The organism is Microvirga sp. CF3062 (assembly GCF_036314045.1).
Lineage (GTDB): Bacteria > Pseudomonadota > Alphaproteobacteria > Rhizobiales > Beijerinckiaceae > Microvirga.
The window spans coordinates 617,053-672,939 of record NZ_JAYGGN010000001.1 but is presented as its reverse complement, the minus strand read 5'-3'; the positions used below and the strand labels follow the sequence as shown (position 1 = coordinate 672,939).

53 protein-coding genes and 1 pseudogene (1 of these 54 only partly in view) are annotated in these 55,887 nt (G+C 63.9%); 19 read left to right on the top strand and 35 right to left on the bottom strand.

Translation table 11 applies throughout. From position 1 onward, the window contains the following. Positions 1–62: 62 nt before the first annotated feature. The 13 genes from VB618_RS03260 to VB618_RS03200 all read right to left on the bottom strand — a co-directional run bounded on the left by VB618_RS03260 (position 63) and on the right by VB618_RS03200 (position 13,211). On the bottom strand, positions 63–749 hold the full coding sequence (locus VB618_RS03260; protein WP_329795053.1) for a protein-L-isoaspartate O-methyltransferase family protein: 687 nt from the start codon (positions 747–749) through the stop codon (positions 63–65). Positions 750–763: 14 nt separating this feature from the next. Next, positions 764–1,525, bottom strand: coding sequence for a 5'/3'-nucleotidase SurE (surE, locus tag VB618_RS03255; protein ID WP_329795052.1), 762 nt, complete (start codon positions 1,523–1,525; stop codon positions 764–766). Positions 1,526–1,528: 3 nt separating this feature from the next. After that, a complete protein-coding gene (gene serS, locus VB618_RS03250; protein ID WP_329795051.1) occupies positions 1,529–2,890 on the bottom strand; it encodes a serine--tRNA ligase in 1,362 nt (453 codons plus the stop codon). Positions 2,891–2,990: 100 nt separating this feature from the next. Further along, complete coding sequence (gene tatC / locus VB618_RS03245; RefSeq protein WP_329795050.1) at positions 2,991–3,794, bottom strand: twin-arginine translocase subunit TatC; 804 nt, start codon at positions 3,792–3,794, stop codon at positions 2,991–2,993. Further along, positions 3,791–4,351 carry a Sec-independent protein translocase protein TatB gene (gene tatB / locus VB618_RS03240; protein WP_329795049.1) on the bottom strand — a complete coding sequence of 187 codons (561 nt, stop codon included), beginning with the start codon at positions 4,349–4,351 and terminating at the stop codon, positions 3,791–3,793. The genes tatC and tatB overlap by 4 nt, the downstream gene beginning before the upstream one ends. 74 nt (positions 4,352–4,425) lie before the next feature. Then, positions 4,426–4,668, bottom strand: coding sequence for a twin-arginine translocase TatA/TatE family subunit (locus VB618_RS03235; RefSeq protein ID WP_181052297.1), 243 nt, complete (start codon positions 4,666–4,668; stop codon positions 4,426–4,428). A gap of 58 nt (positions 4,669–4,726) precedes the next feature. Then, a complete protein-coding gene (locus VB618_RS03230; protein ID WP_329795048.1) occupies positions 4,727–5,851 on the bottom strand; it encodes an ABC transporter ATP-binding protein in 1,125 nt (374 codons plus the stop codon). Then, positions 5,848–6,567 (bottom strand): SMC-Scp complex subunit ScpB, encoded by a 720-nt coding sequence (gene scpB / locus VB618_RS03225; RefSeq protein ID WP_442931624.1) that lies wholly within the window; start codon positions 6,565–6,567, stop codon positions 5,848–5,850. Before scpB ends, VB618_RS03230 begins: the two co-directional genes overlap by 4 nt. A 1-nt stretch (position 6,568) precedes the next feature. Continuing rightward, positions 6,569–7,369: a segregation and condensation protein A gene (locus VB618_RS03220; protein WP_329795047.1), complete on the bottom strand. Its 801-nt coding sequence runs from the start codon at positions 7,367–7,369 to the stop codon at positions 6,569–6,571. A 92-nt stretch (positions 7,370–7,461) separates the two neighbouring features. Beyond that, positions 7,462–8,481 (bottom strand): beta-N-acetylhexosaminidase, encoded by a 1,020-nt coding sequence (nagZ, locus tag VB618_RS03215; RefSeq protein WP_329795046.1) that lies wholly within the window; start codon positions 8,479–8,481, stop codon positions 7,462–7,464. A 180-nt stretch (positions 8,482–8,661) separates the two neighbouring features. Next, complete coding sequence (locus tag VB618_RS03210) at positions 8,662–10,077, bottom strand: SPOR domain-containing protein (protein ID WP_329795045.1); 1,416 nt, start codon at positions 10,075–10,077, stop codon at positions 8,662–8,664. Between the two features lie 108 nt (positions 10,078–10,185). Next, positions 10,186–11,946, bottom strand: coding sequence for an arginine--tRNA ligase (gene argS / locus VB618_RS03205; RefSeq protein WP_329795044.1), 1,761 nt, complete (start codon positions 11,944–11,946; stop codon positions 10,186–10,188). Between the two features lie 50 nt (positions 11,947–11,996). Continuing rightward, positions 11,997–13,211, bottom strand: coding sequence for a deoxyguanosinetriphosphate triphosphohydrolase (locus tag VB618_RS03200; RefSeq protein WP_329795043.1), 1,215 nt, complete (start codon positions 13,209–13,211; stop codon positions 11,997–11,999). A gap of 88 nt (positions 13,212–13,299) precedes the next feature. Here VB618_RS03200 and erpA point away from each other — a divergent pair, with 88 nt between their 5' ends. Both erpA and VB618_RS03190 read left to right on the top strand, forming a co-directional pair. Continuing rightward, positions 13,300–13,626, top strand: a complete 327-nt coding sequence (gene erpA, locus VB618_RS03195; protein WP_329795042.1) for an iron-sulfur cluster insertion protein ErpA — start codon at positions 13,300–13,302, stop codon at positions 13,624–13,626. Positions 13,627–13,712: 86 nt separating this feature from the next. Further along, entirely contained in the window at positions 13,713–15,596 is a 1,884-nt protein-coding gene (locus VB618_RS03190; protein ID WP_329795041.1) for a hypothetical protein, read from the top strand. A 149-nt stretch (positions 15,597–15,745) separates the two neighbouring features. On the opposite strand, the gene VB618_RS03185 is transcribed toward VB618_RS03190, so the two are convergent. From VB618_RS03185 to VB618_RS03170, 4 genes and pseudogenes are all read right to left on the bottom strand, one after another. After that, positions 15,746–18,049: an NADP-dependent malic enzyme gene (locus VB618_RS03185; RefSeq protein WP_329795040.1), complete on the bottom strand. Its 2,304-nt coding sequence runs from the start codon at positions 18,047–18,049 to the stop codon at positions 15,746–15,748. A gap of 396 nt (positions 18,050–18,445) precedes the next feature. Continuing rightward, a complete protein-coding gene (gene aspS, locus VB618_RS03180) occupies positions 18,446–20,254 on the bottom strand; it encodes an aspartate--tRNA ligase (protein ID WP_329795124.1) in 1,809 nt (602 codons plus the stop codon). A gap of 1,839 nt (positions 20,255–22,093) precedes the next feature. After that, positions 22,094–22,282, bottom strand: a pseudogene (locus VB618_RS03175) (DUF2189 domain-containing protein); the annotation flags it as partial. After that, positions 22,276–22,695 (bottom strand): GNAT family N-acetyltransferase, encoded by a 420-nt coding sequence (locus VB618_RS03170; protein WP_329795039.1) that lies wholly within the window; start codon positions 22,693–22,695, stop codon positions 22,276–22,278. The gene VB618_RS03170 and the pseudogene VB618_RS03175, both read right to left, overlap by 7 nt. A gap of 175 nt (positions 22,696–22,870) precedes the next feature. On the opposite strand from VB618_RS03170, the gene VB618_RS03165 reads away from it, so the two are divergent. The 6 genes from VB618_RS03165 to VB618_RS03140 all read left to right on the top strand — a co-directional run bounded on the left by VB618_RS03165 (position 22,871) and on the right by VB618_RS03140 (position 30,072). Next, positions 22,871–23,656, top strand: coding sequence for a PhzF family phenazine biosynthesis protein (locus VB618_RS03165; protein ID WP_329795038.1), 786 nt, complete (start codon positions 22,871–22,873; stop codon positions 23,654–23,656). Between the two features lie 183 nt (positions 23,657–23,839). Then, positions 23,840–24,220, top strand: a complete 381-nt coding sequence (locus tag VB618_RS03160) for a hypothetical protein (protein ID WP_329795037.1) — start codon at positions 23,840–23,842, stop codon at positions 24,218–24,220. Positions 24,221–24,345: 125 nt separating this feature from the next. Continuing rightward, positions 24,346–25,596, top strand: a complete 1,251-nt coding sequence (locus VB618_RS03155; protein WP_329795035.1) for an HlyD family secretion protein — start codon at positions 24,346–24,348, stop codon at positions 25,594–25,596. Further along, positions 25,593–27,767 carry a peptidase domain-containing ABC transporter gene (locus VB618_RS03150; protein WP_329795034.1) on the top strand — a complete coding sequence of 725 codons (2,175 nt, stop codon included), beginning with the start codon at positions 25,593–25,595 and terminating at the stop codon, positions 27,765–27,767. Before VB618_RS03155 ends, VB618_RS03150 begins: the two co-directional genes overlap by 4 nt. A gap of 386 nt (positions 27,768–28,153) precedes the next feature. Continuing rightward, positions 28,154–29,308, top strand: coding sequence for a ribonuclease D (gene rnd, locus VB618_RS03145; RefSeq protein WP_329795033.1), 1,155 nt, complete (start codon positions 28,154–28,156; stop codon positions 29,306–29,308). A gap of 62 nt (positions 29,309–29,370) precedes the next feature. Then, positions 29,371–30,072, top strand: a complete 702-nt coding sequence (locus VB618_RS03140; protein ID WP_329795032.1) for a hypothetical protein — start codon at positions 29,371–29,373, stop codon at positions 30,070–30,072. A 30-nt stretch (positions 30,073–30,102) separates the two neighbouring features. Here the strand turns inward: VB618_RS03140 and VB618_RS03135 are convergent, their stop codons facing one another. From VB618_RS03135 to VB618_RS03110, 6 genes are all read right to left on the bottom strand, one after another. Next, entirely contained in the window at positions 30,103–30,642 is a 540-nt protein-coding gene (locus tag VB618_RS03135; protein ID WP_329795031.1) for an NUDIX hydrolase, read from the bottom strand. Between the two features lie 4 nt (positions 30,643–30,646). After that, positions 30,647–32,167, bottom strand: a complete 1,521-nt coding sequence (gene ppx / locus VB618_RS03130; RefSeq protein ID WP_329795030.1) for an exopolyphosphatase — start codon at positions 32,165–32,167, stop codon at positions 30,647–30,649. Position 32,168: 1 nt separating this feature from the next. Next, complete coding sequence (locus tag VB618_RS03125; protein ID WP_442931629.1) at positions 32,169–34,361, bottom strand: RNA degradosome polyphosphate kinase; 2,193 nt, start codon at positions 34,359–34,361, stop codon at positions 32,169–32,171. Between the two features lie 122 nt (positions 34,362–34,483). Then, positions 34,484–35,176 (bottom strand): DnaA ATPase domain-containing protein, encoded by a 693-nt coding sequence (locus VB618_RS03120; protein WP_329795029.1) that lies wholly within the window; start codon positions 35,174–35,176, stop codon positions 34,484–34,486. Then, complete coding sequence (locus tag VB618_RS03115) at positions 35,169–36,287, bottom strand: AI-2E family transporter (RefSeq protein WP_329795028.1); 1,119 nt, start codon at positions 36,285–36,287, stop codon at positions 35,169–35,171. Before VB618_RS03115 ends, VB618_RS03120 begins: the two co-directional genes overlap by 8 nt. Before the next feature lie 29 nt (positions 36,288–36,316). Continuing rightward, positions 36,317–36,847 (bottom strand): CDP-alcohol phosphatidyltransferase family protein, encoded by a 531-nt coding sequence (locus VB618_RS03110; protein ID WP_329795027.1) that lies wholly within the window; start codon positions 36,845–36,847, stop codon positions 36,317–36,319. Positions 36,848–37,221: 374 nt separating this feature from the next. On the opposite strand from VB618_RS03110, the gene purM reads away from it, so the two are divergent. The 3 genes from purM to VB618_RS03095 all read left to right on the top strand — a co-directional run bounded on the left by purM (position 37,222) and on the right by VB618_RS03095 (position 39,753). After that, positions 37,222–38,295, top strand: coding sequence for a phosphoribosylformylglycinamidine cyclo-ligase (gene purM / locus VB618_RS03105; RefSeq protein ID WP_329795026.1), 1,074 nt, complete (start codon positions 37,222–37,224; stop codon positions 38,293–38,295). Next, a complete protein-coding gene (purN, locus tag VB618_RS03100; protein WP_329795025.1) occupies positions 38,292–38,936 on the top strand; it encodes a phosphoribosylglycinamide formyltransferase in 645 nt (214 codons plus the stop codon). Before purM ends, purN begins: the two co-directional genes overlap by 4 nt. 364 nt (positions 38,937–39,300) lie before the next feature. After that, positions 39,301–39,753 carry a cupin domain-containing protein gene (locus VB618_RS03095; protein ID WP_329795024.1) on the top strand — a complete coding sequence of 151 codons (453 nt, stop codon included), beginning with the start codon at positions 39,301–39,303 and terminating at the stop codon, positions 39,751–39,753. Positions 39,754–39,834: 81 nt separating this feature from the next. Here VB618_RS03095 and VB618_RS03090 read toward each other — a convergent pair whose 3' ends face one another. The 3 genes from VB618_RS03090 to ndk form a co-directional block, all read right to left on the bottom strand. Continuing rightward, complete coding sequence (locus VB618_RS03090; RefSeq protein ID WP_329795023.1) at positions 39,835–40,200, bottom strand: hypothetical protein; 366 nt, start codon at positions 40,198–40,200, stop codon at positions 39,835–39,837. 273 nt (positions 40,201–40,473) lie between these two features. After that, positions 40,474–42,627, bottom strand: a complete 2,154-nt coding sequence (locus VB618_RS03085; RefSeq protein WP_329795022.1) for a molybdopterin-containing oxidoreductase family protein — start codon at positions 42,625–42,627, stop codon at positions 40,474–40,476. Between the two features lie 284 nt (positions 42,628–42,911). Beyond that, complete coding sequence (gene ndk / locus VB618_RS03080; protein ID WP_036351877.1) at positions 42,912–43,334, bottom strand: nucleoside-diphosphate kinase; 423 nt, start codon at positions 43,332–43,334, stop codon at positions 42,912–42,914. A gap of 167 nt (positions 43,335–43,501) precedes the next feature. Between ndk and VB618_RS03075 the strand changes: the two genes are divergently transcribed. Next, positions 43,502–43,906, top strand: coding sequence for a DUF2147 domain-containing protein (locus VB618_RS03075; RefSeq protein WP_329795021.1), 405 nt, complete (start codon positions 43,502–43,504; stop codon positions 43,904–43,906). Positions 43,907–44,032: 126 nt separating this feature from the next. Here VB618_RS03075 and VB618_RS03070 read toward each other — a convergent pair whose 3' ends face one another. Next, positions 44,033–44,740 (bottom strand): glutathione S-transferase N-terminal domain-containing protein, encoded by a 708-nt coding sequence (locus tag VB618_RS03070; RefSeq protein WP_329795020.1) that lies wholly within the window; start codon positions 44,738–44,740, stop codon positions 44,033–44,035. Positions 44,741–44,927: 187 nt separating this feature from the next. Between VB618_RS03070 and VB618_RS03065 the strand changes: the two genes are divergently transcribed. Then, positions 44,928–45,179, top strand: coding sequence for a hypothetical protein (locus VB618_RS03065; protein WP_329795019.1), 252 nt, complete (start codon positions 44,928–44,930; stop codon positions 45,177–45,179). A 35-nt stretch (positions 45,180–45,214) separates the two neighbouring features. After that, on the top strand, positions 45,215–45,577 hold the full coding sequence (locus VB618_RS03060; protein ID WP_329795018.1) for a hypothetical protein: 363 nt from the start codon (positions 45,215–45,217) through the stop codon (positions 45,575–45,577). A 186-nt stretch (positions 45,578–45,763) separates the two neighbouring features. Here VB618_RS03060 and VB618_RS03055 read toward each other — a convergent pair whose 3' ends face one another. The 3 genes from VB618_RS03055 to VB618_RS03045 form a co-directional block, all read right to left on the bottom strand. Further along, on the bottom strand, positions 45,764–46,129 hold the full coding sequence (locus tag VB618_RS03055; RefSeq protein WP_329795017.1) for a hypothetical protein: 366 nt from the start codon (positions 46,127–46,129) through the stop codon (positions 45,764–45,766). A 190-nt stretch (positions 46,130–46,319) separates the two neighbouring features. After that, positions 46,320–46,781, bottom strand: coding sequence for a GNAT family N-acetyltransferase (locus VB618_RS03050; protein WP_329795016.1), 462 nt, complete (start codon positions 46,779–46,781; stop codon positions 46,320–46,322). Then, positions 46,778–47,419: a glutathione S-transferase family protein gene (locus VB618_RS03045; protein WP_329795015.1), complete on the bottom strand. Its 642-nt coding sequence runs from the start codon at positions 47,417–47,419 to the stop codon at positions 46,778–46,780. Before VB618_RS03045 ends, VB618_RS03050 begins: the two co-directional genes overlap by 4 nt. Before the next feature lie 159 nt (positions 47,420–47,578). Here VB618_RS03045 and VB618_RS03040 point away from each other — a divergent pair, with 159 nt between their 5' ends. The 3 genes from VB618_RS03040 to VB618_RS03030 all read left to right on the top strand — a co-directional run bounded on the left by VB618_RS03040 (position 47,579) and on the right by VB618_RS03030 (position 50,782). After that, the gene (locus VB618_RS03040; RefSeq protein WP_329795014.1) at positions 47,579–48,778 is read left to right on the top strand and encodes an MFS transporter; all 1,200 of its coding nucleotides are present in this window, start codon (positions 47,579–47,581) and stop codon (positions 48,776–48,778) included. A gap of 17 nt (positions 48,779–48,795) precedes the next feature. Beyond that, positions 48,796–49,200: a DUF4345 domain-containing protein gene (locus VB618_RS03035; RefSeq protein WP_329795122.1), complete on the top strand. Its 405-nt coding sequence runs from the start codon at positions 48,796–48,798 to the stop codon at positions 49,198–49,200. Positions 49,201–49,375: 175 nt separating this feature from the next. Then, positions 49,376–50,782: an adenylate/guanylate cyclase domain-containing protein gene (locus tag VB618_RS03030; RefSeq protein WP_329795013.1), complete on the top strand. Its 1,407-nt coding sequence runs from the start codon at positions 49,376–49,378 to the stop codon at positions 50,780–50,782. 260 nt (positions 50,783–51,042) lie between these two features. On the opposite strand, the gene VB618_RS03025 is transcribed toward VB618_RS03030, so the two are convergent. Genes VB618_RS03025 through gatB form a run of 3 tightly spaced genes read right to left on the bottom strand, consistent with a single transcriptional unit; the run spans position 51,043 to position 53,717 of the window. Next, positions 51,043–51,546, bottom strand: a complete 504-nt coding sequence (locus VB618_RS03025; RefSeq protein ID WP_329795012.1) for a GNAT family N-acetyltransferase — start codon at positions 51,544–51,546, stop codon at positions 51,043–51,045. Further along, positions 51,543–52,181, bottom strand: a complete 639-nt coding sequence (locus VB618_RS03020) for an SGNH/GDSL hydrolase family protein (protein ID WP_329795011.1) — start codon at positions 52,179–52,181, stop codon at positions 51,543–51,545. Before VB618_RS03020 ends, VB618_RS03025 begins: the two co-directional genes overlap by 4 nt. Before the next feature lie 60 nt (positions 52,182–52,241). After that, entirely contained in the window at positions 52,242–53,717 is a 1,476-nt protein-coding gene (gene gatB / locus VB618_RS03015) for an Asp-tRNA(Asn)/Glu-tRNA(Gln) amidotransferase subunit GatB (protein ID WP_329795010.1), read from the bottom strand. A gap of 336 nt (positions 53,718–54,053) precedes the next feature. Between gatB and VB618_RS03010 the strand changes: the two genes are divergently transcribed. Together VB618_RS03010 and VB618_RS03005 are read left to right on the top strand one after the other, a co-directional pair. Beyond that, positions 54,054–54,362, top strand: coding sequence for a hypothetical protein (locus tag VB618_RS03010; RefSeq protein ID WP_329795009.1), 309 nt, complete (start codon positions 54,054–54,056; stop codon positions 54,360–54,362). A 151-nt stretch (positions 54,363–54,513) separates the two neighbouring features. Beyond that, positions 54,514–55,041 (top strand): hypothetical protein, encoded by a 528-nt coding sequence (locus VB618_RS03005; protein WP_329795008.1) that lies wholly within the window; start codon positions 54,514–54,516, stop codon positions 55,039–55,041. On the opposite strand, the gene VB618_RS03000 is transcribed toward VB618_RS03005, so the two are convergent. Together VB618_RS03000 and gatA are read right to left on the bottom strand one after the other, a co-directional pair. Next, positions 55,038–55,346, bottom strand: a complete 309-nt coding sequence (locus VB618_RS03000) for a hypothetical protein (RefSeq protein ID WP_329795007.1) — start codon at positions 55,344–55,346, stop codon at positions 55,038–55,040. The genes VB618_RS03005 and VB618_RS03000 overlap by 4 nt on opposite strands. Further along, a protein-coding gene (gene gatA, locus VB618_RS02995) for an Asp-tRNA(Asn)/Glu-tRNA(Gln) amidotransferase subunit GatA (RefSeq protein ID WP_329795006.1) crosses the window boundary here: on the bottom strand, positions 55,343–55,887 show its final stretch. The gene runs 970 nt beyond the window's last position; the window shows 545 of its 1,515 coding nt (coding positions 971–1,515); its start codon lies off the right edge, out of view; it ends in the stop codon at positions 55,343–55,345. The genes VB618_RS03000 and gatA overlap by 4 nt, the downstream gene beginning before the upstream one ends.

Sequence of the window (55,887 nt, the reverse complement as noted above, 5' to 3'; positions counted from 1 at the left end):
GTTAAGCAACGGTTGATGGCACGAAGATTGTTGTAACCGTGTCCAAAAATTTTTCGATTCAGTCAGAGAGTTGCCGCAATCCCGGTGACGAGGGGCGAAATCCGCAGCTGCGCGCCAAGGCTCTGTGTCACTTCTCCGTCGGCACTGCGCTCGATCTTCACGAGGCGAGGCATACCCTCAACGGTGATCGCCCCCACGAGGCGCCCTCCGGGTCCTAGGAGGGGCATCAGCGCTTCGGGAATTTCCGGGCGTGCGCCGTTCAGCAGAATGCGATCGAACCGATCCCGGACCCGCGTGGCAAGCCCGTCGCCAACTTCCAGGTGGACCCTGCCGGCCTCGACGATCTTCAGGTGCTGCGCTGCGGCCGCAGCCAAGGTGTTGAAGCGTTCGACGGAGGTCACATCCGCCCCGAGCCGTGCCAGGAGCGCCGTCACGTAACCGCTGCCCGTCCCGACTTCCAGCACCCGCTGGCCGGGCTGCACGCCCAGCGCCAGCAGCATGGCGGCCACCGTCGCAGGGCCGGTCATGGTCTGGCCGCAGGGCAGCGGCAGGGCGACGTCGGTCCGGGCGAGGTCGGTGAAGCGGCGCGGAGCAAAGACCTCCCGCGGCACGAGCTCCATGGCCCGCAGGAGAGCCGTGTCGCGGATGCCTTTCGCCCGCAATGACAGGATGAAGGACGCTGCCCCGATTGCCACCTGCTCGCCGCGGGCATCCTCCGCCTCGGGCAGGAATGGCAGATCCTGGCTCATCGCGCCTCGCCCACTTAGCCGAAGGCCTGCGCGTAGCGGGTCAGGGTCGGCTCGTCGGTCATGTCGATGCGCAAAGGCGTGACGGCGATGCGCCGGTTGGCGATGGCCCAGAGATCCGTGCCGTTGCCGGGCGTGAACGGACGGCGCTCGAAAGCGATCCAGAAGTAAGGGTTGCCGCGCCCGTCCCGGCGCTCGTCGAGGCGCAGGAGTTCCTGCGTGCGCTGGCCTTGGTTGACGAGAGCCGTCCCCTCGACCTCGTCAGGCTCGCAGTCCGGGAAGTTCACGTTGACGAGGATGCCCTTGTCGATCCCGGCTTCGAGGATCCTGCGCACCACCTTGGGGCCATGGTGCTCGGCGCATTGCCAGCGCGGCGCCTCGCGCGTGGTCGGGCCGTAGGCCTGGGAGAGCGCGATGGATGGAACGCCGAGGATCGTGCCCTCGATCGCGCCCGCAACCGTGCCGGAGTAGGTCACGTCCTCGGCCACGTTCTGCCCGCGGTTGACGCCGGAGAGCACGAGATCAGGCTTGGCGTTCTGCATGAGGTGGCGCACGCCCATGATCACGCAATCCGTCGGCGTGCCCCTGACGGCAAAGTGCCGGTTGGAGATTTCGCGCAGGCGCAGGGGATCGTTGAGCGAGAGCGAGTGGGCGACGCCGCTCTGATCCGTCTCGGGCGCGACGACCCACACGTCATCGGAGAGTTCGCGGGCAATGGCCTCCAGGGTCTTCAACCCCGGAGCATGGATGCCGTCGTCATTGGTGCAGAGAATGCGCATACCTTAAGCCTGACGCTCGATGCGGGTGAGACCGCCCATATAGGGCTGGAGAGCTGAGGGGATCGTGACGCTGCCGTCCTCGTTCTGGTAGTTCTCCAGCACAGCCACCAGCGTACGGCCAACTGCGAGGCCCGATCCATTAAGCGTGTGCACGAAACGAGGCTGTTTCTCGCCGGCTGCACGATAGCGAGCATTCATGCGCCGGGCCTGGAAATCCGAGCAGACGGAGCAGCTCGAAATCTCGCGATACGCCCCCTGCCCCGGCAGCCAGACTTCGATGTCGTAGGTCTTTGTCGAGGAGAAGCCCATATCGCCCGTGCAGAGCGTCATGGTGCGGAACGGGAGCTCAAGTTTCTTCAGCACGTTCTCGGCGCTGGTCAGCATGCGCTCGTGCTCGTCTGCCGACGTCTCCGGCGTGGTGATCGAGACAAGCTCGCATTTCACGAACTGGTGCTGACGGATCATGCCGCGCGTGTCCCGGCCGGCGGATCCGGCTTCAGCACGAAAGCTCGGGGTGAGCGCGGTGAACCGCAGCGGCAATTCCTCCTCGGAAAGGATCTGCTCACGGACGAGATTGGTGAGCGTGACCTCCGCGGTCGGGATCATGCCGTAGCGGGTGTCTTTGATCATCTTGGCAATCGCCTCGCGCGGCTGGCCCTCAAGCGCTGCAGAGACAACCTGCTCGAGCGAATTGCCGGGAAAGGCCCAGAACTGGTCGTCCTCAAACTTCGGCAGCTGCGCCGTACCGAACATAGCCTCGTCACGCACCAGCAGCGGCGGGTTCACTTCCGTGTAGCCGTGCTCGGTTGTGTGAAGGTCGATCATGAACTGGCCGAGCGCCCGCTCCAGGCGTGCGAGACCTGCTTTGAGCACCACGAAGCGCGAGCCTGAGAGTTTCGCCGCCGTCTCGAAATCCATCAGGCCAAGGGCCTCGCCGATCTCGAAATGCTGTTTGGCACTGTTGAGCGTCGGCGGAGTGCCGATGCGATGGCGCTCCACATTGCCGTGCTCGTCGGCACCGACCGGTACACCCTCCTTGGGAATGTTGGGGATAGCGGCCAGTGCATCGAACAGCGCCTTCTCGGCGTTGCGCTCGGCCTCCTCAAGCTCCGGCATCGTCTCCTTGATCCGAGCCACCTCAGCCATCAGTTCCTGGGCCCGCGCTTCGTCCTTCTTCGCCTTGGCCTGCCCGATCTCCTTGGATAGGGCATTGCGGCTCTCGGTGGCGGCCTGCAGTGCCGAGATAGCGCTCTTGCGCTGGTCGTCGAGGGCGATCAGGTGTGCGGACAAGGGCTCCATGCCCCGGTTCCGGAGGCCTTGGTCGAAAGCCGCGGGGTTCTCGCGGATGGAACGGATGTCGTGCATGGGATGGGGACCTGCTTGATCAAACAGCCCTGTACTTTGGATACAAGACCGCCCTTCAACTTTTGCCGAGGATAGCGGCCAGTTGTGAAGGCTTTGACGCCTATTCCTCTGCCGCGCGCGCGGCCTCGGCTTCCGCACGCTTCTTCTCGACCATGCGGACGGAGAAGATGGATGCCTCGTAAAGAAGCAGGGTGGGGATCGCAAGGGCGAACTGGCTGATCACGTCCGGCGGGGTCAGAACCGCGGCAATGACGAAGACGATAACGATGGCGTAACGCCGCTTGTCCTTCAGGAACTGCGAGTCGATGATCCCGGCCCGGGCGAGCAGGGTCAGGATCACCGGCAGCTGGAAGCAGATGCCGAAGGCGAAGATCAGGGTCATGATCAGCGACAGGTACTCGCTGACCTTCGGGAGGAACTCGATGGTCGGGCCGGATTCGGTCGCCAACTGCTGCATGCCCACGGAAAAGCGCATGAGGAGCGGCATGGCGATGAAGTAGACGCAGGACGCACCAACGGCGAACAGAACCGGGGTGGCAACGAGGTAGGGCACGAAGGCCCTGCGTTCATTCTTGTAGAGGCCCGGTGCTACGAACTTGTACACCTGCATGGCAATGACCGGAAAGGCCAGGAAGCCGGCACCGAACGCCGCCACCTGGATCTGCGTGAACAGGTATTCCAGGCCGTGAGTGTAGACGAGACGCGCCGCCTCGGGTGAGCCGACTGCCAGGACGTAGGGCCAGACCAGCGCATTGTAGATGTATTTCGCGCCGGCAAAGCAGACGAAGAACAGCAAGACGAACGCAACCAGCGCCTTGATCAGGCGCGAGCGCAGCTCGGTCAGATGCTCGATCAGAGGCGCGCGCGAAGCCTCGACCTCATCCTGTTCAACGGCAGTGGTCATCCGACTTTCGCGTCCGGTTTTTCTGAGAGCTGTTCAGCGAGAGCAGCCTGCTGGGCCTCGTATTCGGCCTCGCGCCGCAGGGACTCGGCAATTTCCGTTGCCGGATCGACTGTCGGTGGAAGCGGCAAGTCAATCAACGGGTCGGCAGGCGCCGGCGTCCGCCCCTCGACCACGGCCTGCACCGAAGCATCGAAAGGCGCTTGAGCGGTCGCCTGAGAAGCCTCCAGGGTGCTCTCCGGCTCTGGCGCCTTCTCCGGGGTTGCGGCAGGCGCCTCGATGGAGGTCTTCAGCTCGTCCCGAATCGTCTGGATCGGGTTGAAGCTCGCGTTGAGCGAAGGAACAGAGTCGTTCACGCTCTGGAGCTGCTTCTTGACCTCGTCGAGTTCGGCTTCCCGCATGGCCTCGTTGAACTGGCCCTGGAACTCCGCCGCCATGCGGCGGAGCTTGCTGGTCATCTGCCCTACGGTCCGCAGCGCCTTCGGCAGATCCTTTGGGCCGATCACGATCAGCGCAACGGCGCCGATCACCATGATCTCACCCCAGCTCATGTCCAACATGACGTGGCCTCGAACCTGCCTCTTAGGTACTCACGCGTACTGATGCGCCGCATGGAGCGGCGGCTGACGAAAGCTTAGCCGACCTTGTGATCGGTCGTCACAGTGGTGGTCGTCGTACCGTTTTGATGATCGATGGTGCGAACCGGCTCGGAGGGCTGCACCGGCTTTGCCGGAGTGTCGTCCTCGGACATGCCCTTTTTGAAGGCCTTGATGCCCTTCGCAACGTCGCCCATCATATCGGAGATCTTGCCGCGTCCGAACAACAGGACCACGATCAGACCCACAACGATCCAGTGCCAAATACTCGTGCCACCCATGGCAATCCTCCTGCGCCCCGAAAGGCGCGGCGTTTCAGATTAAGAACTTGCCGCCAACCTATGCGTCGGACGCGGCGAAAACAAGGACATCCTTCGTATCGACATCGACGCCCACATCCTGTCCCTCCCTCACGTCAACGGGATCGTGAACACGGGCCTGGAGCGGACGGTCGACGCCCTGCACGTCGATATAGACCAGGTCAACCTCCCCGAGAAACCGGCGCGAGACCACACGGCCAGGCTGGCAGAAGCCCGCCGGCTTCAGCCTCACCCCCTGTGGGCGCACACAGACGATGGCAGGACCGTCGGCCAAGTGCGGTGCCGGGAAGATGCCGACCGAGCAGCTCACCTGGCCATTACGCACCACACCCTCAAGCTCGTTGAAATCGCAGAAGAACCGGGCGGCGAAGAGGTTTCCCGGCCGCCGATAGATCTCCTCGGCCTCGCCCTGCTGGATGATCCGGCCTGCCCGCATCAGCACGATCCGGTCGGCGATCCGCATAGCCTCCTCCGGGTCGTGGGTCACCACGATGGTGGTGGCGCCGGTTTCCCGCAGGATGGCAATGGTCTCGTCGCGGATCGCATCGCGCATGCGCCGGTCGAGGTTGGAGAACGGCTCGTCCATGAGCAGCACGCCGGGACGAGGCGCGATGGAACGCGCCAGCGCCACCCGCTGCTGCTCGCCGCCCGACAGGGTGTGCGGGTACTCGTTGGCATAATGCTCCAGGCCCACGCGGGACAGCGCCCGGCGGGCGGCAATGCTGGCCTCAGCGGCCGAGAGATCCTTCAGGCCGAACATGATGTTCTGCAGGATCGTCATGTGCGGGAACAGGGCATAATCCTGGAACATCAGCCCGATGCCGCGCTTCTCCGGCTCCACGAAAGCCCGCGGTCCGCTTGCCTCCTGGGCGTCCATGAGCACCCGGCCGGAGGTCGGGGATTCAACCCCGGCGGCAATGCGCAGAAGGGTGGTCTTGCCGCAGCCGGAATGGCCGAGCAGGCAGACGATCTCCCCAGGCTCTATGACGAGCGAGACGCCATCGAGGGCGCGCTGGCTGCCATAGGACTGGACGATGTTCTCGAAGGTCAGCTGGGCCGGGATCGAGGCGCCCGCCGTGCCACGCTGGCCCCATCGGGGCAAACGGAACCGGTCGCGGGCGGAGCCGGCTGGCCGGTCCGTCATTCCTCGCCGGCCTCGGTCTGGTGCATGTCCAGGGGCTGCAGGAGATCGTCGTCGAGGGGGTCCTCATCCTCGCGCAGGGCATCCGCATCGGACGGGACCGGCACCGAGAAGTCGGAGGGAACGCGGCCTTCGATGAAGCCAGCCCCCTTCAGCTCCTCGAGGCCCGGCAGGTCCTCGATGGCATCGAGCCCGAAATGCTCCAGGAAGGCCGGCGCGGTGCCGTAGGTGACGGGGCGCCCCGGCGCCTTCCTGCGTCCCCTCAGGCGGATCCAGCCCGTCTCCAGAAGCAGGTCGATGGTACCCTTCGAGGTGGCCACACCGCGGATCTCCTCGATCTCGGCCCTGGTCACCGGCTGGTGATAGGCGATGATGGCGAGGGTCTCCATGGCGGCGCGGGAGAGCCTGCGCTGCTCAACGACGTCGCGGGCGAGCACGAAAGACAGGTCGCTCGCTGTGCGGAAGGTCCATTTTCCCGCGATCCTGACGAGATTGACGCCCCGGAGCGCATAAAGGTCGGCCAGATCCTGCAGGACCTGCTCCACGTCAGCGCCTTCCGGCAGGCGGCCGCCCAACTCTTCGGCGCTCAGGGGCGCTGCGGAGGCGAACAGCAGCGCCTCGGCGATGCGCATGGCCTCACCGTGATCGGGCACATAGCTGATCTCAGGAGCGTCGTGCTCCATGGTCTCGGGGGTGTCTTTCTGCATATCTGGCAGCATCTCAAACTCCTGCCTCGGCCGGATCGGCAACGGGCTTGACCCAGACCGGCGCGAAGGCCTCGTCCTGCCGCATCGTGAGCTTGCCTTCCCGCACCATCTCCAGGGTGGCGGAGAGGGCCGAGGCCATCACGGTCGAGCGCATGGCGGGCTCGACCATGAACTCCACAAGGTATGTATCGAGGGTCACCCAGTCGCTCAGGTGGCCGACCAGCCGCTCCAGGGCTTCCCGCGCCTCAACCAGGGACCAGACATTCCGCTTATACAGGGAAACTCTGGAGTTGAACCGGATCTGCCTCTGCTGGGCATAGGCCTTGAGGAGATCATAGAGGCTCCCCTCGTAGTGGGAATCCCGGTTGATGATCACCGGCTCCGGGGCGCCGCGGGCGAAGACGTCCCGGCCGAGCCAGGCGCGCTCGCCCATCTTCTTGGCCGCCTCGCGGATCGCCTCCAGGCGGCGCAGGCGCAGGGCCAGGGCGGTGGCCAGCTCGTCGGCGCTCGGCTCCTCGCCCTTCGGCGGCTCGGGCAGCAGGAGGCGGGACTTGAGATAGGCGAGCCACGCCGCCATCACGAGGTAGTCGGCCGCCAGTTCCAGGCGCATGCGGCGCGCCGCCTCGATGAAGGTGATGTACTGCTCGGCCAGCGCCAGGATCGAAATGCGATGAAGGTCGACCTTTTGGCGGCGGGCCAGTTCGAGCAGGAGGTCGAGCGGCCCTTCGAACCCGTCCACGTCGACGAGCAGAGCGGGCTCGCTCTCGGCGCGCTCAGTTGGCTCGATATCCTCGAAGGGTAAGGGCTTTGCCATGGACGGTACTCAACTCACTCCACTAGAGCATCGAATGGAGCAGAAAAACCGGAACCACTTTTCTGCACGATGCGCTGCAAGCTTCACGGGCTTTAGGCGATCATCGCAAGAGCAGAATCGAGCCGCGCCCGGGCATCCACAGGATCCAGAGGCTCCGGATCGTGGGTGATGCGGGCTAACGCTGCGATAGCGCGGCGCAGGGCCTCGCCCGCCAGGACAGGGGCGGCCTCGGCCACCGCGCTCATCTCCTCCATGCTGCCGTTGCAGTGGAGGGCCATGTCGCAGCCGGCTGCAAAAGCCGCCTCGGTGCGGTCCCGGAACGAGCCTGACAGCGCATGCATGGACAGGTCATCGGTCATCACCAGCCCGTCATAACCGATATGGCCGCGGATGATTTCATCCATGACGATGCGGGAGGTGGTGGCGGGATGCTCGGGGTCGAGAGCCGTATAGACCACGTGAGCCGTCATCGCGAGGGGCATGTCGGTGAGCATGCGGAAGGGCGCGAAATCGTGCCGCTCCAGTTCCTCGCGGGAGGCATCGACCACGGGAAGTGCCAGGTGGCTGTCGGCCCCTGCCCGGCCATGGCCGGGCATGTGCTTGACCACCGGCAGGACGCCGCCGGCCAGCAGGCCCTCGGCGGCCGCGCGACCGAGCACGGCGACCTGCGCAGGCGTTTTGCCATAGGCCCGATCACCAATGATGTCGTGGGCACCCGGCGACGGCACGTCGAGGACGGGCAGGCAATCCACCGTGACGCCGACGGACCGCAGTTCGTGAGCGATCAGGCGGGCCCCGAGACGGGTGATCTCCCGCTGGACGAGAGGATCGTTGGCGTGAAGCTGCCCGTAGGTGCTGCCGGCCGGGTATTTCGGCCAGTGCGGCGGCCCCATGCGCTGAACCCGGCCACCCTCCTGATCGATGAGAATCGGGGCATCGGTTCGTCCGACCGTGTCCCTCAAGGAGGCGCAGAGCGCCCTCACCTGCTCAGGGCTGTCCACATTGCGGCGGAACAGGATGAAGCCCCAGGGCTGCGCTTCCCGGAAGAAGGCAACCTCGTCGGGGGTGAGCTCAAAGCCGGAGCATCCAGCAATAAAGGCGCGGGTGTTCATACCCGCGCCTTACGTCCCCTGCTCGGCAGGGTCAAGAATTCTAGAGCATCGGACCCAAAAGTGGGCACTACTTTTGGGTCCGATGCTCAAGCTTCGTTTTGCGCATCGTTGATGCGGAAAACCGGGGCCACTTTTCCGCACGATGCGCAATCGGCCAAGCTTGCTCAGTTCCAAGCTTATTCAGTTCTTGGCCACGAAGCACTGGCCGCCTTGGCCCTGCAGCTTGGAGCAGAGGGCGGACGCCTCGTCCTTCGCCATCGGTCCGACGCGAACGCGGTAGACGGTATTGCCGTTCACCTCGGCCTTGCGGATCATCGAAGGCATGCCTTCGAGATCGGAGTACTTGCGCTGGAACGACGTGAACACCGACTGGGCTGATGTCTCGGAGGTGGCGACGCCCAGCTGCACGGCGAAGCCGCCGGTCGGGGTCGTCTCCGCTGCGGCAGGAGCCGTCGGCTGGACCGAGGCCACCTGCTGCGGTGCTGGGGTGCTGGTGGGCGTTGCGGCGGCAGGCGCCGGCTTCGGGGTCGGAGCCGGTGTGGACGGCGCCGCTACGGGCGTGCTGGCGACCGGCCTGGGCTGCGCGGACGGAACCTGAGCAGAAGCCATCTGGACTGGGGCGGACTGGGCCTGGGGAGGCAGGGTCATGGCTGCCGGAGCCGCGGGCTGGGGAGCCGGTGCCTCGCCAGCCATGGTCCCGTCCGGACGGATCGTGACAGTGCGGACCTTCTTCGGCTCGCCGAGGTTCAGGCTGGCGGTCTGCTGCGGCTTGCCCGATGTGCCGAGGGTGCCGCCGGTGGCATCCGCCACGGCATTGCCGTTCATACGCACAGCCTGTTTCACGTCGACGGGCTGCTCCTCGCGGTTCACAACCTTGGTCGCACCGTCCTGGTTGGCGCGCTCGTAGATCTGCTTGTTCTGGTTCGGGATCTCGACCCCGCCCGGGTTCTGCGGCTGCACCTTGGTCGGCTCGTTGTTCGCCTTGATCAACGGCGGCTCGCCGCCCGTGATCGAGGACGAGCCCGAAGCCAGGTAGGCTCCACCGCCGCCGAGCACCAGAGCGCCGATCACCGCCGCGATGGCAATCGGGCCCTTGCGCGAGCGGGTCTTCTCCACCGGCGGATAGTCGACTTGGTCGGCATCGTCGTAGCCCTGGTCGGGATACTGGGCGGCCTGATCCGCGTAATAGTCCTGGGCGTAGGCCTCGTTGCCGTACGAATCCTGCTCGCCATAAGCCTGGCCCTGACGGGCGGGCTCGGGGGCGCGGGCATGAGGATAGCCATCCTGATCGTAGGACTGCGAAACCTGATCTGCATGAGACCCGCGCACCGGGACTTCATGACCTGCGGGCGTCATAGTGTCGCGGACGGCAAAAAGGTCGTCGACCGACGCGCCCTGCTGGCGCGGGCGGGACGAGCCGTCATTGGCCAAAATCGATTGAAATGGGTCGTCTTGCCCCACGATCCGGGCCAATTCCGCCAGCGGATCGTTCCGCGAGGCAGGAGCCTGATGGTTCTGCGGGGCGCCCGCCTGGGCGAGTTGCCGCTCGATCTCGTTGAGGTCGATGGCAAAACGGGGCTTCGGTGATTCGCTCATGCGCCGGATCTCCAGTTACGCGACAGGAGCACTCGTTGCTCCGCCGGCACGACGTGACAGGACCCGATGCAACCAGCCCCCTAAGCGGTTGATACGCTTAAGGAAACACTATCGCATTTCGTCAGGTGCCGTGACGCCCAGGATTGCGAGACCAGATGCGAGCACACCCTTCAGGGCATGCACGAGAGCGAGCCTCGCTTGTGTTGACTCTTTATCAGTTAGATTAACAAAGCGTAATTGCGGCAAGTCTTTGCCCTTATTCCATAAGCTATGGAAGGCACTCGCCAGATCGTAGAGGTAAAACGCGACCCGGTGGGGCTCGTGTGCTTCCGCCGCAGCCTCGATGACCCTGGGGAACTGGGCGATGCGGTGGATGATGTCCATTTCCGCTTCGTCACTCAGGATCGAGAGGTCTGCCTTCCCGAGCTGAGCCGCCGAGAAGTCCGCACCCGGAAACGCCTCGCCCGCCTGCCGGAACACGGAGGCGCAGCGGGCATGGGCGTACTGGACGTAGAAGACCGGGTTGTCCTTAGACTGCTCGACCACCTTGGCGAGGTCGAAATCCAGGGTCGCGTCGTTCTTGCGGAAGATCATCATGAAGCGGGTGGCGTCCCGGCCCACCTCGTCGACCACCTCGCGCAGGGTCACGAAGTCGCCGGAGCGTTTCGACATCTTCACCGGCTCGCCGCCGCGCAGGAGCTTCACCATCTGGCAGAGCTTCACGTCGAGGTCGGCTTGGTTGTCGGAGACCGCCTTCACGGCCGCCTGCATGCGCTTCACGTACCCGCCATGGTCGGCGCCCCAGACATCGATCATGGTAGCGAAGCCGCGCTCGTACTTGGAGCGGTGATAGGCGATGTCGGAGGCAAAGTAGGTGTAGGAGCCGTCCGACTTCAGCAGCGGGCGATCCACCTCGTCGCCGAAGGCGGTGGCGCGGAACAGGAGCTGCTCGCGATCCTCCCAATCCTCGTCCTTCTGTCCCTTGGGAGGCGGCAGGCGGCCCATATAGACGAGGTCGCGCGAGCGCAGCCCATTGATCAGCTTCGCGACCTCACCGCCGTTCCCCTGCTGCAGGGAACGCTCGGAGAAGAACACGTCGTGATGGATGTTGAGCACGGCGAGGTCGCTGCGGATCATGTCCATCATGGCGTTGATGGACGTCTCGCGCACGAGCGGGAGCCACTCGGCCTCTGGCTTGTCGAGGAGACTCCGGCCATGCTCCTTGGCGAGCCGCTCGCCGACAGGCTTGAGATAGTCGCCCGGATATAGCCCTTCCGGGATCTCGCCGATCTCGTGGCCCAGGGCCTCCTTGTAGCGGAGATAGGCCGAGCGGGCGAGGACATCGACCTGCGCGCCGGCATCGTTGATGTAGTATTCGCGGGATACCTTGTAGCCGGCGAAATCGAGCAGCCCGGCCAGCGCATCGCCGAACACCGCGCCACGGCAATGGCCCACATGCATCGGGCCGGTGGGGTTGGCCGAGACATATTCCACATTCACGGGAGCGCCCGCCCTCTGGTCGCTCCGGCCGAAACCGTTCGCATCAACGACGGCGGCGCGCAGCACCTCGTGCAGCACCTGCGGATTCAGGCGGATGTTGATGAAGCCGGGACCGGCGATCTCGACCTTGGTGACGCGGGAATCGTCCTGAAGGTCCGCGACGAGGAGTTCAGCCAGGGCGCGCGGGTTCATGCGCGCTTCCTTGGCCAGCACCATGGCGGCGTTCGTGGCGAGATCGCCATGGGAGGGATCGCGCGGCGGCTCGACCACCACGCGGCTGACGTCCAGCCCCGATGGAATCTTAGCCCCTTCGGCCAACCGGCCAAGCGCATCCGCAACCCGCTTCTCGAACAGCCCGAAAATGTTCATGGTACTTTGTCTCTGAAGAGCCCCTTGGCCCTGGAAATCTGTGCTGCCGCCTAACGCAGGTCCGGCGTCACGTCAAACAGGCGACGGTGTTCGAGGATCGCATATCGGTCCGTCATGCCGGCGATGTAATCAGCCACCCGGCGCGCAAGGCGCGGCTCGTCACCCTTAAGCAGGTCAGTCTGCCACTCCTCCGGCATGAGTTCCGGCTCGGCCTTGAAGCGCCGGAACAGGTCTCGCAAGACATCGTCGGCCTGGGCCCGGACCCTCATCACGTCCGGGTGGCGATACATGCGCGCATAGAGGAAGCGCTTGATCGAGGCGTCGGCCTCGGTCATGGCCTTCGAGAAACAGACCATTGTGCCCCCCGCCTGCCGGATGTCGCCCGCGCTCTGCGGCGACAGAGCGGCAATCCTTCGCTCACCTTCCGTTACCACATCCTCTACGAAGCGGGTGATCACGCGTCGGGTCAGCTCATGGATCCGGCGGGAGAGGTCGAGGTTTGGATAGCGGGCATCGATCTCGGCCAGGAGACCTGCGAGGAACGGCACCTCGCGCAGGTCCTCTATTCCAAACAGCCCGGCCCGAAGGCCATCGTCGAGATCGTGGGCGTCGTAGGCGATGTCGTCGGCAATGGCCGCCGCCTGCGCCTCGCCGCCGGCATAGGTGGCGAGTTCCAGGTCTTGCTGGGCGTTGTATTCCAGGATCGCCAGAGGAACGCCCCGGGCGGCATAGCGCAGGGTCGGCCTGCCCTCGGCATCGAGAAGCGGGCCGTTGTGCTTGACCAAGCCTTCCAAGGTCTCCCAAGTCAGGTTCAGCCCGTCATATTCCGCGTAGCGCCGCTCCAGGCGGGTGACGACGCGAAGAGCCTGGGCGTTGTGGTCGAAACCGCCGAACCCCGCCATGCACTCGTCCAGCGTATCCTCGCCCGTATGGCCGAAGGGCGTATGGCCGAGGTCGTGGGAGAGCGCCAGCGCCTCGGCTAGATCCTCATCGAGCCCAAGGGACCGGGCCAAGGCGCGAGCGATCTGGCTCACCTCGATGGTGTGGGTCAGGCGGGTCCGGAAGTGGTCGCCCTCGTGATAGACGAACACTTGAGTCTTGTGCTTGAGCCGGCGAAAGGCCGAGGAATGGATGATCCGGTCCCGGTCGCGCTGGAAATCGCTGCGGGTCGGGGACACCGCCTCAGGGAAGAGCCGCCCACGGCTTCCCCAAGGGTCGCAGGCGTAAGGGGCTCGCCATCTCTCGCCAAAGGGCCGCACAATCATTCCCGGGTTGAAGCCTTGTCAGGGCGCACTTACCTTGGTCATAGCATCTAGTGCAAGATTTGCGTCCTTCGATGGACTGGAAGTGCCCATGACCGGTATCACCCTGACAGAGCGCGCGGCCCGCCGCATCAACGAGATCATGGTCTCGGAGCCTGACGGCTCCCACCTGAGAATCAGCGTCAACGGCGGCGGCTGCTCGGGCTTTCAATATGCCTTCGACGTGGACAGGACCCGGCAGGACGACGATCTCGTGATCGAGAAGGACGGGGCCAAGGTGGTAGTGGACGAGGTCTCGATCCAGTACATGGACGGCTCGGTGATCGACTTCGTGGACGACCTGATCGGCCAGTCCTTCAAGATCGAGAACCCCCATGCCACCGCCTCCTGCGGCTGCGGCACCTCGTTCTCGTTGTAAAAGTTAACCTACAGCCTATTCTCCCCCACCAACCAAATTTGGGCTAAAGGATGCCGGCTTGGATCAGGTCGGCTTTGGGGGACCTCATGAGACTTCGTTACCGCGCAGGCGTGTGCGCGCTCGCTCTGATGGCCGGCTCGGCTGCTCTGCAGCTCGAACCTGCCGTGGTTCGCAATCTGGTCTCGGGTCACGGAAATCAGCATGTCTCCGTCGGGGCCATCCGGGTCCCGCTCTGGAGCGCGGCCTTTGCCCAATCCGCCGAAAGCTTCAGCCTGGACAATGTGCGCTTCACATGGGGCGACTTCACCTATGAGGCGAAGCGGATCGACTTTTCCGGCGTCACCGTCTCCCGCAGTGAGATCGAGTCGCTTTTCTCATCCGCCTCCGAGCCATTCGCCGACCGCCTGACGCGGATCAGCGCCAGGCAGGTTACGTCTCCCGAGGTCAAGGTGACCCAGAAGCTCGGCAAGGAGACCCAGACGATCTTCTACAGGAACGTGTCACTGAACGACGTCGTCCAGGGGCAGATCGCGAGGTCTACAATTGGAGCCATGGCGGTCGAAATGACCGGCGCAAAGGGCAACACTCTGTTCAGCTATGGCCAGACCACCATCAGCAACCTGAACACCCCGGCTTTCGTGAGGCTTTACGAGACGAAGGACGATTCCGGCTCCGCGCCGATGACCAGGATTTATAGCGCCTTCACCATCGAAAACCTCGACATGGTCGACAACGGCGAGAACGTTTCGGTGCAGGTCGCCCGGTTGAGCGGTCGGGACGTCATGGCCCGGCCCACCAAGGACTCATGGGGCAGCGCCATGGCGTTCCTCACGGAGATGGGCGGCAAGGACACTCTATCGTCCGAGGAAGGGAGTCGCCTCACGACGGCGGTGGTCGATGTCATAGGGGCTTTCGACATCGGCTTCATGGAAGCGGCCGACATTCAGATCAAAGCCACGCCTAAAAAGGCCCCCGCAGCAAAAGATCAAAAATCCTCTGCAACCGGTCGGATCAATCGGATCGCCTATACCGGCGCCACCGAATCCCAGCCGGCCGACATTCGCCTGGAAGGTATTGAGGCTGGCGACCAGGACGGGCGTGCGAAGGTCGGCTCCATCAGCCTGACCGGCTTCTCGCTGGCGCCGACGCTGAACGGCCTCAAAGCGCTCCAGGGCAAACCTCTCGAAGAACTCGACCAGGAGGCGCTTCGCACGCTCATCCCGACCCTGGGCACCCTGCGCCTGTCGGGCGTCGATGTGGATGTCCCCAACAAATCCAATGAAAAGACCACGGAGCGGGTGAACTTCACGCTCAAGGATTTCGAGGTGACGGCGGACAAGCCCCTGAACGGCCTTCCGACGAACATCAGGATCGAACAGCGCAACCTCGTCATCGCGCTGCCGTCGAACAGCACGGACGATCTCGTCAAGGAACTCGTGGCCCTCGGCTACAAGACCCTAGACTCGTCCTTCCTGGTCGCCGCTACCTGGAATGAGGCCGCCAATGAGATCGCCCTTAAGGAGGTGTCCGTCCAGGGGCAGGACATGGGCACCCTTTCGCTGACGGGCACGATCGGCAATGTCACCAAGGACCTCTTCAGCCCTGATGAGGCCACGGCTGCCGCGGCACTGATCGGCGCCAAGGCGAAATCGGCCGACGTCATTGTCGAGGACAAGGGGCTGCTCGGGCGCTACCTCGCCAATGCCGCCAAGGAGCAGAAGACCACGCCCGAGGCGCTGCGGACGATCTATGCGAGCGCCGCGCCGTTCGTTGTGTCATCCATGATGGGCAATTCGGAACAGGCGAAGACCCTGGGTCAGGCCATCGGCCGCTTCATCGCCAAGCCCGGCAAGCTCACGCTCAATGCCCAGCCCAAGAACCCATCCGGCTTCGGCGTGATGGACGCGATGCTGGCGTCCGATCCGAAAGAAGCGCTGGCGAAGCTGAACATCTCCGCAAAGGCGGAGTAATTCAGCCTTCTGCCAAACACTCACCTCATCCTGAGGAGGATTGCGTGAGCAATCCGTCTCGAAGGAGGATCCAGTGCTATCTGGAAGCTCCTTCGAGACGGCGCTATCGCGCCTCCTCAGGATGAGGGCTTAGATAGCCTTCAACTATATCAAATCAGCATCGGCTGATCCTGCTCCACGGCCTGCGCCTCGACGACCGCGATGGCCGTGAGGTTGACGATGCCTCGCGCCGTCACGGACGGCGTCAGGATGTGCGCGGGCTTGGCCGGGCCGATGAGGATCGGGCCGACGGGGAGCGAATCCGCCAGGATCTTGGTGAACTGGAACGCGATGTTGGCGGCGTCCAGGTTCGGCATGATTAGTATGTTCGCTTCGCCCGTCAGGCGCGAGTTCGGGTTCACCCGCTCGCGGAGCATCTCGGACAGGGCCGAATCCGCCTGCATCTCGCCGTCGACCTCGAGGTCCGGCGCGCGCTCGGTGATGCAGGCGAGCGCCTCGCGCATCTTGAGCGCCGAGCGGCTGTCGGCGGCGCCGAAATCGGAATGCGAGAGCAGCGCGATCTTCGGCTCCATGCCGAAGCGGCGCACATGGCTCGCGCAGGCGATCGTCATGTCGGCGATCTGCTCGGCGGTCGGGTCGAACTGCACATGGGTGTCGGCGAGGAAGTAGGCACCCTTGGAGGTGATGACCAGCGAAAGGGCCGCCATCTCGTTCACGCCGGGAGCCAGCCCGATGATGTCCTTGATGTGCTTGACGCGGGACTGGAAGCGTCCCTCCAGGCCGCAGATCAGGGCATCGGCATCCCCTCGCCTCACGGCCAGCGCGCCGATGACCGTGGAGTTGGTGCGCACCAGGGTTCGGGCCGCATCCGGCGTGATGCCCTTGCGGCCGGCAGCCTCCACGTAGGTGGCCACGTAGTCGCGGTAGCGCGGATCGTCCTCCGGGTTCACCAGCTCGAAGTGGCGACCGATCTCCATGGAGAGGCCGAAGCGCTTCATGCGCGCTTCGACGACACTAGGACGCCCGATCAGGATCGGCTTGGCGAGCCCTTCCTCGACGATGACCTGCACGGCGCGCAGGACCCGCTCGTCCTCACCCTCGGCATAGATCACGCGCTTCGGGTTCGCCTTCGCCTGCGAGAACAGCGGCTTCATGATGAAGCCGGAGCGGAACACGAAGCGGCCGAGCGACTCCGTGTAGGCCTCCATATCCTCGAGCGGCCGCGTGGCGACGCCGGAATCCATGGCCGCCTGGGCCACGGCCGGGGCGATGCGCAGGATGAGGCGCGGATCGAACGGGCTCGGGATCAGGGACTTGCGGCCGAAAGGATGCGCCTCGCCGCCATAGGCGCGCGCCACCACCTCGGACGGCGCCTCGCGGGCAAGACTGGCGATGGCCTTCACGGCCGCAGCCTTCATCTCCTCGTTGATGGTGGTCGCGGCCACATCGAGGGCGCCGCGGAAGATGTAGGGGAAGCACAGGACGTTGTTGACTTGGTTTGGGTAGTCCGAGCGCCCGGTGCAGATCATCGCGTCGGGACGCGCAGCCTCCGCCTCCTCGGGCATGATTTCCGGATAGGGATTGGCGAGCGCCATGATGAGCGGGCGCGGGGCCATCTGGGCCAACAATTCGGGCTTGAGCACGCCGCCGGCGGACAGCCCGAGGAACACGTCGGCATCCGGGATCACGTCGGCGAGCGTGCGCGCATCGGTGTCCTGTGCATAGACCTGCTTCCAACGGTCCATGAGCTCGTTGCGGCCTTCATGGACAACGCCCTTGATGTCCGTGACCCAGATGTTCTCGCGCTTGGCGCCGAGCGACACCAGCAGATTGAGGCAGGCGAGAGCGGCAGCACCGGCGCCGGAGGTGACGATCTTCACATCTTCTATGCGCTTGTTAGCCAGCTCCAGCGCATTCATCACGGCGGCGCCGACGATGATCGCGGTGCCGTGCTGGTCGTCGTGGAAGACAGGAATGCCCATGCGGGCCTTCAACCGCTCCTCGACCTCGAAGCATTCCGGCGCCTTGATGTCCTCGAGGTTGATGCCGCCGAAGGTGGGCTCGAGGGCTGCGATCACCTCGACGAGCTTGTCCACATTGTTCTCGGCCACCTCGATGTCGAACACGTCGATGCCAGAGAATTTCTTGAACAGGACCGCCTTGCCTTCCATGACGGGCTTCGAGGCAAGCGGGCCGATATCGCCGAGGCCGAGCACGGCCGTGCCGTTGGAGATCACGGCCACCAGGTTCTGGCGCGAGGTAAGATTGGCGGCCTGCGACGGATCGGCTGCGATAGCCTCGCAGGGGGCGGCCACGCCCGGCGAATAGGCCAGCGCCAGGTCGCGCTGGTTGCCGAGGGGCTTGGTCGGCTGGATCTCGAGCTTACCGGGGCGCGGGTACTGATGGTAGAACATCGCCCCCGATTTCAGATCCTGCGAGATGTTGTCTCCCATCCCCGACGCTCCTTAACACCAACCGTTATATATCGAAGGATCTTGTGAGCGCCCTGCCCTCCGGCGTCAATGTTCTTCTCCACCGGTGCAGGAAAACCGGACGAGGCGGAAGCATCCGGCGCGTGGCGGGAGGGTCGAGAGTGAGGAGCGAACAGTCGGAGTGCAGTGCTCGATGCAATCGTGAATGCGCGTCCTACAACGTCATCCCCGGACTTGTTCCGGGGATCCACGTCTTAACCCCGCTCAAAGACGTGGATGGCCGGGACGAGCCCGGCCATGACGGAAAGGTCTCACCCATCGCACCACCCCCACCCGAGCGCTGCCGCGCCCACCCTCCCCGCAAGGGGGAGGGAATAAGCGAGCACCGTCTCGGGCCGAATTCACTGACAGGATTCGTTACTTCTCCGGAAGGTTCAGCCGGATGTGCAGCTCGCGCAGCTGCTTGGGCGTCACGTCCGAGGGCGCGCCGAGGAGCAAGTCTTCCGCCTTCTGGTTCATGGGGAAGATGGTGATCTCGCGCAGGTTCTGCGCGCCGCAGAGCAGCATGACGATACGGTCGACGCCCGCCGCCATGCCGCCGTGCGGCGGAGCGCCGTACTGGAAGGCGCGGTACATGCCGCCGAACTGCTCCATGACCTCCTTCTCGCCGTAGCCGGCGATCTCGAAAGCCTTCACCATCCGGTCGGGACGGTGGTTGCGGATGGAGCCCGAAGCCATCTCGTAGCCGTTGCAGACCATGTCGTACTGGAACGCCGTGATCTTGAGGATCGTGTCCTTGTCAGCCGGGTCGAGGGCCATGAAGGCGTCGTGGTCGAAATTCGCCATGGAGAACGGGTTGTGGGAGAAGTCGATCTTCTTCTCGTCCTCGTTCCACTCGTATTGCGGGAAGTCGACGATCCAGCAGAACTCGAAGCGGTCCTTGTCGGTCAGCCCCAGCTCGTCGCCGATGCGCACGCGCGCCTTGCCGGCGAGCGACGCCGCCTTGTCCTCGGCACCGGCCGAGAAGAACACCGCATCGCCCGCCTTGATGCTGGCCTTCTCGCGGATGACGGCTTGCGCTGCTTCCGGGATGAACTTGGCGATGGGGCCCTTGGCGACGATCTGGCCGCCCTCTTCCTCGAACACGATGTAGCCAAGGCCGGGCGCGCCTTCCGTGCGGGCCCAATCGTTGAGCTTGTCGAAGAAGGAGCGCGGCTGCGAGGTGGCGCCTGTCGCCGGGATGGCGCGCACGACGCCACCGGACTTGATGACGTTCTTGAACGCGTTGAAGGTCACGTCCTCGCGGGTGAACACCTCCGACACGTCGGCGATGACGAGCGGGTTGCGCAGGTCCGGCTTGTCGGAGCCGTATTTCAGCATGGACTCGAAATACGGGATGCGCGGGAAGGTCTCCGTCACAGGCTTGCCGTCCGCGAATTCCTTGAAGGTGTCGCGGATCACCGGCTCCATGGTCTGGAACACGTCTTCCTGGGTGACGAAGCTCATCTCCACGTCGAGCTGATAGAACTCGCCCGGCAGACGGTCGGCGCGCGGGTCCTCGTCGCGGAAGCAGGGAGCCATCTGGAAGTACCGGTCGAAGCCGGAGATCATGATCAGCTGCTTGAACTGCTGCGGGGCCTGCGGCAGCGCGTAGAACTTGCCGGGATGGATGCGCGACGGCACCAGGAAGTCGCGCGCGCCCTCCGGCGAAGACGCGGTGAGGATCGGCGTCGTGAACTCGAAGAAGCCGCTCGTCTGCATGCGCGAGCGCAAGGAGTTGATGATGGCTCCGCGCTTCATGATGTTGTTGTGCAGCTTCTCGCGGCGCAGATCGAGATACCGATAGGTGAGACGGGTCTCCTCCGGGTATTCCTGATCGCCGAAGACCGGCATCGGCAGCTCGGCCGCAGGACCCAGCACCTCGATGTCGGTGATGTAGACCTCGATCAGGCCGGTCGGCAGCTCCGGGTTCTCGGTGCCGGCCGGGCGCTTGCGCACCTTGCCGTCCACCCGGATCACCCATTCGGACCGCGCCGTCTCGGCCATCTTGAAGGCAGGCGAATCCGGATCGATCACGCATTGCGTCATGCCGTAATGGTCGCGCAGGTCGATGAACAGCACGCCGCCATGGTCGCGGATGCGGTGGCACCAGCCGGACAGGCGGGCGACCCCGCCGACATCGGATTCGCGGAGCGCGCCGCAGGTGTGGGAACGGTAACGGTGCATGGAGGCGGACATGGACAAAAGCCTGCTGGTTCGGTTTGAGGCGCAACATCCATGGGAGGCCGGGGAAGTCAAGGCGGAAGCGCACCATGGAGCCATGTCAGGGCGGCCCCTCCCCTGTACGGGCTGGCGGCTGCAGGCTGGTCCTGGCTCGTCTCGGGCTTCTTTAAGGGAAGCGCGGGAGGCAAGGCTGCTTCGCTGCACTCTGGTGGAGCGGGCGAAGATCGGGTCGGGACGGGAGTTCCGCCCGGACGGGAAGCACCCTGCCTCCCGCGCACGGCTTTTCGACCCTGAGCCTCGCGCTCCGGCGGGATCAGGGACGAAACCCTCAGACCCGCTTCACGGCGCATCCTGTGCGCAGCCCTTGATGAAGATCCTCGGGCTGGCGAGGCTTGGGAGATCGCCGACGCCAGCCTGCCCGAACAGGCCAAACGCCTCGTGCCTCCACTCAGAGCCCTGGCATGCGGAACCAGCGTCTTGTCCCGCAGCGGCCAGAACCGCATCCCGCCTCCACAACCGACGCCTCGGGCGCGTCCCTCGTGAGGCAGGACGGCAAAGATATGGCTCAGCTTAGGAGAATTGTCAAGAACAAAAAGCGAACATACACCACACTCACCCCGTCATGGCCGGGCTCGTCCCGGCCATCCACGTCTTCGAAAACGTGCTCCTGCGAAGACGTGGATCCCCGGGACGAGCTCGGGGATGACGAGGAGGGTGGCAGGTCGGAGGAGCATCAGGACAGTGCGGGTATCATTCCTGGCCGAAGCGCAGCGGAAGGAAAGCGCCTTATGTACCGGCAACCTTACGCAGCCTCATTTTAAGCGTCAGGCCAAGCGCTTTCTACGCTGGCGTAAGAAGAGACAGGAGCCGTCAAATCGTTAACTTATTCGGCCCTGCCACGAATAGCCTTCTTATCCCTAGACTTATTTTTTGGCTCTGACTTATGAGGTTTAGGAGGGATCTTTAATGCCCTCAAAGTTGACTAAAACCGACGTCGGGCCTCCTCATCAGGATATCGATCATCGGGTTTTCTATCATCCATGACCATCCTCAATCTCCCAGAAAACAAAACCTACGAACCTGTTGGGAAATGTATCTACTGCGGAGATGCATCGAATCCTGATCTCCTAACACGTGAACACATTCTCCCCTTAGGCCTCAGTCTCGATGGCACCCACGTTCTTCCTAAGGCAAGCTGCCCCAACTGCTCACGGACTACAAGCGCGATAGAGACGTTCTGCCTTCAGAGGATGTTTATCGATGCGCGCACTCATCTTGGCCTGAAGTCAAGGGCTCACCGCCGTAACAAGAAGGGGCGGCCACCATTGAGGGTTGGCCATTTAGGAACCGATGGCGAAGTCAAAAGGTGGCAGGAACTGACATCTGGGAAGCACCCATTTGCTCTGTATACACTAGCCTTTCCACCGGCGGGTATATTGGCTGGACGCCCTCCAGATGCGCAAATCCAGATGCAAATTTGCGTTTGCCCGAGCCCTGCTTTCGCAGAGCGTATGAGCGACCTCCCCACAGACGTCGCAGTTTACGGCATCGTCGATGCCGGAGCGCTGGCTCGCATGCTCGCCAAAATCGCTCATGCCATTACGGTTGCAAATTATGGCTTAGGGAGTTTTAGACCTTTTCTTCCCGAAGTTATTCTTCAAGAAAAGAACGTATTCCACTACGTAGGTGGTGCTCCAATTGATTCAACTAGGAGGACAGATGTACTGCATTCAGTTGCGGTTGAGGAGCAGCAGAACGGTCTAATCATAGTTTATCTTCGTCTCTTCACAATTCTTGGCGCTCCGGCGTACCGAATCGTGGTCGGGAGCATCGTTTGAACTCCAGCATTAGCACCACGCAGAGCGCCCAGCCCAGCATGGCGGCCGGGTTGGTCGCCACAGCCCGCACGCTGGTGATCATGGCGGTGATGAAATCCACCTCCCGGCCGATCAGCCGCGGGAAGGACACGACCGTCAGCGAAAAGGTGACGGCCGCCAGCACCGCGCCGATGATATGACCGACGGTCAGGAAGCCCACCGCTTAGCCATCCAAATCCGGTCGTGGCCGGGTGGGCGATCCTTCAGGCGGCCGATCTCGGCATAGCCCTGCTTCCGATAGAACTCCTCGGCCTGGAAGGTCGATGTGGTCAGCTGCACGCCGATGGCGCCGTGCATCCGGGCGGCCTCCTCCGCTATGTCCAGCAGGCGGGAGCCATAGCCCAGCCCGCGCAGGGTCTCGTCGACCCAGAAATGGTCCACCTGAAGCCAGCACAGGGCAATGGCGCCCCGAATGCCGCCGCGCACCCGGTTGTCATCATCCCGCAGGAGCAGGGTCAGGGGGATCAACGGTAGAGGGCCGGTCTTTTCGATGAGGTGAGCCCGCAAGCCCGCCGTCACGTCCTCCGCGCCGGGCGGATTGGCTTCTTCGAGAACCTCGATCTGCATGGAGTTGCCTCGGGCGTGGGCAGGGATGTTGCAGCCTGTCTAAGCAATCGCATGCGTTCGATAAAGGGACTCGCCAGCAACTGGCTCTAGCCCTGCATGGAAATATCCTCAAATTCCGAAGCGTGAAAAGACCGCAACCGTTGCAGCCCTTTCCCAGCGTTGATAAGCGAGCAGAATGCTTGCACCCATTTTCCAAGTCGACGCTTTCACCAGCCGCCGGTTCAGCGGAAATCCGGCTGCAGTCATGGTGTTAGACCGGTTCCCGCCCGAGAAGGTGCTGCAGGCTGTTGCGGCCGAAAACAATCTTACCGAAACTGCCTTTCTGGTTGCCGACAAGGGCGACTATAAAATTCGCTGGTTCACACCGACGGTCGAGGTGCCGCTCTGCGGCCACGCAACGCTCGCGAGCGCGGCGGTCGTCATGGAGCGCCTCGAACCCGGGCGCGAGGTGGTCGTGTTCCATTCCGCGAGCGGCCCGCTCACAGTCCGCCGGTCCGGGACCGATTACGTCATGGATTTTCCAAGACGAACCCTGGAGCCCGTGGCGACGCCGCCGGAGCTGCCGGCGGCCCTTGGCGCAACGCCGTCCGAGGTGGTCTGGGACGGCTCCAACTTCCTGGCGCGGCTTGCCACGGCCGAGATCGTCCGCAACCTCGATCCCAATCTGGCGGCGATTGAAAGGCTGGCCCGCTCGGGCGTGATCGTGACGGCGCCGGGAGACGCGGGCTTCGATTTCGTGAGTCGCTATTTCGCGCCTGCCAAGGGCATTCCCGAAGATCCCGTGACGGGCGGCGCCCATTGCGGCCTGACGCCGTTCTGGGCGGAGAGGCTGAACAAGACCGCCTTCAGGGCTTTCCAGGCCTCGCGGCGCGGCGGAGAAATCGTCTGTCGGCTCGTCGGGGATCGGGTGGAGCTCGAGGGAGCCTGCGTCTTCTACCTGGAAGGGACAGTGGAGTTTTGAGCCTGTCTTTGGTCATCCCGCTGTAGTCAAGAGCTTGGTCAAACCCGGACGCGGAGTCCGCGAGCTACAACAGCCGGCGCAGTATCCTTTGAGCGGCATTTTGCCTTATTCTTCCAGGCATTTTCCGCCTTTTCGAGCCCCAGAATCCTTGCAGAACAAAGGGTGAAACCCCATATTCTGCCTATGGTTACCACCCTTGCAACATCCCTGTTGAGGCCGGCCCGGAACGCTCCTGTCGAGGAGCGGATCGAGGGCGCTTGGCATGTCTATCCGCTGGAGGCGGCGCTGGAGCTCGACTATGTGGACCAGGCCGGCAATGCGACCCGGCGCTGGGTGCTGGCGCGCGAGCTGAAGGTGGGTCCGGGCAAGATGCTGCTGGGCGGCATCGATATCCTGACCGAAGACAGCTATCGCGGCTTCCGGGTCGACCGGATCCAGCGCCTGGAGGATGCGGAGACCGGCCTCGTGGTCGAGCACAACATCCTCGACTGGCTCATGAAGCTCGCCGAACGACAGGCCAAGGCGCGCAGGAAGCACCTCGCCCGCATGCAGGCAGGCGCTTAAATCCAGCCGCTTAACCCTCTTCTGCGACAGATAAGCTGAACCGGCTCTGCTTCTTCTGCTTTCCCTTGTGCCACCCCGGCCTTTCTGCAACATAGACACATAATAATGTTGCGTTGGGGGTTGGGGTGGCCCAGCGATCCTTGTTCCGGCCACAGGCCGTGATGGCAGCCATGGGCGAGCACTCGTCCGTGTCGCTGCCTGTTGCGCCTCTTTCCTGGAAGATCCTCGGCGGCTTCGTTCTCGCAAGCGTCACTGTGGTGGTCTTCTTCCTCGCCACGGCCGAGTATGCCCGCAAGGAAACCGCTGGCGGGTCCCTCGTGGCGGCAGGCGGTGCGGTGCGCGTCAGCGCCCTGCGCGGCGGCGTCGTGACCGAGCTTGCGGTCAAGGAAGGCGACCGGGTGGCGGCAGGCCAGCCGCTCTTCACGGTGACCTCACGCCAGGGGCTCGAGGCCGGCGGCACCCTCGATGCTGCGGTCCTCGCCTCGCTCGACACCCAGACTCAGGTGCTTAAAGACCAGATCGCGGCGGATCCGGCCCGGATGGCGAACGAGATCCGGCGGCTCGACGCCACCATCGTGTCCGTGACGGCGGAGCGGGATGCGCTCATAGCCCAGCGCAGGATCATGGCCGAGCGGGTTCAGGTGACGGAGGAGCGGCGCGGCACCATCGCGCGGCTCACGGAGCAGGGCCACACCACCCGGGCCACCCTGCAGGAGCAGGACGAGGCCCTGCTTTCCCGCCGGCAGAACCTGGCCGAGATCGACCGGGATCTCGCGGCGTCCGAGAAGGAGCTGGGCCAGGCGCAGCTCCAACGCGAGCAGTTGCCCGTACAGCAGGCCGAACGTTTGGCGCAGCTGCGCCTCAATCTCGCCGATCGGGAGCGGCAGCGGGCCGAGGTCCAGGCCCAACGGGCGCAGGTGATCACCGCGCCTCTGGCCGGGCGCGTCACAGCCCTGCAAGTGGCGCCCGGCCAGATCGTCGACGTGAACAAGCCCCTGCTCACGCTGCTGCCCGATGGCGCGGTTCTTCTCGCAGAGCTTTTCGTCCCGAGCCGGGCCATCGGCTTCGTCGAGCCTGGCCAGCCCGTGCGGCTGATGGTCGACGCGTTCCCCTATCAGCGCTTCGGCACGCTCAGCGGCTCCGTCGAGACAGTTTCTCAGGCGGTGCTCTCGCCGAGCGAGATCATCGGCAGGACAACGCTCACGGAGCCGGCCTACCGGGTGAGCGTGCGTCTCGACCGGCAGGCCATCGACGCCTTCGGGCGCGAGGTGCCGCTGCAGCCCGACATGACCCTCAAGGCCGATATCGTCTTGGAAGGCCGCTCCCTCGTCGCCTGGCTGTTCGAGCCTCTCATCAGCGTTCGGGGGCGGATGTGAAGCTCTCCGCCACCCTCGATTATTTCGGCTCCCCTCGCCTGCCCGCGATCATTCAATCGGAGGCAGCCGAATGCGGGCTCGCGTGCCTCGCCATGGTTGCGACCTATCACGGACGTGAGGTCGATCTGAGCGCGCTGCGCCGCCTGTTCTCGATCTCGCTGAAGGGCGTCACCCTCAAGGACGTGCTGGCGATGAGCCAGCGCCTCGGCATGAGCGGCCGGGGTCTGCGGCTCGAGCCCGAGCAACTCGGGCAGATCAAGCTGCCCTGCATCCTGCATTGGGACATGAACCACTTCGTGGTGCTGAAAGAGGTCGGCGCCAGGAAAGTGACGATCCACGATCCCGCCTCAGGCGTGCGCAGTCTCACCTTCGACGAGCTCGGCCACCACTTCACCGGCGTCGCGCTGGAGCTGACGCCGACACAAAGCTTTGAGCGCAAGAAGGAGACCTCCCGTCTCAGTCTCGCGGCTCTCTGGGGCCGGATGCGCGGGGTGAAGCGGGCGCTGGCGCAAGCACTCGTGCTCTCCGCCGTGCTGCAGCTCGTGGTGCTGGCAGCACCCTTCTACATGCAGCTTGCCGTGGACGAGGCGGTGATGAAGGGCGACCAGGGCTTGCTGACCGCGCTGGCGCTGGGCTTCGGCCTGCTCATGTTGATCCATATTGGGGCCGATTGGCTGCGCTCGCATGTGCTGCTGTTCTTGGGCGGTGCGCTCAACTTCCAGATGGGCGCCAACCTCTTCCACCATCTTGTGCGCCTGCCGTTGGGCTGGTTCGAGAAGCGCCATATCGGCGATCTCGTCTCGCGCTTCCGCTCGGCGGAGCCGATCCAGCGGCTCATCTCGGAAGGCTTGGTGGCCGCCCTCGTCGACGGCGTGATGGCGACGCTGACGCTCGCGATGATCCTGATCTACAGCCCGGCGCTGTCGGGCATCGTGTTCGCGGCGCTCGCGCTCTATGCGATCCTGCGCTTTGCCCTCTACCGCTCCTTGCGCCAGCGTCAGGAGGAGATGATCGAGGCTGCGGCCAAGGAGCAGACCACCTTCATCGAGACGGCGCGGGCCATCCAGAGCATCAAGATCTTCGGCCGCGAATCCGACCGGGAAGCCCTGTGGCAGAACCGCTATGCCGCCTCGATCAGCCGCACCATCCGCCAGGGCCGCTTCACCATCGGGTTCAAGACCGCGAACGATTTAATCTACGGCATCGAGAACGTGCTCGTGGTCTGGCTCGGCGCCAAAGCGATCATGGCGAACGACATGACCATCGGCATGCTCTACGCCTTCATGGCCTACAAGCAGCAATTTCTCGACAAGGCCACCAACCTGATCGAGACCGGCATCCAGTACCGCATGCTCGACCTGCACCTCGACCGCCTCTCCGACATCGCACTCGCCGAGCGGGAGGACGACCGGCACGGGGACGGCCTCGTGCCGCGCGAGGTCAGAGGTGCGGTGGAGTTGAGAGGCGTGAGCTTCCGCTACGCCGATACGGAGCCAGAGGTTTTGTCGGGCGTGGATCTCAATGTCGCGGCCGGCGAATTCGTGGCCATCACCGGGCCGTCCGGCGGAGGCAAGACCACCCTCCTCAAGATCATGCTCGGGCTGTTCAAGCCGCTGGAGGGCACGGTGCTGATCGACGGCACGCCCATGGAGCATCTAGGCCGCCAGAACTTCCGCTCGCAGATCGGCGTGGTGATGCAGGACGATCAGCTTCTCTCCGGGTCCATCGCGGAGAATATCTGCTTCTTCGATGCAAAGCTCGATCTCGACTGGATGCGCGACTGCGCCAGGGTGGCCGGGATCGACGACGAGATCATGGCCATGCCTATGAACTACAACACCCTCATCGGCGACATGGGCACCACCCTGTCGGGCGGGCAGCGCCAACGGGTGCTGCTGGCCCGCGCGCTCTATCGAAAGCCGCGCATCCTGTTCATGGACGAGGGCACGTCGAGCCTCGATCTCGACAAGGAGCGGGAGGTCAACCGGGCGCTGGCGGAGTTGAAGATCACCCGCATCGTCATCGCGCATCGCCCGGAGACGATCCGCGCGGCGGACCGGATCGTGGTGTTGCGCGAGGGACGGGTCTCCCCGCCGCTGGATGGGGAGACGCTGACCTTTGCCGATGCGGCGCGGAACTCGCTCGGAACCACAGGTCTCAACCGGGCATGAAAAGGCGCGGCTCGACGAGAGCCGCGCCTCAAGACTTCAGCAAGACTTCAGGTAGTAGCTCCTGTGCACTTTGGGCAATTGCAGTAAACAACGATCCGCCTCCCGCCAGCGACGCGAGCGATTTCGCTGAGGCTGAGTTCAACGATCTTTGCATTCTTCCAGGTATCGGCCTTAGCCTTTGTCTGCTTTTTGGTCTTCATGTCCAACCTGCCATTGTTGCTGGATGCCGTTGCGGCAGCGCGCCCTGGCCAAGCAGCCAGTGATATAAAGTACCAATATTCCCGGTACGTAAGTCAATCGGCCAGGCTTTACCTTCTCTTAGGACAATTGGTGGATCGATTATCAGCGGACTCGCGAGGCCTTTCCCGATGGGTTATGAACGTTTCATGGACCTGATCACCTCCACCGACGCTCTTGCAGCCGCCTGCGACCGCCTCAGCCAGCACCCGTTCGTGACCGTCGATACGGAGTTCCTGCGCGAGACCACCTATTACCCCAAGCTCTGCCTGATCCAGATGGCGGGCCCCGACCCGGCGGATGCCGTGCTGGTCGACCCGCTCGCGGAGGGCATGAGCCTCGAGCCGTTCATGGCGCTCATGGCGAACCGGAACGTGGTGAAGGTTTTCCACTCCGCCCGGCAGGACCTGGAGATCATCTGGAACCTCGGTGGCATCGTGCCCGAGCCCCTGTTCGACACCCAGGTGGCCGCCATGGTCTGCGGCTATGGGGATTCGGTCTCCTACGAGCAGCTCAGCAACGACCTCGCCAAGGCGAAGATCGACAAGTCGTCCCGCTTCACCGATTGGTCACGCCGTCCCCTCAGCGATGCCCAGCTCACCTATGCTCTCTCCGACGTCACCTATCTGGTGAAGGTCTACGAGGCGCTGGTCGCCCAGCTCCAGGAGAACGGCCGGCTCGACTGGCTGAACGAGGAAATGGCAGTCCTGACCGCGCCCGAAACCTATCAGGCGGACCCGGCCAATGCCTGGCGGCGCCTTGCCGGGCGCCTGCGCAAGTCGAAGGAGGTTGCCATTCTCATGGAGGTGGCCGCCTGGCGCGAGCGCGAGGCTCAAGTACGGGACGTGCCGCGTGGGCGTATCCTCAAGGACGATGCGGTCATCGACATCGCCACCTCGGCGCCGCGCAGCGTGGAAGCCCTTGGGCGCCTGCGGAGCATCCCCAACGGATTCGAGCGCTCCCGCACGGGCGGCGAAATCCTGGAAGCTGTCGAGCGGGCGCTCGCCCGCGATCCCGCCACGATCCCGATGCCCGAGCGCAGCCGCGGCCGCAACAGCACCGGCTCCGTGGTGGATCTGCTGAAGGTCCTGCTCAAGGCCGTGGCCGAGCAGGAGGGCGTCGCGCCTAAAATCATCGCCACCGTCGAGGAACTGGAAGCCATTGCGGAGAGCGACGATGCCGACGTCCCCTCCCTCCACGGCTGGCGCCGCAAGCTCTTCGGCGAAAAGGCGCTGGCGCTTAAGAACGGGCAGCTCGGGCTGGTGCTGGAACGTGGGCGGGTGAGGCTGCGGGAGTTGACGTAAGAACCCGTCTCGAGTGACAAGCATTATCGCAAATGCTACTCTGTAGCATCGCAGATTGATGCATGACATTCAGCTCCTCATCCATGCCATATACCAAATTCACCTGGATCGTTCTGCTGGCCGCACAACTTGCGCTCGGAGGCTCTGGACTTCACAGGGCTGCAGCCGATGAATTGAAGCTTTGGGAGAAAAGGCAAAAGTACTTTGAGGCTGAGTCCATTGCGCTGTTCCAAGTCATCCTTGAAGAGCGGGAAAAGGACGACAAGAAGAAGCCCTCCCCATGTGAAATAAGAGCGGAATGGCTGGATTATTCGGTTCCTCAGGGCATTGCGGAAAAATATTTTGGCTTGAAGATTCCCGCAAACCTCTCGCCTTCCTACACACCGGGGGAGCCACCAGAAATCCTCGATCCCAAAGGCATCAAGCGTGAGGTCTTCTCCACAAAGAAGCAGGATGACGAGAAGTGGCACGCTCTCTTGGAAGAGCTAAAGAAAGGTGAAGTTAAGGATGAGAAGGAGCCCGGCAGAAGCTTAAGATCATTGGAGAACCACCGTCTTGAATATTCGATTCCGATCTTCGACAGGCGCTATCGTCGGGCCGTCGTTATTGGCAGGATAGAAAACAGCCGCTGGTGGGTCCAGCCGGATGGAAGATTGAGAAGTTCTTTCGATAATGGGATCTGGGCCTCCATCTATGTGAAAAGGAAGGGCCATTGGCAACTTCTCAAAGATGAGCCCCTCGCTGCTGGCCACGGCGGAACATAGTATTCAACAAGCTATCTAAAGAGCTGGTTTTTAAAGCAATCCCTTCAGCCGCAGCATTCCCAGCGCCGCAACCGTCGCCGAATCCTTGATGGCGCCTTCGGTGATCATCGCCAGCACCTCTTCCACCGGGAACGCGCGGCTCACCATGTCCTGCTCGGTCTCGTCGCGTTGCGCTTCGCCTGCCTGAAGCTCTTGGGCGAGGTAGATATGGTAGCCCTGGGTGGAGTAGCCGTAGCACTCGTAGAGATGGCCCACATGGGTCATGGTAGCGGCCGTCAGTCCCGTTTCCTCGCGCAGTTCGGCCCGCGCGAGTTCCAGCGGATCGGTACCGGGCGCATCTTCCCATGAGCCCTGCGGCAGCTCCCAGTAGCAGCCCTGCACCGGATAGCGAAGCTGCTCCACCAGATGGATCAGGCCGTTGTCGAGGGGCACGATGACGGCGAAATCGGTCTTCTCGACGACGCCGTAGATGCCGGGCGAGCCATCCTGCCGCTCGATGGCATCCTCGCGCACGCGCATCCAGCGGTTCTCGTAAACGATGCGCGAGGCCGTGGTCTTGATCTCGGCCATCGCCTCACACGATCTCGACCAAGGTTTCCATGTTTAGAAGCTTGCCCAAGCCCCGCATGCGGCCCTTCAGGCGCTCGTTGGCGAGCGGCTCGAGGTGGGCGGGCAGTTGCAGCACCACCTGACTGCCTCGGGCGAGCAGCGGCACCTGGGGCAGGACGCCCTCCATGGCGACCGAGACCGGGTAGGCTACGCGCATGAGCGCCGCCAGCAGGCGCGCGCGCTCAATCAGGCGCGGGCCGGCGAGCGTCTTGATGCGCGAGCTCACCTTGTCGGGAGAGAGCCCCTCGTGCCGGAAGAAGATCGACAGTGCGAGATAGGCGCGGCCGGGATGATCGAGTCCCGCGAAGGCCCCGTAGGCAATGAGGTTGAGGCTCTGTTCGCCCCGGTAGTCGGGGTGCGCGCGCCACCCGATATCAGCGAGCAGGCAGGCCGCACGGCGCAGGCGGATGTCGTCATCCGTCTCAGGCAGGCCGAGGCTGCGGATGAACGCTTCCGTCCACCCGCACAGCTCCTCGCCGTGGCGTGGCGAACGGGAGCGCAGAAGGTTGAGATCGCTCGCGGCCGCGATGAGCGGATCGCGCTCGCGCGTTTGCGCGTCGAGCTTGTCGAACAGCACGCCCTCGCGGACGCCGAAGGCGGAAATCGCCACCTCCTTCGGCTCGCCGAGGCGGATGATCTCCTCCAGCACCATGGCCCCGTAGGCCAGCAGCGGGCGTCGGGCTTCAGAGATGGTTTCGATATCTTTCAGCGTCTTCGAATCGGCCTCCTCCACGAGGTGCAGGAAGTCGAGGCCGTCCTCGGGGTCGAGTATGTAGCCGTGCATCACGTGGAGTGGATAATCGTGCGCCGCCTGATGCAGCTTAGCGAGCGCGCGCCACGTGCCGCCCACTGCATAGAAGGTGCGGCCATGCAGGTTTTCGAGATATTCCGGTGCGCGCTCAAGAGCTTCGCGCACGATTTTCTGCGCTTTCTTCAAGGAGCCGCCGCTGACGTCCAGCAGCGCGAGGCCGCCGAGCGGCATGGTGACGCCCTGCCCCACCTGCGAGCCGCGCACGTCCACCAACTCCAGGCTGCCGCCGCCCATGTCGCCGACGATGCCGTCCGGGTCGTGGAAGCCGGCGATGACTCCCAGGGCCGAGGCCCGCGCCTCCTCGGCGCCGGACAGAAGGCTGATCGGCTGGCCGCAGGCTTTCGCGGCGGCCTCCAGGAAGGCAGGGCCGTTGGAAGCATCGCGCGCCGCCGCGGTGGCGAGCACGAAAATGTCCGACACGTTCATCGTGTCGCAGAGAACGCGGAACCGCGCGAGCGCCCGAAGGGCCCGGTCGACGGCTCCCTCGTCGAGGCGACCGGTGGTCGCAACGTGCCGGCCGAGGCCGCAGAGAACCTTCTCGTTATAGATCGGCGTGACCGCGCGGGAGAGGCCCTCATAGGCCACGAGACGCACGGAGTTCGAGCCGATGTCGATGATCGCGACCGGGCGTCCGAGCTTGAGCCGTCCCGGAGCCTCATGGCTGAGCGCCGGCATGCTAGCGCTGCCCGCGCTTGGCGAGCGCTTTGGGGCTCGAGGTCTTGAGGGATTTGCCACGGCCTGAGAGACTCGGGTTCGTCATGAAATACTTGTGAGCGTTGAATGGTTCCTCGCCCTTGGAGGGCAACACCCGACGGCTCGTTCCGTCGGGGAGCACCGTCCAGCTCTGCTCGTTGTCGAGCAGGTTGGCGAGCATGATCTGGTCGAGCACCTGCTGGTGCACGGTGACGTTGACGATCGGCATCAGCGCCTCGACGCGACGGTCGAGATTGCGCGACATGAGATCCGCGGACGAGATGTACACATGGGCCTTGGGGTTGGGCATGCCGTGGCCGTTGCCGAAAGCATAGATGCGCGTGTGCTCCAGGAAGCGTCCGACGATGGACTTGACCCGGATGTTTTCCGACAGGCCCTTGATGCCGGGCCTGAGGCAGCAGATGCCGCGCACGATGAGGTCGATCTGCACGCCGGCAGCCGACGCATCGTAGAGCGCATCGATGATGTCGGGATCGACGAGCGAATTGCACTTGCACCAGATCGCGCCGGGCCGTCCGGCCTTGGCGTGGGCGATCTCCTCTTCGATGTGCTGGAGCAGGCGCTTCTTGAGGGTGAGCGGTGAGACCGCCATGCGCTCCAGCTCCGCCGGCTCCGCATAGCCCGTCACGAAGTTGAAGATGCGCGACACGTCGCGGCCGATCACCGGATCGGCGGTGAAGTAGGACAGGTCCGTGTAGATGCGCGCCGTGATCGGGTGGTAGTTGCCCGTGCCCACATGGCAATAAGTGATGAGCTGGCTGCCTTCGCGTCGCACGACCATGGACAGCTTTGCGTGTGTCTTTAGCTCGATGAAGCCGAAGACCACCTGGGCGCCTGCGCGCTCGAGATCGCGCGCCCAGCGGATATTGGCCTCCTCGTCGAAGCGGGCCTTGAGCTCCACCAGCGCGGTGACGGACTTGCCGGCCTCCGCAGCCTCGGCCAAGGCCGCCACGATGGGCGAGTTGGAGGACGTGCGGTAGAGCGTCTGCTTGATGGCGACGACGTTCGGATCGCGCGCAGCCTGATGCAGGAACTGCACGACCGCGTCGAAGGATTCGTAAGGATGGTGGACGATAATGTCCTTCTCGCGGATCGCCGCGAAGCAATCGCCGCTGTGCTCGCGGATGCGCTCGGGAAAGCGCGCATTATACGGCTTGAACTTGAGGTCGGGGCGCTCCAAAGCCACGAGCTGCGACAGGTCGCGCAGGCCCATCATTCCCTCGACGACGAAGACCTCGTCGGGGGAGACCTCCGATTCCTCGGCCACGAAGAGACGCAGGTCCTCGGGCATGGCCGCCTCGACCTCGAGACGGATCACGCTGCCGCGGCGGCGCTGCTTGAGCGCCGTCTCGAACAGGCGCACCAGATCCTCGGCCTCTTCCTCGACTTCGAGATCGGAATCGCGGATCACCCGGAAGGCGCCCTGCCCCTGCACGTCATAACCGGGGAAAAGCCTGTTCGTGAAGAGCACGATCATCTGCTCGAGGGCGATGAAGCGCGTGGCGCCGGTCTCGGCGAAGTCGGGCAGGCGGATGAAGCGCTCGCCCCGCGACGGCAGACGGATGAGAGCGTTCAGCACCTTGCCGTCGCTCTGGCGCACCAGCTTCAAGGCGATGGAGGCGCCGAGATTGGGAATGAACGGGAACGGATGCGCCGGGTCGACGGCGAGCGGCGTGAGCACCGGGAAGACGTGGTTGAGGAAGTAATCCTCGAGCCAGGAGCCTTCCGCCTTCGTCAGGCCCGCTCCATCGGTCAGGACGATGCCTTCCTCCAGCAGAGCATCGCGCAACTCGCGCCAGCGCCGCTGCTGGTCGGAGGCGAGATGCGAGACCTCGGCGGAAATTTTGCTCAATTGCTCCTGCGGCGAGAGCCCGTCCTGCGAGACGGTCGCCACGCCGGAGCGGACCTGACCGCGCAGGCCGGCCACACGGACCATGAAGAACTCGTCGAGGTTCTCGGCTGAGATCGAGAGAAAGCGCAGCTGCTCCAGGAGCGGATGATGGCTGTTGGACGCCTCCTCCAGCACCCGCCGGTTGAACTGCAGCCAGGACAGCTCGCGATTGATGAAGCGCTGGGGAAACTTCCGTAGGGCCGCGCCGTCGAACTCGATATCCGGCGGAGCCTTCGGCAAGGGAGCCTCGCTGACGGTCTCCACCTCTTTCAGGGCAATCGCGCTGCGCACCTCGTTCTCCGCCGCTTCGTTCTTCGGCGTCCGTTTTGCTCTGGGCTTCGTGACGGTTTCACGACGGTTCGACAACAGGGCGTCAGTGTCTTGCTTCACTCGTTCTCATCCGTTTCCTGCGCGGCGCCAAGAATCTCCGCCGCGATTGCCCGCGACACGCGACGCCCCCGGCTCAGGGCCTCCCGATCGAGGAGGGCCACGATCTCAGAAGCCTTGGCGAGCGAGCGTTCGATCCGCAGAGCAATATAATCGACAACGGAGGTGTCGACCACGAGTTGCCTGTCGACGAACAGCTTGACGAGCACCGCCTTGAGGAGGGCGTCGTCCGGCGCCTCCAGGGTGACGCTCGGCGCCAGCCGCAGGCGGGACAGGAGATCGGGGGTCCTCAAGGACCAGCGGTCGGGGAGCGTCTCGGAGGTGATCAGCAGCGCCGCCTTCTTTTCGCGCGCCAGGTTCAGCAGGTGGAACAGAGCCGCCTCATCGCGCTCTCCGCGGTCCATGTCCTCGATGGCGAGCGCCCCGTTCGAGACGAGGTGCGGGACCTTGTCGTGAGTGATAGCAGCCGCATCGACCGTCCAGGCACGGGCGTTGGTGGCCCAGATGGAGGCCAGATGGCTCTTGCCGCTGCCGCCGGGTCCCACGAGCAAAAGGATCGTGTCCGGCCACTCGGGCCAGCTCTCGATGAGGCCGTAAGCCTGCTCGTTGGAGGGGCTGACGAGAAAGTCCTCGGCCCCGAAACGGGGATCGAGGGGAAGGTCGAAGGCCAGCTGCCTGGGGGCCTCATGCATCGAGATTGGCCTTGTTATCGACCTCGATGCGGGGCTTGAGGATCACCGGATCCGTGCCGCGGTAGAGCGGGCTTGCCAGGTACTGGCGCAGGGCAAACCGGGCGATGACCCCGATAGCCGCCGCCAGGGGCACGGCCAGCAGCAGGCCGACGAAGCCGAACAGCGCCCCGAAGGCCACGAGGGCGAACATGAGCCAGACCGGATGCAGGCCGACGGATTCGCCCACAAGCTTCGGCGACAGGATGTTGCCCTCCACGAACTGGCCGAAGATGAAGATGCCCAGGGTGGCTGCGATCATGGTCCAGTCCGGCCAGAACTGCACGATGGCGACCCCCACCGACAGGATGAGGCCGGTGAGCGAGCCCACATAGGGAATGAAGCTCAGGACGCCCGCCGTCATGCCGATCAGGGCGCCGAAATTGAGCCCGATCAACGCGAGGCTGACCGCGTAGAATGTGCCGAGGATCAGGCAGACCAGCGCCTGCCCGCGCACGAAGCCGGCAATCGCCCGGTCGATGTCGCGGGCGATGTCGCGGATCGTGTCCCGGTGACGCGTCGGCATCCAGGAATCCACTGTCCTTACCATGCGGTCCCAGTCGACGAGCATGTAGAAGGCCACCACCGGCGTCACCACCAGCAGGGAGAAGATGCCGATCAGAGCCTGCCCGCCGGACCACAGCCCCTGGAGGAAGGTGGTCATCCAGGCAATGCCCTGGCTGATCAGGTTGCCGACGGACGGGGGTGCTGCCGGCAGCGCATCCTCAAGGCCGAGGCGGCGGATGAGGGGGCCGAGCTGCTCGGCCCCGAGCTCCTGAAGCCTGACCACATACCCGGGCAGCCGCTCCACGAACGCGCCCACCTGCTGGGCCGCGAAGGGCACCAGGATCATCAGGGCGATGATGAAGACCAGCACGAACAGGACGAGGATCAGCAGGCTGGCGCCCAAGCGCCCGATCCTCAGCTTCTGCATCCGGTCGGCCAGGGGATCGAGCAGATAGGCGAGCGCAAAGCCCGCTACGAACGGCAGGAGGATGCCGCGCAGCACGAACAGCAGCAGCACCCCGACGACCAGTGCCGCAATCCAGAACCCTATCTGCCGTTGAACCGTCATCGGCTCCCCATACCTTACCTTTTTGGCCTTCAGGTGGTCATGTGCCTGAGCCAGCCCCCGAGATAGGCACCGGCCGAGGCTACGGTCAAGGCAGCCACCAGCAGCATGGCAACATCCTCAAGCCCCGCGAGGTCTGCTCCGAAGGCGTTGGCGGCGAGCGCGAAGGCCGCAAAGGCGATCTGCGCGCCCGTGTTGAGCTTGCTCACCAGGAGCGGCTTGATCTCGACCGGGCGGCTCATGACCCAGGACAGGAGCACGGCGGCGACGATCATCACGTCCCTGGACACGACCACGATGGCAAGCCAGCTCGGGATCGCCCCCACAACGGCCAGCGTCACATAGATCGAGACCAGCAGCGCTTTGTCGGCGATGGGATCGATATAGGCCCCGAACTCGCTTCTCATGTCGAACCGGCGGGCGATGAACCCGTCGACCGCGTCCGAGACCCCGGCCACCACGAACAGGACGAAGGCCGCAACCCACCGCTGCTGCATGATCATGACGATCACGATGGGCACGATGATCAGGCGGCCGATGGTGATGATGTTGGGGATGGTCATCGGGGCGATGATGGACGCTCGGGAGGCGGAGTTCAATCACCCCGACCGGAGGGTGGGGATAACGGATGGAAAACACAGTCATCCCGGACGGCGAAGCCGATCCGGGATCGTGCGCAGAATGTGGCTCTGGGTTCCCTCTCCCTGAGGGAGAGGGTTGGGGTGAGGGGTTACAGGTTGATCCGGACAGGACACTAACCCCTCACCCGCGCCTCCGGCGCGACCTCTCCCACAAGGAGAGGTGAGTGAGCGCCACTCCCGTCACGCGATCCCGGATCTTCGCTGCGCTTCGTCCGGGATGACCATTAAAACAGTCGCAAATTCCCTTGCCACCCGCCCTCTCCCGTCTTACTGCCCACCCCAACACGGGGTGAGCCATGACGACCGAGACGCAGACGAACGGCCTGACCTATGCCCAAGCGGGCGTCGACATCGATGCGGGCAACGCCATGGTCGACCAGATCAAGCCCCTGGTGCGGTCCACGCGCCGGCCGGGCGCGGACGCCGAGATCGGCGGCTTCGGCGGGTTGTTTGACCTCAAGGCCGCGGGCTTCAAGGATCCGATCCTGGTAGCGGCCAATGACGGGGTCGGCACCAAGGTGAAGATCGCCATCGACACGGGGCTGCACGACACCATCGGCATCGATCTCGTGGCCATGTGCGTGAACGACATCATCGTGCAGGGCGCCGAGCCCCTGTTCTTTCTCGACTATTTCGCCACCGGAAAGCTCTCGCCGGATGTGGGTGTCCACATCGTCAAGGGCATCGCCGAAGGCTGCCTCCAGGCAGGCTGCGCGCTGATCGGCGGAGAAACCGCCGAGATGCCGGGACTCTATGCCAAGGGCGACTACGACCTCGCGGGCTTCGCGGTCGGCGCCGCCGAGCGCGGCACGCTGCTGCCGAAGGACGTGAAAGTGGGTGACGTGCTCATCGGCCTGCCCTCCTCCGGCGTTCATTCCAACGGCTTCTCCCTGGTGCGCCGGATCGTCGAGCATTCGGGTCTCGCCTGGGACGCGCCCGCCCCCTTCGCAGCCGGCAAGACGCTCGCCCAGGCCCTGCTGGAGCCGACGCGGATCTACGTGAAGGCCCTGCTGGGGGTCTTGAGAGGCGGGGACGGGATCAACGCGCTCTGCCACATCACCGGCGGCGGCTTCCCGGACAACATCCCGCGCGTCCTGCCCGACGGCGTCGGCGTGCGTCTCGACCTCGATGCCATTGAAGTTCCGCCCGTCTTCGGCTGGCTCGCCAAGGCCGGCGGCGTGGCGGAATCTGAGATGCTGCGCACCTTCAACTGCGGCATCGGCATGATCGTGGTGGCGAGCGCCGATCAGGCAGACGTGGTCATGGAGCGTCTGCGTCAGGCCGGCGAGAGCCCGGTGCGCATCGGCGAGACCATCGCGCATTCAGGTGGCGAGCGCGTGCAGAACTCAGGTGCCCTGAAGCTTCAATGACCCGCCGCGTCGCCATCCTGATCTCGGGCCGTGGCTCGAACATGGCCTCGCTCATCGAGGCCGCTCGGGCTGAGGACTTCCCGGCCGAGATCGCCCTCGTGCTCTCGAACCGTCCCGACGCGGAAGGGCTAGAGCGGGCGAAGGCGGCCGGGATCGCGACGCTTGCCATCGATCACAAGGCCTTTCCAGACCGCGAGAGTTTCGACCTGGCATTGGATGCGGCGCTCAACGAGCACGACATCGCCTTCATCTGCCTCGCGGGCTTCATGCGGGTGCTCACCGATGGGTTCGTGGAACGCTGGGCTGGGCGAATGATCAACATCCACCCGTCCCTCCTGCCCCTCTATCGCGGCACGCAGACCCATCGGCGCGCGCTTGCAGACGGCGTGCTGGTGCATGGCTGCACGGTGCATTTCGTGGTGCCGGAGCTCGACGCCGGCCCGATCATCGCCCAGGCGGTCGTGCCGGTGGTGCCGGGCGATACGGAAGAGAGCCTCGCCGCGCGGGTGATCGTGCAGGAGCATCGGCTCTATCCGCAGGCGCTGCGGATGATCTGCGATGGCTCCGCACGGTTAGAGAGCGGGCGGGTGGTGTTTGCGCGCGGATGGGATGCGGGCAACGCTCTGCATTCGCCGGGTTAGGCGTCCCTGGTAACGTCATCCCGGACGGCAAAGCCGATCCGGGATCGCTTTCAGTATAAGATACTGTCATTCCGGGGCCGCGGAGCGGAGCCCGGAATCCATAAACACGACAGTGCAGACTGGATTGATGTCAGCGGTTATGGATTCCCGCCTTCGCGGGAATGACAATGTCGAGGTTCCGGCGCCACTCTCATCCAACGATCCCGGGCTCTGCTCCGCAGCCCCGGGATGACAGTGCCGGACTGGTTTGGACGATCCCGGATCTCCGCTACGCTCCGTCCGGGATGACGACGTAGTCCTAGATCTGCCGGCGCGGCATCCTGCCGTCTGAGCTACGATTGGACGGACAACAGAGAGGCACCTGATGGGCAAGATCGATATTTCCGCCGCGCAGCGGTCCGAGGGATCCGACTATCCCTCGCCTTACGATGTCCCCTGCCGTGGCCGCATTCGCCAGGCGTTGAGCGATGCGGCTCATCTGACCCAGTTCGGTGTCAATCTCACGCAACTGCCGCCTGGCGCATGGTCGTCGCAGCGGCACTGGCACAGCGCCGAGGATGAGTTCGTCTGGATCTTGGAGGGCGAGCTCGTTCTCGTGTCAGACGAGGGGGAGCAAATCCTGCGCGCGGGCGACTGCGCCGCGTTCAAGGCTGGCGACGCCAATGGGCACCATCTTCACAACCGCTCTGAGCGCACAGCCGTGATCCTGGAGATGGGATCCCGCCGCCCGGAGCAGGACGTCTGCACCTATTCGGATATCGACCTCGTCTGGAGCAAGGCCAGCGGGGATACGCACAAGGACGGCACGCCCTATTGAGGCCGCGCGCCGCTCTGAACAAGTCCGCGAACGATCACGGCATCCGCGAATGTGACTACGGATGCCGTGAAGTCCATCCCCCTAAATCTGCGGACGCGGCAGCTTGCAGGCGTCGAGAGCCGTGAGCGCCTTCGCGCGGGCGGTGTCGTTGAACACGCCGGTGTCACGATAGGCCTGCACCTCCTCGGCGCTGAGCGAGCGCATGGTGCGGCCGGCATAGCAATCGCAGGAGCGGCTGAGCGAAGCTTCGCTGACACCGCTCTGAGCCCTCGCCTGCGTGATGGCGCAGGCCTGGCTCACGCGGGCCCGCAGCTGACCGATACTCTCGGTCTTCAGCGCCGGATCGGGCTGGTATTGGGTCGGCATGTTGGAGGCGGCCGCATAGGCGGCGGTCGCGCTCAAGGAAACGGCCGCTGCAACGAGCAGCGCACGGGCGGTCGAGATCATGGATAGCTCCCCAGAGATGAAATCACGTTCGGCCTTAAGAATAGGCTTGGCCGTTCAGGATCAAGGGGAAGCGGGAGATAGGCTTAAGAAGGTCTGACCAAGGCGCCCTCTAGAACCTTACCCCTGCCTTTTCCTGAGAGCCTGTCCGGAAATCCATCTGCTCCGTCATCACTGGCCCTGTGCCGGTGATCCCGATTGGAAAGGTGCGGCGCTTCACAGAATCGGGATGGCCGGGCCAAGCCCGGCCATGACGTGAGAGGGTATTTTCTAGGTTCAGCCGACAACCGCGTCAGCCCGATGGTGCTTGCGGGCGACCGGGGGCTCCAGGGATGGGTCGATCTCCGCCTTTTCCAGCGCCACCCGGTTGTCGTGGAAGGCTGCCCCGCCATAGGGCGCCACCTGATCGCCACCGGTGAGCGTGTTGATGCCGCGCCCGTATGGGTGAGCTGCATTGGGCCAGATCCCCTCGGCGATGAGCACGCCGCGCCGCACGCCATCGAAGAGCTTGGCGCGAAGATAGACTTCGCCGCGGTGGTTCCTGAGCTTCACCCAATCGCCCTCAGTGATGCCCTGCTTCTCGGCATCGACCGGGTGGATCATCACTTCGGGCCGCCGCTCCTTGTCCAGCGAAGTCGGCGTCTCGGTGAAGCTGGAATTGAGGAAGTTTCGGGCCGGGCTGGTGGCGAGGCGGAACGGGTGCTCCTCGGTCGCGGCTTCGATCACGCCCCAATGGTCCGGGAAAGCCGGCATGCTGGCCCAGGGGCCCATCGCCCCATTGTTGTAGGATGGCACCGTGGTCCAGTCGGGCTTGAAGCGGAACTTGCCGTCCGGATAGCCGAAGCCGTGCAAGAAATGCGCCTCCTCGAAAGGCGGCTGCGCATCGAAGTGAACCTGCGCCTCCAGGTTCTCGATCGTCCCCCAGCCGGAATTCTGCAGCGTCCAGTCGATGATCTCGCGCGGCTCCATGGCAAAGCCGCGATGCTCGGCGCTGAGGCGCTCGGCCAGTCCGCGGAAGACCTCGTGGTTCGAACGGCACTCACCCGGCGGGTCGATGAGCTTCGGCCCGACCTGAAAATGCTGGTGGCCGCCGCTGGAATAGAGATCGTCGTGCTCCATGAACATGGTCGCAGGCAGCACGATGTCGGCCATGAGCGCCGTCTCGGTCATGAACTGCTCGTGGACGCACACAAAAAGGTCCTCGCGGCCAAAACCCTGCTTCACCAGTTCCTGCTCGGGCGCGACGGAGACCGGGTTGGTGTTCTGGATCAGCATCGCCTTGACCGGCGGGCCGTTGTAGAGCGCCTCCGCATCGCCGGTGAGCACGCGGCCGATCTGCGATTGGTCGAGCACGCGGATGCTTTTGTCGATGGCATCATGGCCCTCGATCAGGGCCTTGTTCCAATGGAAGATGCCGCTGTTCGAATGAAGCGCCCCGCCGCCTTCATATTGCCACGCACCTGTCACGGCCGGGATAGATAGAGCCGCATGCATGTTGACCACGCCGTTGCGCTGGCGCGCGAAGCCGAAGCCGAGGCGGAAGTAAGTGCGCTTGGTCGTGCCAACGAGTTTGGCGAAGGCTTCGATCTCCTCCACCGACAGGCCGGTGATGGCCGAGGCCCAGGCCGGATCGCGGGTCTTGAGATGCTCCTCGAGTTCGCGCGGATGGTCGGTGTAGCGCTCCAGGTAATCCCAATCTGCATAGCCGTCGCGGAACAGAACGTGCATGACCGCGCAGGCCAGCGCGCCATCGGTACCGGGGCGCAGGACCAGCGCCATGTCGGCCTGCTTGAGGGTGGCATTGTTGTAGATGTCGATGGCGACGATCTTGGCACCGCGCTCCTTGCGCGCCTTCATCGCGTGGGTCATCACGTTGACCTGAGTGTGAACCGCGTTCGTGCCCCAGATCACGATGCAGTCGGAAACCGCCATCTCGCGCGGATCGGCGCCCCTTAAGTGACCGGTACCGGCCACATAGCCGGTCCAGCTCATGGCCGTGCAGATGGTGGAATACTGGCCGGAGTATTTCTTCACGTGGCGCAGGCGGTTGATGCCGTCGCGCATCACGTAGCCCATGGTGCCGGCATAGTAGTAGGGCCAGACAGACTCTGTGCCGAACTCCCGCTCCGCCTTCAGAAACTCGCGGGCCACGATGTCCAGCGCCTCGTCCCAGGAGATGCGCTCGAACTGGCCGGAGCCCTTCGGGCCGGTGCGCCGCATGGGATAGAGCAGCCGATCCGGGTTGTGGATGCGCTCCGCATAGCGCGCCACCTTCGCGCAGATTACGCCCGCCGTGTAGGTGTTCGACTTCGCTCCATGCACGCGCCCGATGGTTCGCCCATCAATCACCTCCACCTCGAGGGAGCAGACGGAGGGGCAGTCATGCGGGCAGACGGAGGCGCGGCGTTCGATGCGGGGAGCTTGGTTCATGGCGGGCGCATGATGAGGGAAAGGGCTGAAAATGAAAAGGCCGCCAGTCCTCCCTCCCCCTTGCGGGGAGGGATCGAGGGTGGGGGTCGTAAAGTCGGAGTGCCCATCAACCTCGTCAGAGTGCAGCAGTTGATACAGTGCCCGAGTGGCGCAATCGCTCACCCGGTCTGACCACCCCCACCCCTACCCCTCCCCGCAAGGGGGAGGGAAAGCCGGCAGACCCTCACCAACAGAAAAGGCCGCCCCGTGGGCGGCCTAATCCGAAAACGGCAATCGCAGAGGCGTTAGCCGACGATCTCGTTGCCCGAGAAGAACTGGGCGATCTCGATCTTGGCGTTGTCCTGGCTGTCGGAGCCGTGGACCGAGTTCTCGCCGATGGACTTGGCGTAGAGCTTGCGGATCGTGCCCTCGGCGGCGCTCTCCGGGTTGGTGGCGCCCATGATCTCGCGGTAGCGGAGCACGGCGTTCTCGCCTTCCAGAACCTGCACGACGACCGGAGCCGAGATCATGAAGTCCACGAGCTCGCCGAAGAAGGGACGCTCCTTATGGACCGCGTAGAAGGTCTCGGCCTCGCGGCGGCTCATGAGGATGCGCTTCTGGGCAACGATCCGCAGGCCGGCCTGCTCGATGACGGCATTGACGGCGCCGGTGAGGTTCCGCTGGGTCGCGTCGGGCTTGATGATGGAGAAAGTGCGCTCGATGGCCATGATGGTTCGCTTCTATTTAAAGAGGAAATGGTGAAGTGGGGCGCTTATAGCGGCCAGCACCTTGTGCCTCAAGGGCCTTTTGCCCCGCCCCGCTTGGAAAGCTTAACCGCCTCCCCTAGTCTCCTCCCGGATCGGTCCGCTGAAGACCGGCTTAGAGGGAGTTACCCATGAAACAAACGATCCTCGCCTTCAGCCTTTTCATGCTTGCCCTTCCGGCCATCGCCCAGCCGGCGGATCCGAGTGGCACTTACCTAAGCGAAACCGGCGAGACCCGGGTACGCATCGCCCGGTGCGGCGGCGCCTATTGCGGCACGATCATCTCTGCCCAGGGCGAGGCCAAGGACGTGAACAACCCGGATCCCAAGCTGAAGGGCCGGGATCTGGTCGGAATCCAGATGATCTCCAACATCCAGCCCACCGCCGAGGGGTTCACTGGTCAGCTCTACAACTACAAGGACGGCAAGACCTATAGCGGCAAGATGAGCTTTGCCGGCGGCAAGACCATGCAGCTCTCCGGCTGCGTCTTCGGCGGCCTGATCTGCCGTTCGCAGACCTGGGCGAAGGTGAATTGAGAGAATAATCAACACCCTCATCCCGGGCTGCAAAGCAGAACCCGGGATCGTGGGATGAGAATAGCGCCTTATCCTGCACGCGATCCCGGATCGGCTTCGCCGTCCGGGATAACGCCTTTCAGAACCTCACCGCGCCTTCTGCCCGAACAGCACGGCCTGGACGGCCGGGTCCGTGAGGTCGGTCTTGTTGCGGTCCTCCGAGCTGACCGCGATGCCGCGCTGGACCGCCGGGCGGGCAAGCGTTGCCTCGAGCCAGCGCTTCACGTGCGGGAAATCCTCGATGTTCTGGCCCTGGCGCTCCCACAGCTTCGCCCAAGGAGCGATGGCCATGTCGGCGATGGAATATTCGCCGGCCACGAACTCCCGGTCCGCGAGGCGCTTGTTCAACACGCCGTAGAGGCGATTGGTCTCGTTGGTGTAGCGGTCGATGGCGTAAGCCACCTTCTCGGGCGCGTAGATGCGGAAATGGTGGGCCTGGCCGAGCATGGGGCCGAAGCCGCCCATCTGCCAGAACAGCCATTGATCGACTTCGACGCGCTGCCTCTCGTCCTGCGGGTAGAACCGGCCCGTCTTGCGGCCGAGATATTGCAGGATGGCGCCGGACTCGAACACGGAGATCGCCTCGCCCCCAGGTCCGTCATGATCGACGATGGCCGGCATCTTGTTGTTGGGGGAGACGCTCAGGAACTCCGGCTTGAACTGATCGCCCTTGCCGATGTTCACCGGGTGGATCGCATAGGGCAGCCCGCATTCCTCGAGCATGATGGTGATCTTCCACCCGTTCGGAGTGGGCCAGTAATAGAGATTGATCGGTTGCTGCGCGGAAGCCGCCATGAAACGCCTCTCTTCAGGTTACGATACGCATTCGCACTGGACGTTAAGACATTAGATCGGAGCTGGCATCCTCAGCTGCAACAAAAATCCACGAAAACGACGCATGGCAGCTCATCGGGGCTTGCATGTTGCCGCGCGTCGATTCAGAAAGTTTATAACATAAATAAATCGCCGTGGGGGTGATTCGATGATGAAACGACTTGTGAGCGCGGCTCTTGCTGCCGCCATGACCTTCGCACTCGCCGGTGCCGTGCAGGCTGTCGAGACCAAGCCGAAGAAGGAGCCGACCGCCGCCCAGATGGCCGCCCGCGAGCGCATGAGCAAATGCAGCCTCGAGTGGAAGGAAGCCAAGGCCGGCGGCAAGGTCACCAAGGACATGAAGTGGCCGGGCTTCTGGAGCGCGTGCAACAAGCGCCTGAAGGAAGGCACGAAGGCCTGAATACGGCGACCGCCTCGATTGGACAGGAGCTCTCCATGAGCTGGCTATCCCGCATCATCGGCAAGCAACACGCTTCCAGCGGCAAATATATTCCGCCCCAACAGGCGCTCTTCATCCGCCTCGACGGGCAGTCGCTCCCTCGTGCCATCTACGAGGAGTACGATCTCTCGGCTTTCGAAAGTCAGTTGGAGGCCGCCCTCGGCGGGCTCGGCGAACTCGACGGCCGTGCGAGCAGCCCCACCGATACGATCATCTATCTCTACGGCCGGGATGCGGAGGCGATGTACCGCGCCGTCGAACGCATCCTGAAAACTCACCCGCTGGCCCAGGACGCGAGCGTGACGATCCGCAAGGGTCCTCCGGGCACGGCACGGCACGAGATCTATACGCTGAATTAATGGGGCTCGGACCGGCTCACTGACTGGCTTCAAAGCTTCTTCTCGAAGCCTTCGTACCTGCGGGCAAAGACCGGCAGTTCGTGAAGCCATACTACGATTGAATTGTTCTTCCCCTCGCCCCGCATCTCTTTGAAGAGAGAATGTTGCCGAAGCGATGATCGTAGACTTCTCTGACCGGTTGGAACGTCAGTGCTGGTGTTCGGGTGGCGCGAACAAAATCAGCTCAGCGCGGTCGTTGCCCTCGACATAAGCGTCGTGGCCTGGTGGGATCTCGAAGAAGTCTCCGGCGCCAATGCGCGTCTCGATCCCTGTATCGATCATGCGAACCACAAGCTTACCGCCAATGCAGTAGCCAGTGTGGCGCATCGGGCATGAGTCGGGCGAGCCTAGCAGCGGCTTCTCATCGGCCTCCCAGGTCCAACCTGGTTCGAAAACGGCATGCATGCCAGCTGTGCCATCGGACATCTTGATGATCGAAATTCGGCCGTGCTCCTTCATGTCGAGCAGTTGGTCGGGGCTCTCGAACCGCCTAATCTCAATTGCAGGGGCCATCTCGTAACCTTCCGCTGTGGCAGAATGGAAGAGCCACAAAGTTAAGTATCGAGTAGCTTACAGGGCAGCACAATCAGTCCTGCCGCGAATTTATGGCATTATCTCGGGATGAGTAACCCTGGCGAAATCGATTGGCTCTCGATCACCTCCCCGTTTATCGCCATTTAAGGTGCTGCAGCAGCTCAACTCACTAACCGAGCTTCTTCTTAAAGCCCTCGTGGCTGCGGGAGAAGCCGATGCGCTCGTAGAAGCGGTGGGCGGCTTGGCGGGTCTTGTTGGAGGTGAGCTCCATGGCGCGGGCGCCGTGGCTGCGGGCATGGTCTTCCGCGAAGGTCATCATCCGGGCGCCGATGCCGGTGGAGCGTCGCGCGGCCTTCACCTTCACGCTCTCCACCTTCACCCGCAGGGTACCGCGTCCCGTGAGATTGGGGATGAAGGTGAGCTGGAACGTGCCGACGATCTCGCCGCCGTCGACTGCCACGAACAGCCGGTTCTCGGGGCTGCGTTGAATAGCGGCGAAGGCGGACTCGTAGGCTGGTCGAGTTTCGGGCGACCACACATCGCCGTGAGAGCCCAGCTCGTCCTCCTCGTGCAGGCGGATGATCGCCTCGAGATCGCCGGCTTCGGCTTCGCGGATGAGGAGATTGCTCACGCGGCCACGCGGGATTCCATCGGCAGCAGTTCCTTCCGGCCCTTGAATCCGGGCAGAGCCTCGAACCGCTTCACCCAGGCCTGAATGCTGGAATAGGCGGCGAGATCGAAACCCCCATCGTCGGCGAAGGCGATGACGCCGTAGATGTCGATGTCGGCGATGGTCACGCCCTCGCCGACGATCCACTGGCGCCCGGCAAGATATTCGTCGAGGACCTTCAGGGCGGCGTGGCCGCCTGCCATGCTGAATTCGAGCACTTCCGGCGGGGCTGGCCGTATGCCGAGCCGGATACCCCTAGCACGATAGACATTCGAGGCGAGCCGGTCGAAATCCCAGTACATCCACTCGCGCACCTGCAAGCGCTCGTCGAGATTGCCGCCGCCGAATTTGCCCGTCATGTCGGCGAGATATTCCATGATGGCGGCAGACTGACAGAGATGGCGTCCGTTGTTGCGGTCGATGAGAAGGGGAACCTGCCCATAGCGCTGCTTGGACAGATGCGGCGGCTGCTTGTGCTCGCCCTGCATCATGTTGACATAGACATAATCGAACGGTTCGCCCGCCAGCGTCAGCAGCAAGGCGACCTTGTATGTCGGGCCGGATAAGGCAATTCCGTGAAGTTCAAACCGTGCCGGCATGAGAAGCCCCCTGAAGCAATGCAGTTGCCTGGAAATCTAGACGGCTCCTTTCCAACAGAAAAGAACCTCCCATGAAAGAGCTGTGATCTGGCGCAAGGTCCGGACTGATTATATGACAGGATATTGCATGGGACGGCCGCACCGGGTCGATCGCGGGGAATGCCAGTGCGCGCCAAGGACTTCGCCTTCTTCCTGTCCCTCTTCTTCGCTCGCCTGGCGGACCAGATGCTGCTGTTCCTGGTGCCCCTCGTGGTGTTCCAGACGACACAGAGCGCAGCCCTGTCAGGATTGGCCTTCTTCATCGAGACCCTGCCGCGCTATCTGCTGTTTTCGGTGTGCGGCATCCTCTGCGATCGCCGGTCGCCGGTGTCGCTGCTGGTCATCAGCCAGCGCTTTCGTCTGCTCACCTGCGCGGTGGGCATTGCCGGCCATGAGCTTCTTGGCGGCATCGGCTGGCTGATCGCTCTCTCGGCGGTCTGCGGAATCCTCTCGACTCAAGGGTTTCTCGCCCGGGAGGTGATGCTGCCGCAGATCTTCAGGCAGCAGCGGTTCGAGAAGGTTCTGTCTTACTCGCAGCTCGGCGACCAGCTCGGGATGGTGATCGGCCCCATCCTGGCGGCCGCCCTGCTCGGCCTTTGGCCCTGGCAGATCGTCGTCGGCATCACGGCGTTCCTGTTCCTGCTGGCGGATCTCGGGCTCACCTTATGGCATCGCTCGAGCAGGATCGTACTAGCCCAGCCGGAAACCGCCCATGAGAGCTGGGTCGATCCATTCCGGATCGCCTTCAAGCACATCTGGCATCTGCCCGGATTGCGAAGGGCCGCCGCGCTGGCGGCCGGGCTGAACTTCGTCTTCGGCGCGACGCTGGCCACATCCGCCGCGATGGTAACGGGCATCCACGGCCAGTCCGAGCAGAGCTACGCGCTTCTGCAGACCGCCAGCGCCGTCGCGAGCATTGCGATCCTGACCTTCCTGGCCCACGTCATCATCCCGTTGAGGGCCATGGGCGCCATTGGCTACACGGCGATCTTCATCGGCGGACTGCTGACGGCCATCAGCCCCAGTTACGGAATCTATGCCGCAGGCTATGTTCTCGTCCTCGGCTTCGACAAGATGTTCACCATCTACATCAGGAGCCTGCGGCAGAAAATCATTCCGCAGAAAGACTTCGGCAAGACGACAGGTGCGATGATAACCATCAACAACCTGTCGCAGCCGCTGGCCGGGTTGCTGGTGGGCCTGTTCTCGGGCCCGGGAAGCCTGGGATTGGTGATCGGCGGCATTTCGCTGGTGATGGGGGCCATCGGTATCATCGTCGCCATCGGTGCGGCACCAATTCTCAAGCAGGCAAACAGATAGGAGATCCCATGCCCACCATGGTCCGTGAACGAAAGTTGCTTCAGCAGGCCGTCGCCATCGTGGCGAGCATCCCCGTCGCCACGGGTCTCTATGGCGTCCTGTTCGGGCAGGCGCTCACGGGCGATGCGGTGAGCATCTCGGCGGAGAGCCATTTCCGCTTCCTGTCCGGGCTACTGCTGGGCATCGGTCTCTGCTTCTGGAGCACCCTGCCGTCCATCGAGATCCATACGGGCCGCTTCAGGCTTCTGACGCTGCTCGTGGTCGTCGGCGGACTGGGACGGCTCATCGGTCTCGGCCTCACCGGGCTCCCCTCGCTCTTCATGGTCGGCGGCCTGATCGTCGAGCTGGTTGTCGCGCCGGTGCTGTGCCTGTGGCAGACGCGGGTCGCCAACCGCTATGCGGAGGAGCACGGGGTGGCGTGAGCCCTTCAAGCGAGAAGCCGCCACTCCGGCCCCGCCTGCCCTGACATTGCCGGATTGCGGGCGCATTCTGCGATGACTGAGCTTGCAGCCGGGCACGCCGTCGTAAGGCGCGCCAGCGGTCGCTTTGATTTGCCATGAGCGATGGTCCGGTCCGCACCTCGAAGGAGGTTGCACCATGAACGAGCACGAAAAACTCCTCGCCATTCTCCGGCAATCCGCCGATACCGACGTCGTCGATGCTATCGAGCGCCTGATCCAGGACGCTCCGGATCATGAGCTGAACCGCATCAATGCGCTCGTTTTCGCGGCCGAACACGATTTGGACGAGGACCGCGTGATCGCCGCCTTCCTCCACGCCTCCCGGCTGGGATTGTTCGAGATGTCGTGGAACGTTCTCTGCCCCGGTTGCGGTGGAGTGCTTGAATCAGGCATGAGCCTGAAATCGGTGAACCGGGAGGAATACACCTGCGCCCTCTGCTCCGCGGGATACGAGCCGACCCTCGACGAGATGGTGGAGGTCACGTTCACGGTGAACCCGCGGATCCGCAAGATCGCGGCGCACGACCCAGATACCCTGCCGCTGCATGAATATGAACGCCAGATCTTCTGGGGCTCCGGTGTCGACCTGCCCGAGGATTTCGAGCGCATGATCGACGAGATTGTGCTCGACGCGGTCGAGTTGCCGCCCGGCGAGAGGGCGATCATGTCCCTGCAACTTCCGGCGGAGTTCGTGATCGTCTTCGAGCCCGTCACCCATGTGGCCCAGTTTATCGACGTGCAGGGCGAGCCGACCCGTGAGCGCCAGAGCCTGTCGCTCGTGATCAACGAGACCCATCCGCAGAACCAGACCCTCACCATGCGGCCGGGCCCCTTGCGCATCTCCATCGAGAACCGCACCAACAGGCGCGCCCTGCCCGCCGTCTGGGTAGCAGGCGACGCGCTGCACCACATGCTGAAGCAGCGCCGCCCGTTCCTGACGGCCAAGCGCCTGCTCACGAACCAGACCTTTCGCGACCTCTACCGCACCGACACGCTCGACATCGACCAGCGGCTGAAGATTACGAGCCTCACATTCCTCTTCACCGATCTGAAAGGCTCGACGCAGCTCTACGAGCGCGTCGGCGACCTCGTGGCCTATGATCTCGTGCGGTCGCACTTCCAGGCTCTGAACGAGATCGTCGCCTCCGAATCCGGCGCCGTCGTGAAGACCATCGGCGATGCGGTGATGGCCACCTTCCCGACGCCGGATCATGCGATCTCGGCCGCGCTGCGGATGCGCGAGGCGATGCGCCAGCTCAATGAGCAGCGCGGAAGCGAGGATCTGCTGCTCAAGATCGGCATTCACGAAGGGCCGTGCCTCGCCGTGACGCTGAACGACCGGCAGGATTATTTCGGCCAGACAGTGAACATCGCCTCCCGGGTCCAGGGGCTCGCGATGTCGCGCTCAATCTTCGCGACCGGTTCCGTGGTCGAGAACCCGCGATCTTCGCGGATCATCGAGAAGCAGGGCCTTCATCCGATGTTGCAGAAGACGGCTCTGCGCGGGCTCAACGACGAGTTTTCGGTTTACGAGATTCCGTAAACTGCACCGACTGATGCGTCATCCCGGACGCCGCAGGCGATCTGGGATCGTAGGGTGAGTATGGCTCCTGTCACCTCTCCCGTGCGGGAGAGGTCGACGCACGTTAGTGCGGCGGGTGAGGGATAGCGCTCAACACGGATAGCTCTGTAACCCCTCGCCCCAACCCTCTCCCTTAGGGAGAGGGAGACCAGCGCCACATTCTGCGCACGATCCCGGACTTCGCTGCGCTTCGCCCGGGATGACGCACCGATGCTTGTTGCTCAGAGCGCCTTCTCAAACCGGTACTCCGCCGATTGCGAGATATCCGCCAACTGCCGCTGTCCCTCGGCCTGCGCATAGTCCAATCTTGTGTAGAGCCGGTGAGCCGTGACGAAGCGGGTGTCGGACCACAGGACGATGCGCGATGCGCCCTTGCTGCGTGCGTGGGCCTCGGCCTGACGCACGAGGCGCGAGCCCAATCCCCGTCCGCGCTGGTCCGGGCGAACATAGAGCCGGTGCAGTTCGGCGGTCCCATGCTCCGGAAAATCGACCGCCACGCAGGCGCAGACACGTCCGCGCTCATCCTCGATAGCCCAGAACGCACCGTTCGTTTGCACATAGGAAGAGCCCGGAGCGCGCAGATCCGGCAGGTCGTCGTGGGGATCGACGAAGCAGCCTGGATAATCCGCATAGCAGATTGCAATCAGTCCGAAGAGATCCTGCCTGTCGCTGTCGACAACAGGCCGGATGACCGGCAGGTCTTCAACTTTAAGCGCCAGGTTCATGATTGCCCCTTCCTCATCGCCATCGAGGCGACCGTCTTTTCAAGCACGTCGTGCAGCTCGCGATAGGCCATCGCGGACAGATGAACGCCGTCCGTGGTGAGCCCTTCGCGCGCCGCGCCTTCGCCATCGCCGAAAGCCGTGTGCAGATCGACGATGGCGGCCGCGCGGCCCTCGGCAATCTGCACGATTCGACCACGGAGAGAAGCCATCGCGTCCGCCGAATAGAAGCCTGTGAGACGCTTGGCCCGCTCGATCGGCGGCGGTGTCATGACGATCACCGGCACGGCAGCGGCTTCGAAATGGCGGATGATCGTCTCGAAGTACTCAGTCACGCCGTCGAGGGTGCTCTCGGTGCAATCCTTCTTCGCATCGTTCGTACCGACGAGCAGCACCGCGATGCCAGGCTCGGCGGATTTCAGCAGAAGCGGCACCCGCGGCTCCAGCGCCTCGGTCCAGATGCCGGAATAGCCGGCATTCAGCACGGGCAGCGAACTGATCCGGTTCCAGTAAAAGCCCTCGACCAGGGAGTCGCCCACGAACAGCAGACCGCCCGGCCCCACAATGGAGCGGTGCGAGCCGATCACGATGTCACGGATCAGCCAGTGCGGTGCAAAGGGGTTGGGCTGCGAAGTCACGGGATCAGCGCGGCAAGAGGCCGGCGGAAGCGGCTGCGTTCCGCCGGAGGATCATGAGCCCTACTCGATCCCGAGCTTAGCTTTAAGGATCTCGTTCAGCGCCTGCGGGTTGGCCTTGCCGCCGGTGGCCTTCATGGTCTGGCCGACGAACCAGCCGAGCAGAGTGGGCTTCGCCTTCGCCTGCTCCACCTTGTCGGGATTGGCCGCGATGATCTCGTCCACGGCCTTCTCGATGGCGCCGGTGTCGGTCACCTGCTTCATGCCGCGCTGTTCCACGATCTCGCGCGGATCGCCGCCTTCCGTGAAGACGATCTCGAACAGGTCCTTGGCGATCTTGCCGGAGATCACATTCTCGCCGATGAGCTCGATGATGGCGCCGAGCTGAGCTGCCGAGACCGGCGTCTCCGCGATGTCCTTGCCTTCCTTGTTCAGGCGGCCGAACAGCTCGTTGATGATCCAGTTCGCAGCCGCCTTGCCGTCCCGGCCCTTCGCCACCTCCTCGAAGAAGTCGGCGGAGGCGCGCTCGGCCACCAGCACGCTCGCGTCATAGGGCGAGAGGCCGTAATCGGCCATGAACCGCGCCTTCTTCTCGTCCGGCAGTTCCGGCAGGCCTTTCGCGAGATCGTCCACATAGGCCTGGTCGAACTCGAGCGGCAGCAGGTCCGGATCGGGGAAGTAGCGGTAATCGTGGGCTTCTTCCTTCGAGCGCATGGAGCGGGTCTCGCCCTTGCCCGGATCGTAGAGGCGGGTCTCCTGGTCGATCTTGCCGCCGTCCTCGAGGATCGCGATCTGGCGACGCGCCTCGAACTCGATGGCCTGGCCGATGAAGCGGATGGAGTTGACGTTCTTGATCTCGCAGCGGGTGCCGAGTTCGTCGCCCGGGCGGCGCACGGAGACGTTCACGTCGGCGCGCAGGCTGCCCTTGTCCATGTCGCCGTCGCAGGTGCCGAGATAGCGCAGAATGGTGCGCAGCTTGGTCACGTAGGCGCGGGCCTCGTCGGACGAGCGCAGATCCGGCTTCGACACGATCTCCATCAGGGCCACGCCGGAACGGTTGAGGTCGACGAAGCTCATGGTGGGGTGCAGGTCGTGGATCGACTTGCCGGCATCCTGCTCGAGATGCAGGCGCTCGATGCGCACCATGATGGTTTCGCCGGTCTCCGGCACGTCCACGATCACCTCGCCCTCGCCCACGATGGGGCTCTTGTACTGGCTGATCTGGTAGCCCTGCGGCAGGTCCGGGTAGAAATAGTTCTTGCGGTCGAAGGTGCTGCGCAGGTTGATCTCGGCCTTGAGCCCCAGGCCCGTGCGGATGGCCTGGCGCACGCATTCCTCGTTGATGACAGGCAGCATGCCGGGCATGGCCGCGTCCACCAGGGAGACATTGCTGTTGGGGTCGTTGCCGAAGGCCGTCGAGGCGCCGGAGAAGAGCTTGGCCTGGCTCGTCACCTGGGCGTGGATCTCCATGCCGATGACGATTTCCCAATCGCCTGTCGCGCCCTTGACGAGCTTCTTAGGGTTGACCGGAGCGTTCATGAGCCTTGCGCCTTTAATCTCTCGCATTTGCTAAAGCATCGGACCGAAAAGTGGAATGCACTTTTGGGACCCATCCGATGCTTCTTTGCACAAATTAGAGCATCGCTGGCGCGGAAAACCGGGGGCCACTTTTCCGCACGATGCTCTAGCCGGAGTACGAGCGGCGATTGAACCGGTCAACCCCCTTCAAGATGAACGGGCGTTCAGAGTGGCGGACCAATCGTTAAGATCAGAAATAAATTATGCACAGATATCGAAAATAATTGCCACGCTCCGATGAAACTCCATCCGATATACGGCGTTGTTCGGGAGGTAAAACGGTCAAGGAGTTTCAAAATGGCTATGGATCCGATGGATCGCGAACCCAACGTCTACAATCGCGAGACCAACGTCTACGATAACAGCGCTCGTGGTTCGAACACGCTTGCTTATGTGATCGGCGGTCTTGTTATCGCGCTGGGCCTGCTCGCCTTCCTGTTCTATGATGGCGGCGGCGAGCCGAGCACGACTGGCAGCACCGGCACGCAGACGGAAAGCACTGCTCCGCGCGCCAGTTCCGGCGCCGCCGGCGGTTCTACGACCGCTCCGGCGACCCCGACCACCCCGGCTCCGGCTGCCCCGGCTACCCCAGCTCCGCAGCAGTAACCTCGCGTCTCGCGTCTCACTGCGCAGGATGGGCCTGACCTCACGGTCGGGCCCATTCCATTTGGGGTGGGCACCAATGGCCCGGCCGAGGAACCAACCGCAAGCTTGAGCGCTTTCGCCTGAGAGTCTTACCGTCCGCAGGAGTCCCAAGATGGCAAACAAATCGAGCTTCACCCCTGAAGAATGGTCCCGCCTCGTTGCAAGCCCGGTGGTGGCCAGCATGGCGATCACCGCGGCGGATCCGGGCGGGCTCTGGAGTCTCCTGCAGGAATCCATGTCCAGCGGCTGGGCCCTGCTCGAGGCCAAGCAGAACGCCCAGGCTACGCCGCTCGTCAAAGCCGTGGCCGACGACATCGCCAACACCGAGACCCGGAACGCCGTGCGCGAGTCTTTCCAGGCTCAGTTCAAGGGCAGCCAGTTCGCCGATGTGAAACGCAAGGCCATCGAGGAGCTTGGCGCCGTGTCCGGTCTGCTCGACGCCAAGGCCCCTGACGAGGCAGCCGCCTTCAAGTCCTGGCTCTGGAGTGTCGCCCAGAAGTCGGCCGAAGCCGGCAAAGAAGGCGGGTTCTTAGGGTTTGGTGGCGTGGCGGTCAGCGATGCAGAGAAGGCCACCCTGGCCGAAATTGGGATCGCGCTCGGCAATCCGGCCGGTTCCGGTGTGGGACTCGCGGAAACCTAACCCCTGGCCAGCCGGCGGGCGGCATAGGCGCCGCTCGCCCACAGCATGGCCGCGACGAAGCGCACGGGAAACAGCGTCAGCCCATCAGACCGTACAGGCGCGATCCAGGGCAGGCCCATGCTGCTGATCGCCCAGGAGACGAGCACCGACACGGCCAGAGCGATCATGCCGATGATCAGCACCTTGCCGAACTGGTCGGCCTTCCAGCCGAGCCAGACGGCAATCAGGATCAGCACCGGGTCGAAGGCGGCCGGCAACCAGTCCCACAGGGTGACGACGGGTACGGTCGGTCCCACGTCTCTCAAGCCCACCAGGCCTGGGGCAGCTTGATGCGGCCGGCCACGTCCTCGATCACCTGGCCGGCGGCAAAGAGCGTCTCCTCGTCGAAGGCGCGGCCGATGAGCTGGAGGCCCAGCGGCAGCCCCTGGGCATCGAGCCCGGCCGGCACGGCGATGGCCGGCAGGCCCGCCATGTTCACCGTCACGGTGAAGATGTCGTTGAGATACATCTCGACTGGATCGCCCGAGCCCTTCTCGCCGATGCCGAAGGCGGCGGACGGGGTCGCCGGCGTCAGGATGGCGTGAACTCCTTGAGCGTAGACCTCCTCGAAGTCGCGCTTGATCAGGGTGCGCAGCTTCTGGGCCCTCACGTAGTAAGCGTCGTAATAGCCCGCCGAGAGCACATAGGTGCCGATCATGATGCGGCGCTTGACCTCGCGGCCGAAGCCGGCGGCGCGGGACTTCTCGTAGAGATCGACAATGTCCTTACCGTTCTCGCGCAGGCCGTAGCGCACGCCGTCATAGCGGGCGAGGTTCGAAGACGCCTCGGCTGGGGCCACGATGTAAT

What these genes read in the sequence shown, in the direction of transcription:
- VB618_RS03260 (WP_329795053.1), bottom strand. Translation starts at nt 749, where the DNA reads ATGAGCCAGGATCTGCCATTCCTGCCCGAGGCGGAGGATGCCCGCGGC.
- surE (WP_329795052.1), bottom strand. Translation starts at nt 1,525, where the DNA reads ATGCGCATTCTCTGCACCAATGACGACGGCATCCATGCTCCGGGGTTG.
- serS (WP_329795051.1), bottom strand. Translation starts at nt 2,890, where the DNA reads ATGCACGACATCCGTTCCATCCGCGAGAACCCCGCGGCTTTCGACCAA.
- tatC (WP_329795050.1), bottom strand. Translation starts at nt 3,794, where the DNA reads ATGACCACTGCCGTTGAACAGGATGAGGTCGAGGCTTCGCGCGCGCCT.
- tatB (WP_329795049.1), bottom strand. Translation starts at nt 4,351, where the DNA reads ATGTTGGACATGAGCTGGGGTGAGATCATGGTGATCGGCGCCGTTGCG.
- VB618_RS03235 (WP_181052297.1), bottom strand. Translation starts at nt 4,668, where the DNA reads ATGGGTGGCACGAGTATTTGGCACTGGATCGTTGTGGGTCTGATCGTG.
- VB618_RS03230 (WP_329795048.1), bottom strand. Translation starts at nt 5,851, where the DNA reads ATGACGGACCGGCCAGCCGGCTCCGCCCGCGACCGGTTCCGTTTGCCC.
- scpB (WP_442931624.1), bottom strand. Translation starts at nt 6,567, where the DNA reads ATGCTGCCAGATATGCAGAAAGACACCCCCGAGACCATGGAGCACGAC.
- VB618_RS03220 (WP_329795047.1), bottom strand. Translation starts at nt 7,369, where the DNA reads ATGGCAAAGCCCTTACCCTTCGAGGATATCGAGCCAACTGAGCGCGCC.
- nagZ (WP_329795046.1), bottom strand. Translation starts at nt 8,481, where the DNA reads ATGAACACCCGCGCCTTTATTGCTGGATGCTCCGGCTTTGAGCTCACC.
- VB618_RS03210 (WP_329795045.1), bottom strand. Translation starts at nt 10,077, where the DNA reads ATGAGCGAATCACCGAAGCCCCGTTTTGCCATCGACCTCAACGAGATC.
- argS (WP_329795044.1), bottom strand. Translation starts at nt 11,946, where the DNA reads ATGAACATTTTCGGGCTGTTCGAGAAGCGGGTTGCGGATGCGCTTGGC.
- VB618_RS03200 (WP_329795043.1), bottom strand. Translation starts at nt 13,211, where the DNA reads ATGATTGTGCGGCCCTTTGGCGAGAGATGGCGAGCCCCTTACGCCTGC.
- erpA (WP_329795042.1), top strand. Translation starts at nt 13,300, where the DNA reads ATGACCGGTATCACCCTGACAGAGCGCGCGGCCCGCCGCATCAACGAG.
- VB618_RS03190 (WP_329795041.1), top strand. Translation starts at nt 13,713, where the DNA reads ATGAGACTTCGTTACCGCGCAGGCGTGTGCGCGCTCGCTCTGATGGCC.
- VB618_RS03185 (WP_329795040.1), bottom strand. Translation starts at nt 18,049, where the DNA reads ATGGGAGACAACATCTCGCAGGATCTGAAATCGGGGGCGATGTTCTAC.
- aspS (WP_329795124.1), bottom strand. Translation starts at nt 20,254, where the DNA reads ATGCACCGTTACCGTTCCCACACCTGCGGCGCGCTCCGCGAATCCGAT.
- VB618_RS03170 (WP_329795039.1), bottom strand. Translation starts at nt 22,695, where the DNA reads ATGCAGATCGAGGTTCTCGAAGAAGCCAATCCGCCCGGCGCGGAGGAC.
- VB618_RS03165 (WP_329795038.1), top strand. Translation starts at nt 22,871, where the DNA reads ATGCTTGCACCCATTTTCCAAGTCGACGCTTTCACCAGCCGCCGGTTC.
- VB618_RS03160 (WP_329795037.1), top strand. Translation starts at nt 23,840, where the DNA reads ATGGTTACCACCCTTGCAACATCCCTGTTGAGGCCGGCCCGGAACGCT.
- rnd (WP_329795033.1), top strand. Translation starts at nt 28,154, where the DNA reads ATGGACCTGATCACCTCCACCGACGCTCTTGCAGCCGCCTGCGACCGC.
- VB618_RS03140 (WP_329795032.1), top strand. Translation starts at nt 29,371, where the DNA reads ATGACATTCAGCTCCTCATCCATGCCATATACCAAATTCACCTGGATC.
- VB618_RS03135 (WP_329795031.1), bottom strand. Translation starts at nt 30,642, where the DNA reads ATGGCCGAGATCAAGACCACGGCCTCGCGCATCGTTTACGAGAACCGC.
- ppx (WP_329795030.1), bottom strand. Translation starts at nt 32,167, where the DNA reads ATGCCGGCGCTCAGCCATGAGGCTCCGGGACGGCTCAAGCTCGGACGC.
- VB618_RS03120 (WP_329795029.1), bottom strand. Translation starts at nt 35,176, where the DNA reads ATGCATGAGGCCCCCAGGCAGCTGGCCTTCGACCTTCCCCTCGATCCC.
- VB618_RS03115 (WP_329795028.1), bottom strand. Translation starts at nt 36,287, where the DNA reads ATGACGGTTCAACGGCAGATAGGGTTCTGGATTGCGGCACTGGTCGTC.
- VB618_RS03110 (WP_329795027.1), bottom strand. Translation starts at nt 36,847, where the DNA reads ATGACCATCCCCAACATCATCACCATCGGCCGCCTGATCATCGTGCCC.
- purM (WP_329795026.1), top strand. Translation starts at nt 37,222, where the DNA reads ATGACGACCGAGACGCAGACGAACGGCCTGACCTATGCCCAAGCGGGC.
- purN (WP_329795025.1), top strand. Translation starts at nt 38,292, where the DNA reads ATGACCCGCCGCGTCGCCATCCTGATCTCGGGCCGTGGCTCGAACATG.
- VB618_RS03095 (WP_329795024.1), top strand. Translation starts at nt 39,301, where the DNA reads ATGGGCAAGATCGATATTTCCGCCGCGCAGCGGTCCGAGGGATCCGAC.
- VB618_RS03090 (WP_329795023.1), bottom strand. Translation starts at nt 40,200, where the DNA reads ATGATCTCGACCGCCCGTGCGCTGCTCGTTGCAGCGGCCGTTTCCTTG.
- VB618_RS03085 (WP_329795022.1), bottom strand. Translation starts at nt 42,627, where the DNA reads ATGAACCAAGCTCCCCGCATCGAACGCCGCGCCTCCGTCTGCCCGCAT.
- ndk (WP_036351877.1), bottom strand. Translation starts at nt 43,334, where the DNA reads ATGGCCATCGAGCGCACTTTCTCCATCATCAAGCCCGACGCGACCCAG.
- VB618_RS03075 (WP_329795021.1), top strand. Translation starts at nt 43,502, where the DNA reads ATGAAACAAACGATCCTCGCCTTCAGCCTTTTCATGCTTGCCCTTCCG.
- VB618_RS03070 (WP_329795020.1), bottom strand. Translation starts at nt 44,740, where the DNA reads ATGGCGGCTTCCGCGCAGCAACCGATCAATCTCTATTACTGGCCCACT.
- VB618_RS03065 (WP_329795019.1), top strand. Translation starts at nt 44,928, where the DNA reads ATGATGAAACGACTTGTGAGCGCGGCTCTTGCTGCCGCCATGACCTTC.
- VB618_RS03060 (WP_329795018.1), top strand. Translation starts at nt 45,215, where the DNA reads ATGAGCTGGCTATCCCGCATCATCGGCAAGCAACACGCTTCCAGCGGC.
- VB618_RS03055 (WP_329795017.1), bottom strand. Translation starts at nt 46,129, where the DNA reads ATGGCCCCTGCAATTGAGATTAGGCGGTTCGAGAGCCCCGACCAACTG.
- VB618_RS03045 (WP_329795015.1), bottom strand. Translation starts at nt 47,419, where the DNA reads ATGCCGGCACGGTTTGAACTTCACGGAATTGCCTTATCCGGCCCGACA.
- VB618_RS03040 (WP_329795014.1), top strand. Translation starts at nt 47,579, where the DNA reads ATGCCAGTGCGCGCCAAGGACTTCGCCTTCTTCCTGTCCCTCTTCTTC.
- VB618_RS03035 (WP_329795122.1), top strand. Translation starts at nt 48,796, where the DNA reads ATGGTCCGTGAACGAAAGTTGCTTCAGCAGGCCGTCGCCATCGTGGCG.
- VB618_RS03030 (WP_329795013.1), top strand. Translation starts at nt 49,376, where the DNA reads ATGAACGAGCACGAAAAACTCCTCGCCATTCTCCGGCAATCCGCCGAT.
- VB618_RS03025 (WP_329795012.1), bottom strand. Translation starts at nt 51,546, where the DNA reads ATGAACCTGGCGCTTAAAGTTGAAGACCTGCCGGTCATCCGGCCTGTT.
- gatB (WP_329795010.1), bottom strand. Translation starts at nt 53,717, where the DNA reads ATGAACGCTCCGGTCAACCCTAAGAAGCTCGTCAAGGGCGCGACAGGC.
- VB618_RS03010 (WP_329795009.1), top strand. Translation starts at nt 54,054, where the DNA reads ATGGCTATGGATCCGATGGATCGCGAACCCAACGTCTACAATCGCGAG.
- VB618_RS03005 (WP_329795008.1), top strand. Translation starts at nt 54,514, where the DNA reads ATGGCAAACAAATCGAGCTTCACCCCTGAAGAATGGTCCCGCCTCGTT.